This window comes from Robinsoniella sp. KNHs210 (assembly GCF_000686105.1).
Lineage (GTDB): Bacteria > Bacillota > Clostridia > Lachnospirales > Lachnospiraceae > Robinsoniella > Robinsoniella peoriensis.
In genome coordinates this window covers 3286716-3344386 of the sequence record NZ_JMLZ01000002.1, presented here as the reverse complement: position 1 = coordinate 3344386, position 57671 = coordinate 3286716, and the positions used below count along the sequence as shown (strand labels likewise).

General features: G+C 40.9%; 36 protein-coding genes, 1 tRNA gene and 2 pseudogenes (1 of these 39 only partly in view). 31 read left to right on the top strand and 8 right to left on the bottom strand.

Annotation, left to right across the window (positions count from 1 at the left end; all coding sequences use genetic code 11):
* Positions 1–23 precede the first annotated feature (23 nt).
* Positions 24–968 carry an alpha/beta fold hydrolase gene (locus tag CD03_RS0121440; protein ID WP_044289575.1) on the bottom strand — a complete coding sequence of 315 codons (945 nt, stop codon included), beginning with the start codon at positions 966–968 and terminating at the stop codon, positions 24–26.
* Between the two features lie 264 nt (positions 969–1232).
* Between CD03_RS0121440 and CD03_RS0121435 the strand changes: the two genes are divergently transcribed.
* From CD03_RS0121435 to CD03_RS0121405, 7 genes are all read left to right on the top strand, one after another.
* Positions 1233–2441, top strand: a complete 1209-nt coding sequence (locus tag CD03_RS0121435) for a hypothetical protein (RefSeq protein ID WP_027295390.1) — start codon at positions 1233–1235, stop codon at positions 2439–2441.
* 137 nt (positions 2442–2578) lie between these two features.
* Positions 2579–3352, top strand: a complete 774-nt coding sequence (locus CD03_RS0121430; protein WP_027295389.1) for a ParA family protein — start codon at positions 2579–2581, stop codon at positions 3350–3352.
* Complete coding sequence (locus CD03_RS0121425) at positions 3346–4263, top strand: ParB/RepB/Spo0J family partition protein (protein WP_027295388.1); 918 nt, start codon at positions 3346–3348, stop codon at positions 4261–4263. The genes CD03_RS0121430 and CD03_RS0121425 overlap by 7 nt, the downstream gene beginning before the upstream one ends.
* A gap of 12 nt (positions 4264–4275) precedes the next feature.
* Positions 4276–4788: a DUF4446 family protein gene (locus CD03_RS0121420; RefSeq protein WP_027295387.1), complete on the top strand. Its 513-nt coding sequence runs from the start codon at positions 4276–4278 to the stop codon at positions 4786–4788.
* 149 nt (positions 4789–4937) lie between these two features.
* Positions 4938–6215, top strand: coding sequence for a serine--tRNA ligase (serS, locus tag CD03_RS0121415; protein WP_027295386.1), 1278 nt, complete (start codon positions 4938–4940; stop codon positions 6213–6215).
* 69 nt (positions 6216–6284) lie between these two features.
* The gene (locus CD03_RS0121410; protein ID WP_027295385.1) at positions 6285–7160 is read left to right on the top strand and encodes a DUF3881 family protein; all 876 of its coding nucleotides are present in this window, start codon (positions 6285–6287) and stop codon (positions 7158–7160) included.
* A 127-nt stretch (positions 7161–7287) separates the two neighbouring features.
* A tRNA-Arg gene (locus tag CD03_RS0121405) sits at positions 7288–7359 on the top strand.
* Between the two features lie 51 nt (positions 7360–7410).
* Here the strand turns inward: CD03_RS0121405 and CD03_RS0121400 are convergent.
* Entirely contained in the window at positions 7411–7917 is a 507-nt protein-coding gene (locus tag CD03_RS0121400) for a GNAT family N-acetyltransferase (protein WP_044289574.1), read from the bottom strand.
* Between the two features lie 170 nt (positions 7918–8087).
* Here CD03_RS0121400 and CD03_RS34315 point away from each other — a divergent pair, with 170 nt between their 5' ends.
* The 3 genes from CD03_RS34315 (at position 8088) to CD03_RS0121385 (ending at position 11118) form a co-directional block, all read left to right on the top strand.
* Positions 8088–8684, top strand: a complete 597-nt coding sequence (locus CD03_RS34315; protein WP_044289573.1) for a TetR/AcrR family transcriptional regulator — start codon at positions 8088–8090, stop codon at positions 8682–8684.
* A 369-nt stretch (positions 8685–9053) separates the two neighbouring features.
* The gene (locus CD03_RS0121390; RefSeq protein WP_027295383.1) at positions 9054–9605 is read left to right on the top strand and encodes a sigma-70 family RNA polymerase sigma factor; all 552 of its coding nucleotides are present in this window, start codon (positions 9054–9056) and stop codon (positions 9603–9605) included.
* On the top strand, positions 9598–11118 hold the full coding sequence (locus CD03_RS0121385; RefSeq protein WP_027295382.1) for a DUF4179 domain-containing protein: 1521 nt from the start codon (positions 9598–9600) through the stop codon (positions 11116–11118). The genes CD03_RS0121390 and CD03_RS0121385 overlap by 8 nt, the downstream gene beginning before the upstream one ends.
* A 114-nt stretch (positions 11119–11232) precedes the next feature.
* On the opposite strand, the gene CD03_RS36330 is transcribed toward CD03_RS0121385, so the two are convergent.
* Positions 11233–12792, bottom strand: a complete 1560-nt coding sequence (locus tag CD03_RS36330; RefSeq protein WP_027295381.1) for a response regulator transcription factor — start codon at positions 12790–12792, stop codon at positions 11233–11235.
* Positions 12767–14566: a sensor histidine kinase gene (locus CD03_RS0121375; protein WP_027295380.1), complete on the bottom strand. Its 1800-nt coding sequence runs from the start codon at positions 14564–14566 to the stop codon at positions 12767–12769. Before CD03_RS0121375 ends, CD03_RS36330 begins: the two co-directional genes overlap by 26 nt.
* Before the next feature lie 303 nt (positions 14567–14869).
* Between CD03_RS0121375 and CD03_RS0121370 the strand changes: the two genes are divergently transcribed.
* The 10 genes from CD03_RS0121370 (at position 14870) to CD03_RS0121315 (ending at position 39914) form a co-directional block, all read left to right on the top strand.
* Complete coding sequence (locus tag CD03_RS0121370) at positions 14870–16255, top strand: ABC transporter substrate-binding protein (protein ID WP_027295379.1); 1386 nt, start codon at positions 14870–14872, stop codon at positions 16253–16255.
* 91 nt (positions 16256–16346) lie between these two features.
* Positions 16347–17213 (top strand): carbohydrate ABC transporter permease, encoded by an 867-nt coding sequence (locus CD03_RS0121365; protein WP_027295378.1) that lies wholly within the window; start codon positions 16347–16349, stop codon positions 17211–17213.
* Positions 17213–18049 carry a carbohydrate ABC transporter permease gene (locus CD03_RS0121360; protein WP_052377905.1) on the top strand — a complete coding sequence of 279 codons (837 nt, stop codon included), beginning with the start codon at positions 17213–17215 and terminating at the stop codon, positions 18047–18049. Before CD03_RS0121365 ends, CD03_RS0121360 begins: the two co-directional genes overlap by 1 nt.
* A 21-nt stretch (positions 18050–18070) precedes the next feature.
* Positions 18071–20872, top strand: a complete 2802-nt coding sequence (locus CD03_RS0121355; protein ID WP_027295376.1) for a glycoside hydrolase family 38 C-terminal domain-containing protein — start codon at positions 18071–18073, stop codon at positions 20870–20872.
* A 49-nt stretch (positions 20873–20921) separates the two neighbouring features.
* Positions 20922–21908: an HAD family hydrolase gene (locus CD03_RS0121350; protein WP_027295375.1), complete on the top strand. Its 987-nt coding sequence runs from the start codon at positions 20922–20924 to the stop codon at positions 21906–21908.
* A 29-nt stretch (positions 21909–21937) separates the two neighbouring features.
* A complete protein-coding gene (locus tag CD03_RS0121345) occupies positions 21938–27031 on the top strand; it encodes an OmpL47-type beta-barrel domain-containing protein (RefSeq protein WP_027295374.1) in 5094 nt (1697 codons plus the stop codon).
* 13 nt (positions 27032–27044) lie between these two features.
* A complete protein-coding gene (locus CD03_RS0121340) occupies positions 27045–27986 on the top strand; it encodes a type I phosphomannose isomerase catalytic subunit (protein WP_027295373.1) in 942 nt (313 codons plus the stop codon).
* Between the two features lie 35 nt (positions 27987–28021).
* Positions 28022–33115, top strand: coding sequence for an OmpL47-type beta-barrel domain-containing protein (locus tag CD03_RS0121335; RefSeq protein ID WP_027295372.1), 5094 nt, complete (start codon positions 28022–28024; stop codon positions 33113–33115).
* A gap of 371 nt (positions 33116–33486) precedes the next feature.
* Positions 33487–38706, top strand: a complete 5220-nt coding sequence (locus CD03_RS0121325; RefSeq protein WP_197041686.1) for an OmpL47-type beta-barrel domain-containing protein — start codon at positions 33487–33489, stop codon at positions 38704–38706.
* Positions 38707–38873: 167 nt separating this feature from the next.
* Positions 38874–39914, top strand: coding sequence for a uroporphyrinogen decarboxylase family protein (locus CD03_RS0121315; RefSeq protein WP_027295370.1), 1041 nt, complete (start codon positions 38874–38876; stop codon positions 39912–39914).
* A gap of 19 nt (positions 39915–39933) precedes the next feature.
* Here CD03_RS0121315 and CD03_RS0121310 read toward each other — a convergent pair whose 3' ends face one another.
* Both CD03_RS0121310 and CD03_RS0121305 read right to left on the bottom strand, forming a co-directional pair.
* Entirely contained in the window at positions 39934–40521 is a 588-nt protein-coding gene (locus CD03_RS0121310) for a TetR/AcrR family transcriptional regulator (protein WP_027295369.1), read from the bottom strand.
* A 38-nt stretch (positions 40522–40559) separates the two neighbouring features.
* Entirely contained in the window at positions 40560–41417 is an 858-nt protein-coding gene (locus CD03_RS0121305; protein WP_027295368.1) for a hypothetical protein, read from the bottom strand.
* Positions 41418–41758: 341 nt separating this feature from the next.
* Between CD03_RS0121305 and CD03_RS0121300 the strand changes: the two genes are divergently transcribed.
* The 3 genes from CD03_RS0121300 (at position 41759) to CD03_RS0121290 (ending at position 44935) form a co-directional block, all read left to right on the top strand.
* Positions 41759–43168 carry an ABC transporter substrate-binding protein gene (locus CD03_RS0121300; RefSeq protein WP_027295367.1) on the top strand — a complete coding sequence of 470 codons (1410 nt, stop codon included), beginning with the start codon at positions 41759–41761 and terminating at the stop codon, positions 43166–43168.
* A 61-nt stretch (positions 43169–43229) separates the two neighbouring features.
* Positions 43230–44096 carry a carbohydrate ABC transporter permease gene (locus CD03_RS0121295; protein ID WP_027295366.1) on the top strand — a complete coding sequence of 289 codons (867 nt, stop codon included), beginning with the start codon at positions 43230–43232 and terminating at the stop codon, positions 44094–44096.
* Positions 44093–44935, top strand: coding sequence for a carbohydrate ABC transporter permease (locus CD03_RS0121290; RefSeq protein WP_027295365.1), 843 nt, complete (start codon positions 44093–44095; stop codon positions 44933–44935). Before CD03_RS0121295 ends, CD03_RS0121290 begins: the two co-directional genes overlap by 4 nt.
* 58 nt (positions 44936–44993) lie before the next feature.
* Here CD03_RS0121290 and CD03_RS39590 read toward each other — a convergent pair.
* Positions 44994–45191 (bottom strand): annotated as a pseudogene (locus tag CD03_RS39590) (DUF6783 domain-containing protein).
* On the opposite strand from CD03_RS39590, the pseudogene CD03_RS39585 reads away from it, so the two are divergent.
* The 5 genes and pseudogenes from CD03_RS39585 to CD03_RS39000 form a co-directional block, all read left to right on the top strand.
* A pseudogene (locus CD03_RS39585) lies at positions 45129–45263 on the top strand (DUF6783 domain-containing protein); the annotation flags it as partial. The pseudogenes CD03_RS39590 and CD03_RS39585 overlap by 63 nt on opposite strands.
* Positions 45256–46785 (top strand): response regulator transcription factor, encoded by a 1530-nt coding sequence (locus tag CD03_RS0121285; RefSeq protein WP_027295364.1) that lies wholly within the window; start codon positions 45256–45258, stop codon positions 46783–46785. The pseudogene CD03_RS39585 and the gene CD03_RS0121285, both read left to right, overlap by 8 nt.
* Before the next feature lie 8 nt (positions 46786–46793).
* Positions 46794–48593 carry a sensor histidine kinase gene (locus tag CD03_RS0121280; RefSeq protein ID WP_027295363.1) on the top strand — a complete coding sequence of 600 codons (1800 nt, stop codon included), beginning with the start codon at positions 46794–46796 and terminating at the stop codon, positions 48591–48593.
* A gap of 14 nt (positions 48594–48607) precedes the next feature.
* Entirely contained in the window at positions 48608–51634 is a 3027-nt protein-coding gene (locus CD03_RS34305) for a glycoside hydrolase family 2 TIM barrel-domain containing protein (RefSeq protein ID WP_044289572.1), read from the top strand.
* A gap of 274 nt (positions 51635–51908) precedes the next feature.
* Entirely contained in the window at positions 51909–52040 is a 132-nt protein-coding gene (locus CD03_RS39000) for a hypothetical protein (RefSeq protein ID WP_255348107.1), read from the top strand.
* Between the two features lie 574 nt (positions 52041–52614).
* Here CD03_RS39000 and CD03_RS38995 read toward each other — a convergent pair.
* Positions 52615–52737, bottom strand: a complete 123-nt coding sequence (locus tag CD03_RS38995; protein ID WP_255348096.1) for a hypothetical protein — start codon at positions 52735–52737, stop codon at positions 52615–52617.
* 97 nt (positions 52738–52834) lie between these two features.
* On the opposite strand from CD03_RS38995, the gene CD03_RS0121260 reads away from it, so the two are divergent.
* From CD03_RS0121260 to CD03_RS36325, 3 genes are all read left to right on the top strand, one after another.
* A complete protein-coding gene (locus CD03_RS0121260) occupies positions 52835–55075 on the top strand; it encodes an ATP-binding cassette domain-containing protein (protein WP_027295362.1) in 2241 nt (746 codons plus the stop codon).
* A 171-nt stretch (positions 55076–55246) separates the two neighbouring features.
* Positions 55247–56239 (top strand): NAD-dependent epimerase/dehydratase family protein, encoded by a 993-nt coding sequence (locus tag CD03_RS0121255; RefSeq protein WP_027295361.1) that lies wholly within the window; start codon positions 55247–55249, stop codon positions 56237–56239.
* A 318-nt stretch (positions 56240–56557) separates the two neighbouring features.
* Positions 56558–57671 carry the 5' portion of a serine hydrolase gene (locus CD03_RS36325; protein WP_052377904.1) on the top strand. The gene runs 722 nt beyond the window's last position, so only the first 1114 of its 1836 coding nucleotides appear in the window; it begins with the start codon at positions 56558–56560; its stop codon lies beyond the right edge, outside the window.

Here is a 57671-nt window from a genome sequence, read left to right as displayed (position 1 = left end):
CTGAAATGATTAACTTTTATAGTTTAAAGAAAAATATTTAATTGTTCAAGGAAGGAGTCAGCAGCTTCCACTTGAGGAAGAGACTTTGTATCATTTACATACGCTGTTTCAATTGCCGGATTAATTTCTACGTAGTTATCTATAATGCCATCCATATCCTGACATTTACTGCCGGCAATGATAAAAATACTATTGTTTATTTCTTTTAGGGCATGTGCAATATTTACATTTAAATAAAGACCATTTAAGCTGGAAAGTAAATATTTTCCGCCACTGTCTTTTAAATGAGCCGCCTCATAATATACATCTATATATTTTCCTTTTAAACGGAAAGGATTATAAATATATTCTTCTGTAAAACGATATTCTAAATTTGACCTGTTAATGATCATATTATAGACAGTGGTGCCTATTATCGGCAGATCCATTAAAAATTTGGTCACTTTAGAACGTTTTCCTGGTATACTGTTTAACTTGGACAATTTTTCCGGATTAACCATAAATATTTTATTAAATAACTCGGAATCATTGTGACATGCCATAACAACAAAAGAAGAAGAAATGCCAGTAGCAGCTACATTAGTTTTTTGACCAATCACCTTTTTTACAAAATCAGTAACTAATTGAACGTACAAAAAATTCGTGTAAGTTAAGTTTGGCTTATCAGAGCGACCACATCCCAACAAGTCAATAGCATAAACAGTATGGTTCTTTGATAATTTACGAATTACTTCATTCCATTCATAAGAGGATGAATAGGGAGTAAGATCATGAATTAAAAGCAAAGGGTTTCCATGACCGGATTTGGTATAAAATACATTACCAAATCTCCACTCAAAATAGTTTCCGGTATTTGCATTTAACATATGTTTTATTACAGCGGCTGAGGCTATACATTTATTAATAATGTGCATCACAGCAATTGCAAATGTGGTGAGTAGGATCGTAGTTTTTATTTTGTGTTTCATAATGCTGTAACCCCTTTCTAAACAAAATCGTAACTTTTAAGTCACGCAAACTTTATCTATATTATAAGCTATATTGCAAAGACTTACAATTCTTTTTTTCTGGTAATGCGGTTTTAAAGTAATAAGAATTTATAAAAAAAGCAATTTAAGGGAATGTGAAAAATTGCTTTCCTAATGTCGGAATTTAGTATATGATAGTATATAGAAATAAAACAAATTATTGGATTTTATTTTAAATAGATGAAACCGTAAGAAGGAAAAATAATGATAAAGGAATACATAGAAGATAAGCTTAGAACGAATAGACTTCAATTTGAAATTTTGGATAGAGAGTATCAAACCATCCGCAAAAGTGAAGGCGAGATCAATGAACACATAAAAAGACTTCAGGAAGATGATGATATAGATTTTGTAATTTTTTCTCCAAGAAGTTTGAAATATTCCACAAAAAACAGTATAGTGGAATATGATCGGAAGTTACAGGATCTTGTACAGGAACGTGAAACAGTAAAAGGAAAAATGAATCGTCTTTTGGAACAAAGAATGGAATTGGACAAGATGTTCCAGGAAGCAGAAGAAAAGCAGTTAGAGAGCGAAATTGTTGAAGTAACTGGTCATAATCATAATATTAAAAATGATGTAAAAATAGATAATAAAGGAAAAGTAGAAGATAAAGAAAAAACAGAAAATAAAGAAAAGACAGAAAATAAAGAAGATAGAGAAACATTTGTTGAATCAGGACAGAATATTGATGAAAAGAAAATAAAAAATTGGAATGAAAATGGTACTATTAAAATAAAAACAAATGGAAATACGGGAAAATTTTTTGATGCATTGGCACACAAAAAAGGTAGTACCAGTTCTAGAGTAGTAAGAACAGGACTTAATCCTAATTTAAAAATGGATTATAATTCAGAAAGTTCCAGAGATAGAAGAGAAATTAAAAATGTATTTGATAAAAAAAGTTTGTATACTTCACTGGAAAATAAAGTTTTGGATGGAAATAGAAATTTGGATGAAAATAAGCTTATAAATAGTAATAAAAATAAGGTGGAGGAGAATACCCCTGTTCATTTTATAAATATTGTAGAAGGTAAAAGTATAGATGATGTGGAACCTGCTAATAATATAGATAGTAGAAATAGTATGAAAGAATCAAGCAATGTTATAGAAAGTGAGTCCGGCAGTCATTTTATTAATATCATGGAGGGACCGGATAAGAAAAATTCTGTTTTAGATAAGGAAGAAAATGAAGTAATAAACTTTGGGGCTGCTACTGATAGTTCACTGGAGAATAAATTTTTATGCAGCAGATCAACAGGACGAAAGACGGGTGATAAGGTAATAAGGAGTGATGATATGCAAAAGCTATTGTCTAAGATAGAATTGTGCCAGAAATTATTGCTCACAAATAAAGAGGAGTGTAATGTGGAACTTAAAAATCTGAAATATGTATTAGAAAATCTCGTATAAATTGATTTCAATGTTTCACGTGAAACATTGAAATCTTAAATTTTACATAAATGATGTTTCACGTGAAACATTTTTATAGATTATCATTTCGATAAGTGCTATAATGTAAAAGTATAAATCAAGAAAGGGATTAAATTATGGGAAGAACGATCGTAGTTGCTAATCAAAAGGGCGGCGTAGGAAAAACTACTACGGCTATTAATTTATCTGCCTCCCTGGCAGAATTAGGTCAAAAAGTTTTAATCATAGATATGGATCCTCAGGGTAATGCGACCAGTGGTATTGGAGTAGAAAAAGAGGATGCCGAAAATACAGTATATGAGTTATTATTAGGACAATGCACTATTGAAGATTGCATGATAAAAGATGTATATGAAAATCTTAGTTTGTTGCCTTCTAATATCAATTTAGCTGCTGCGGAGATCGAATTAATTGAAATTGATGAAAAAGAGTATATTTTAAAAAAGGAAGTTGCTAAAGTAAAAGATAATTTTGATTTTATTATTATTGACTGCCCTCCATCTTTAAGTATGCTTACGGTGAATTCAATGTGCGCGTCTGACACTGTTTTAGTACCAATTCAATGTGAGTATTATGCATTAGAGGGATTAACTCAATTAATGCACACCATTAATTTAGTAAGAGAAAGACTGAATCCGGAACTGGAAATGGAAGGTGTAGTATTTACAATGTATGATGCTCGTACTAATCTTTCACTACAGGTTGTTGAAAATGTTAAAAATAATTTAAATCAAACAATTTATAAGACAATTATTCCGCGTAATATTCGTCTTGCAGAAGCGCCAAGCCATGGAATGCCAATTAATATTTATGATTCCAGATCCACAGGGGCAGAGAGCTATAAATTATTGGCAGAAGAAGTGATACATAGAGGAGAAGAAGAATGGTAGTAAAAAAAACTGGTTTGGGAAAAGGACTGGATTCGTTAATACCGACACATAGCACCTCCCAAAAAACTACGGTCAAAGATGCAAAAGAAGAAAAACAACAAGTCAAGACAGTAGTTAAACAGGAAGAGATAAGAATTAAAATTACGGAGATAGAACCAAATAGAGAACAGCCTCGTAAAAAGTTTGATGAAGATGCGCTCTTAGAACTTGCTGAATCTATTAAGCAGTTTGGCGTTATACAGCCCTTAATTGTACAAAAAAAGGGAGATTATTATGAAATAATTGCAGGTGAACGCCGATGGAGAGCTGCTAAAATAGCGGGATTAAAAGAGGTTCCGGTAATAATTAAAAATTATACAAACCAGGAACGAGTAGAAATCTCGTTGATTGAAAATATTCAAAGAGAAGATTTGAATCCAATTGAAGAAGCTCATGCATATAAACGCTTATTAAATGAGTTTAATTTAAAGCAGGATGAGGTTGCAGAGCGGGTTTCCAAAAGTCGTACAGCTGTTACAAATTCAATGCGTTTACTTAAATTAGATGACAGAGTTCAGCAGATGGTAATAGATGATATGATATCGACTGGGCACGCAAGAGCCTTATTGTCAATTGAAGATAAAGAGTTACAGTATACAGTTGCAAATAGAATATTTGATGAAAAATTAAGTGTACGTGAGACTGAAAAACTCATGAAAACGATCCAGCTAGAGAAGACAGAAAAGAAAATAGATGAAAAAAATACTGTAAATAGTCTTATATATAAAGATATAGAAGAAAAAATCAAAGCTATCCTGGGTACAAAAGTAATTGTTGATCATAAATCAAATAATAAAGGTAAGATACAAATAGAATACTACTCCAATGAAGAACTTGAACGTATCGTAGAAATGTTAGAATCAATCAGATAGGGGAGCTATTAAATGGAAAGTAAAATCATCAATGCTTTAGGAATCGATCCGGGGATTATTTTAATTCTTATGATGATTATGATAATCATCCTCTTTGTGTTCCAAATAAAGAATTCATTTAAAATGGATCGTTTTATGAAAAAGTATAAAACTTTCATGAAGGGAAAAGATGGTATATCATTAGAAAAAACCATCCTTCACAATATAAATGATATTGATATGCTGATGGAGTCCAGTAAAAATCATATGGAGGAAATCAAACAGATAAAAGAAATACAAAACAGGACTTTGAATAAAACTGCAATTGTAAAATACGATGCCTTTAAAGAAGTAGGAGGTAAATTAAGTTTTGCCCTGGCTATGTTGGATAAAGAAGATAACGGACTGGTTATAAATGCAATCCATAGCAGGGAAGGATGTTATACCTATATTAAGGAAATTGTAAAGGGTGAGTCCTATATTGTACTTGGTGAAGAAGAAAAAGAAGCACTAAGACAGGCAGTAAATGCCCATACGGAAATATAAAATTGTCATCGAAAAAGCAGATATTATGTAAATAATCTGCTTTTTTTTGACCCTTTACGAATGAAGAAAAATAGGGTATTATATAAGGTAGAAATTTAATATTATAGGATTTTATAGTAAAATTAAGATAGAAGAGAGGACATTAAAACATGTTAGATATAAAATTTTTAAGAGAGAATCCGGAAGTTGTAAAACAAAATATTCGTAATAAATTTCAGGATTATAAGCTTGAAAAGGTAGATGAAGTTTTAAAGTTGGATCAGGAAAACAGAGATATCAAAAAAGAAGTAGAATCTTTAAGAGCTGAGCGTAATAAATTATCCAAACAAATCGGCGGATTAATGGCACAGGGTAAAAAAGATGAAGCAGAAGAAATTAAAAAACAGGTAGCTTCCCAGGCAGAAAGATTAAACGAGTTATCTGAAAAAGAAAGAAATGTTGAAGAAGAGCTCAAAAAAATTATGATGATAATTCCTAACATTATTGACTCATCCGTACCAATTGGTAAAGATGATAGTGAAAATGTGGAAGTACAAAAATACGGAGAACCTTTTGTACCTGAATTTGAGATTCCATATCATACAGAAATTATGGAAAAATTTGACGGCATTGATTTAGACAGTGCAAGAAAAGTAGCAGGAAACGGATTTTATTATCTGATGGGTGATATAGCAAGACTACACTCTGCTGTCATTTCTTATGCACGTGATTTTATGATCAACCGTGGATTTACTTACTGCATTCCACCGTTTATGATTCGAAGCGATGTAGTGACCGGTGTAATGAGTTTTGCAGAAATGGAAGCTATGATGTATAAAATAGAAGGTGAAGACCTCTATTTAATTGGTACAAGCGAACATTCTATGATTGGTAAGTTTATTGATACGATTATTCCCGAAGAACAGCTGCCAAAAACAATGACAAGCTATTCTCCATGTTTCCGTAAAGAAAAGGGTGCCCATGGTATTGAAGAAAGAGGTGTCTACCGTATTCATCAGTTTGAAAAACAGGAGATGATCGTGGTTTGTAAACCAGAAGACAGCGTGGTATGGTTTGAGAAGTTATGGCAGAATACAGTTGATCTGTTCCGTTCTATGGATATTCCTGTTCGTACTTTAGAATGCTGCTCCGGAGATTTGGCTGATCTGAAGGTTAAATCTATTGATGTAGAAGCCTGGTCACCAAGACAGAAAAAATATTTTGAAGTAGGAAGCTGCTCTAATTTAGGGGATGCACAGGCAAGAAGATTAAAAATACGTGTAAATGGGGAAAGTGGCAAGTACTTGGCGCATACACTAAATAATACAGTAGTAGCTCCGCCGAGAATGTTAATTGCTTTCCTGGAGAACAATTTGAATGAAGATGGAAGTATCCGTATACCGGAAGCATTACGTCCATACATGGGTGGTATGAGTGTTATTAAATAATTTATTACAAAAGAAGAATCAATTAGAAGAGCATGATCACAAAATATTGATTGTAAGGAGGTGAATGTAGTGCACAGTTATTTAAGGGCAATCGGTTTTAGCAACCTGGAGAAGAGAAAAGAAGTGGATCAGATCGTAAAAGACATCTGTGAAAATAGTGACAAAAAGCAAGTAGTGGAAGAAGATGAAGGTGCATTTATTGAGATGTCAAAAGATTTTGGCCAGGATATAGGCATTACAGTTTGCGGGGAATTGGATGAACAGGGGTTCCATCAGGAATATTATTTTCCTTATTTTAAAGGGACGGGAATTACCAGTGATGAAGATCTGGTAATTGAAAAGCATGTAGGAAAAGAATCCTATGCAGGTGTATGTGAAGATGTAAGAGTCGGAGTATCTTTGATTTTTTATCTCCAGAATGCAGCAGATTATAAAATGCAGGCAAATTTAAATAAATTAAGCGGCCAGAATATAAGTACTACATTTTCAGGATTATCCACTAAGGGTAAGATCTTACTTCCGATTCAGAAAAGTGAACAGCAGATTGATACAGATAAAGAGGCTACCAAAAATCGAAATCATTTGATTGCCGCTGCAAGAAATGGTGATGAAGATGCAATTGAAAGTCTGACCTTGGAAGACATTGATACTTATACCATGATATCCAGACGTATTATGCAGGAAGATGTATTTACGATTGTCGATACGTTCTTTATGCCTTATGGTATGGAATGTGATCAGTATCATATTATGGGAGAGATTAAGTCTTGTAATAAGGTGAAAAATACGTTAAGTCAGGAAGAAATTTATCAGATGAAAATATTATGTAATGAAATGGTATTTGATATTTGCATAAATGAAAAAGATTTAATGGGTGTTCCGGAAGAGGGCAGAAGATTTAAAGGTGTGATCTGGCTGCAGGGATGTTTGAATTTTCCAGAATAAAATTTGTATTCAACATGAACAGCTATTGTGCAGTTTCTGCCAATAGCTGTTTTTTTAAGTAAATATTGAAATTGACTTGACTTTTTAGGTTAAAAAGTGTAATATTTATAAAGTAACTTTTATCCTTGTCCCCTTAGTAAAATGGATATTACGAATCCCTCCTAAGGATTAAGTGCAGGTTCGATTCCTGCAGGGGACGGTTAAGTAAAAGTTAAAACAGAGATTCCTATATAACAGGAATCTCTGTTTTTTAGTTACATTTTTCCAATACTATTAGTTCTTTGATATAATAATTTTTTTCTGAATCAAAGATATAACCATTTGCCAGTAATGCCTTGTTAGAAGGTATATTTTCTATATCTGGCTGAACAATAATTTTCTCTGCAATTTGTTCTGCTTTTACTTTTTGGGTTAGAAGGCGGATAATTTCTTTACCATACCCCTTTCTTAAGTAGTTTTCATTTCCGATCAGATAGTCAATACTAAAAGTATGATTAGGCTTTGAAACAGAGTACCAATCTTCTATTTCATCGTTGATTCCATCATAGCAATCATAATACTGGCAGAAACCAATTGGTATATCATTACTCATAACAATAAAATGATGGATCCAGGAATGGGTGTCTGCCCGGTGATGTACTTCCATAAGCCAGTCTTCAGGGTCAAGATACCATTTTTTTATATATTCCTTGTTTAACCATATTTCAAATAATAATAGGTCTTCATCAGTAAAAGGTCTTAAATATATTTTATTCATATGTTAATTTCCTTTCTGTACAACAAAAATATGAATAAATATTCTTGTTTTTATAATTTTAGCATTACTAGTCACAAGTTGTCAATAGAAAACAAAAATAATTATTCTTATTTATATTGAAAATTAATGAGGTATGTATTATACTGCATATTGAAAGAGAGATGATAAGAATGCCACAGATACGAAAACCTACACAGAAACGATCTATCGAAAAACAGAATAAAATAATCCATGCTGGTTTTGAGCTGTTTTGCGAAAAAGGATATTATGAAACAAATACCAATGAAATATGTAAGAGGGCAGGTGTTTCTACCGGGGCTCTTTATAGTTACTTTCCGGACAAAAAAGCAATTTTTATTTCTGCATTTCAAAAGTTTTTTGAAGAACAGATTGACCCCTTACTTTTTTCCTTATCTGAAGGTGATGAACCATTTACGGTAGATGAATTTATTGAAAAAACCATTTGTGTGTTTACTAGTATTTATGCAAATTCTGCCAGGGGTATTGCTGAATTAAGTAATATGATGAATAAAGACGAAGAGATCTTCCAAACGTTTTGTGGTTTGGAAGAAAAATTAATGAATGTGTTTATTGATACGCTTGTTCAAAATAATATCAATGCTTCTTTAGAAAAGCTCTATCTGATTTATGCCATGATAGATGCAATTGCTCAGGAAAACAATATTAATGCCCACAGTGAGATGGATAGCAATAAACTTTTACAGGCAGGGATTAACGCAATAAAGGGTTTGCTGGAGATCGTATGATAACTGTATATATCTTGGAAGCTTCGCCAGTTGTTACCGGAGTATGAGGCAGATAATAAGATTTGACGTATGAGACAGATTTGATACCGGGGTTGAATAACCGGCAGGCTTATGTGCCTGTATGACTGAACTTAAGGGGTGATCCAAGAATGGATTATCCCTTTTTTATTTTTGTCTGTGACTTTTATTTAGTATTTTATTTAAAAAGATAAAAAGCGCAACCTTTTTCCTATATAAAGCATCTAATCAATGTGCACAAAATTAATTAGAAAAGTAATACAGCAATAAGCAGCCATAGATAAATACAATAACAGGTTTGTTACGTTATGTTGTTATTAAGATGGGCGAAGCGAAAGGAATGATATAAAAATGGAGAACATACAGGGAGAAGATCTGATGCTTGCCCGAAAGGCAAAAAAAGGCGATGTACAAGCTTATGGAGACTTAATTAAATTTCATAAAGAATATCTTTACCGAACTGCATTTTCCTATGTGAAAAATCAGGATTTGGCACTGGATGTTCTTCAGGATACTACCGTTCAGGGATTGCTGGCTATTCATAATCTGAGAGAACCTCAGTATTTTAAAACCTGGATAACCAGAATACTATATAACTGTGCTATGCAAATGTATCGTAAGTCATCCAAAGTAATTCCTTATGCCCAGGATGATATCCCGCAAGATACGGTAAAGCAGATGGACAGCGGTATTTCCCAGGAAGAAAAAATGGATCTCCACAATGCGGTAAGACAGCTGGATGAGCCATACCGGACGCTGATTGTACTGAAGTATTTTGAAGGGCTGACCATATCTGAAATATCTAAAATGTCTTCAAAGCCTGAGGGGACTATTAAATCAGACCTGTCAAAGGCAAAAAAGAAACTGCGCATGATTTTGAAAGAGGGGTATATTTATGCTTAATAAAAATGAGTTTGATCAAATTCCGATACCGGAGAATATTGATGATGTTATTGATAAAGGAGTTACAAGGGCTGTTAAAATAAAAAAAAGACAGCGGAGGAAGAAATTTATAACAACGACGACAGGCATTGCTGCCGCTGTAGCCGTCTTTTCTTTGTTCTGCGTATCTAATCCTGCCCTGGCAGCTAAAATACCTTTAATCGGGCATATATTTGAGCGGGTGGAGTCTACGGTGAGCTATAAGGGAGATTTCAGTTCTACGGCACAGGTTTTGGTGACGGAAGGAGCGGAAGATACCGGGGCTGTTACAGAGATTGGTGAAACAACAAAAGGGGCTGAAACAGAAGGGATTGAAAAAAAGGGGATTAAAAAAGAGGAGAATGAAAAAGAGGGGATTGTAACAAAAGGGATTAAAAAAGAGGAGAATGAAAAACAGGAGAATGATAAACAGGGAAATGATAAACAGGGAAATGAAAAACAGGAACAGGTACAAGAAAAGGCTGCCAGGGAAAGTAAATATATCAAAACTTCTAATGGCTTAACAGTTACGGTTTCTGAAGTATATTATAGTACAAAAGCTTTATATCTGGCAATGAGTATTAAAAATGAAGAAGAGTTCCCGGCAGATTTTATAAGAACAAAAAATATGGAGGACTATATTTTAGATTATGATACACTGAAACTGGATGGAACAGCAAGTTTTAGTTTTTCTGATATGGATATCGGACCGGAACTGTATATAGAAGGTCAGTTTATTGACAATCATACATTTGCAGGAATCTACCGTGTATCACTTGATCAGTTTTCCTATTATCCTACGGATGAGGAAATTGCAGCAAAAGGACTGGACATTAATGATTACGTAAAAGATGATATGAGTACTGATGAAGCTGCGTTAAAGGTGGATGAATATAACTTGAAATTAAAGGAGCAGTTTCCGGAGATTGGCAAACCTCTTCCGGTTCCTGATAACTTTACTTATAGTTTAAATCTGACTGATATTTCCGGAGAATTGTTTGAGACAGAAGCAAGAACCGTAACCTTCCCGGAAGGTGATACCGGGGTAATATATGATAATCTTGTGAAGCGGTATGAGGGCGAATGGAATTTTGAATTTGATGTGTCTCTGGACACCTCAAGGACTCAGACTGTGGAACTAAACGATACCAATGCAGATGGACTGGGGATTTCCAAAGTTGAAAAAACACCTTATGAAATTACTGCACAGATGATCATCCCCTCAGATAAGCTGAATTACGATTATTTTCTGGTTATTTTAGACAAAGATGGAGAACTGCTGGATTATCAGGGCAGTTACGCAGATACCTACCAGCTCTATGGAAGGGACACCGGCACTGTGTACATTTATATTTGTGACTATATCCAATACATGGATGAAATTAAGGGGTATTACTGGTCCCCTGATTATGAAGAAAAGAAAAAAACAAAGACATACAAACAATACCTGGATGAGAAGTCACTGTACCATACAGAAGTTACTTTTCAGGAATAACCATATACTGCTTTAATATTGGAGGCGTATTTTTGTAATAAACGGCTCTCTGTCCAACAGACGGAGGGCCGTTTATTATGAAAGTATGCTTTTATGTCTTACAGGTATGGCTGATCAGTTTTTCCGGAAGTCTCCAGGTCTCTTTCCCGTGGTTTTTTTAAAGATGGTAAAGAAGTAAGTGATGTTAGCAAAGCCTACGGCTTCTGCAATTGCTGAGGTCTTCCAGGAGGTACTTTTCAGCAAGTGGATTGCTTTGGAGATACGGATTCGGTTTAAATAGTCAGAAAAGTATTCATTGGTGTCTATTGCAAACTGGCGGCCAAGGTAGGCAGCATTTACATTCAGCTGTGAGGCCAGGGTTTTCAGAGATAGATTAATATCCTGGTAGTTGCTGCATACATAGCTGAGCGCATTTTGAATCAGGTACGAATAGGTGGGATTTGTATTTTCATCCAGCTGGTCCATCAAAGTTGTAAATAGTTGATACAGCTTTTCTTCCAGTTCGGTAAGTGAAAGTGCCGATCCGATAATACGAAAGGCTTCTTTTTTTTGAACATCAATGTCTGCGCTGGAAAAAAGTGATGACTTTAATTCCTGCATGGCGCAGATGATAAACTCAATCAGTTGATATTTAATATTTTCCAGATTGTTGTTGTTGTCCTGGCGGAGCATTTCGGCAAAGTATTGACGAAGCAGTTCCAGAAGGGCTTTGCTGTCACGTGCTTCAATAATATTTGCAAGGCTGGAATAATCAAAAATATAGGGGGTATCTTTTTCAAGCTGTACAATGGTATCTTTCTGAAACAGGTTCTGCATGATTTCTTTGCGTTCTGCAGACTGGAGGCAGTATATGTAGGAGGCAGAAAGGTCATGCACTGTTGAGGCATTTTCACTTAGAGAGGTAATGACAGGAAAGGAAATGCGTTCTTTTAACTGTCTGATGCAGGACTCCAGCAGGCGTTCGTAATCAGCATTTGTTAAGGAATATGCATAATCCTTGAAAATAAGAATGATGTTATCAGATGTGTCGAGTGCAGCGTAGCAGTCACAGGTATCTTTACAAATCTTTTCACACAATCTGGCTGTGGAAAAATCTGCCCATTTCATGGAACGTTCCCCGCTGTGAAACAAGGGCTTTAGAAGTCCCACACGCATTTTACTACAGCGAAAGGTAAGATTTACAAAGCGGCATTTCTCACGTAATTCCCGGGTGTCGATACGGTTGGTCAGGACCCTTACCAGAATGTCATTGCGAAGAGCCATAAGACTTTCCTGAAACTGCTGTTTTTGTGTTTGGGTATCATCCAGCATGTGCACTGTAGATATAATTGTATTTGTCAGTTCTTCCTGATTTACAGGTTTAAGCAGATAATTGACTGCACCATGCTGCATAGCGGTGCGAACGTATTCAAAATCGTTGTAGCCGCTCAGTATGATAAATTTGGGGCAATGTGGCAGATGGGAACAAAGCTCAATAAGTTCCAGCCCATTCATGTTGGGCATATTGATATCAATAAGAGCAATGTCAATAATCTGGTCTTTGATGTTCAGATAGGCTTTCATGCCATCCTCCGATTCAGATACAATTTCAATTCCGTAAACTTCCCATTCGATCAGATTCCGAAGACCGGAACGGATCAGGGGTTCATCATCCACAATAATCATTTTGTACATATTTCTCCATCTCCTTTTTCTCTAAGGCAGGAAGCGTAACTACCACCGCAGTGCCTCTGTATAATTTACTGTTAATACTGAGTCCATATTGCTTTCCGAACAAAAGCTGGATTCTGGTATGAACATTCCTTAGTGCCAGACCATAGGAAGAGTGTGTCTGGATACCGGCGATATGGTCTTGGAGGTCAGCAAGGGTTTCTTCACGCATTCCGGTGCCGTTATCGGTAATAGTGAGCGTGATTATGTTGTCGCAGACCTGGAAATTTATACTGATTTCAAGTGGCTGGCTATTTTGAGGAAAGCCGTGGGTTAGGTTGTTTTCTACAATGGGCTGGAGGGTGAACTTAGGGATACCCAGATAAAGAATGTCAGGAGGCACATTCATCAGGACACTGAGCTTATCTCCAAAGCGGAATTTCTGCAATTCCAGGTATGATTCTATGTAATCTATTTCGTCCTCCAGATATACTATATCATGGTTAAAATCTTTCATCCAATGAAAAAGGTTACCCAGGTTGGCAAGCATCTCAGCTACCTCATAGTTATCGTCTTCAAGTGCCCTCATGCGAATGCTTTCCAGGGTATTTGCCAGAAAATGCGGGTTGATCTGCGCCTGGAGGGCATAAAGTTCTGCAGTCCTGCGCTGTGTCTCAGCCAGATAGGTCTTTTTGATATAGATATCTAAAGTTTCACACATGGTATTAAAGGTCTGGCTTAAATAGCCGATTTCGTCATCGGAGTTAACCGGCAGCCTGGTGTCAAAATCCCCTTGGCTGATCAGGGATATAGCGGAAGCCAGATCATGAAAACGTCTTTTGTAATACTTGTGAAGTACAGTAACAATGGTGACCAGGCACAGAATACTGAGGCCGGTAACCAGAATGATTTTCTGGATAATACCCCAGATGTTTTTCATTAGTTTTTCATCAGAGACAGCGCTGATGATTTTCAGACCGGACAGGCTGACTGATTTGTTAGACAGGATATCTTCCTCCGGCAAAAATCCTTTCTTGTAATTAAGGTTAATGTAAGAAGGATTATTCGAATAAATTATTTTGGAAGATCCGTTCACCACAATATATTCCCCGTCCGCAGCGTTGTCAATTTCATTGTATGTGGCACTGATTTCCCGGGGAGAAAAGTTCATCATCAGGTATCCGGTAACGATTTTTTTCGTTGGATAATTCATGTCATACAGCTTGCCTATAAATGTCACTACTTCAGAATTTTCTTTGGATGACTGGGGGATATAAGGAGGAGCTGCATCATAAATAGTGGTAAGTGTTTCCGAAGTATTTTTAAAATCTTTTATGTAAGGCAGTTTATTATAATCATAGCTGATAGAAATCTTACGACTGCTGACATTGGAATAGGAAAAGGCATTTTTTCCGTCGGACGTAAAGAGGATGGTGTCCTGAATCATGTGATCCGAGTAGCACAGGGCAGTCAGGTAATCTGTTATTTTATTCAGATTATTCGATTGATAAATATCAGACGAATTGGATCTGGTGGATGAAATAATATTTGCAATATGGTCTGTGGAGTGCATTAAGATTCGCTGGTTGTACATCATATTATATTTGTCCAGCATAAATTGTTCAATTCTTTCGGCTGCTTCGCTGACCAGAAGCTGATCCTTGCCCTTGATGTTAATCGTAAAATTAATTAGCTGAAATGAGCTGGTAGCCAAAGAACACAGGATAATGAGTAAAATTGTTGCAAAGGAGATTTTGCTAAAAATACTGGTATTTTCTATCCGTTTTTTTATTTTCATGACACACTCACTTTCTGTCTCTTTGTATAATATTTGAATCAATACTATATTAAATATATAGAAATTGCAATATGACCTGCAATTTTCGAAAGAGTTCTATAATTTGTGAAATTGTAACCCTCTGATTTATGAAATATAATGTAGTCATCAAAGCAAACCGGTGAGTTACGATCAAGTCGAAGACCCCGCGCAGAGAGCTGAGGGGGCTTTGACCCTCGCGGCAGCAGTCATGTGGACAGGCAGTCATACCTACTTGGCTCGTTGCCCGCGGGAATAAAAAAGAGATAAAAGGAGGATACAGTTTTGAAAAGAAGAAGAAAAATAATAGCAATTTTACTGACCGCATGTATGTCAGCAACATTTATTGCAGGATGCGGTGGCGGCAAAACCCAGACGAATGCAACTACAGGAGAAACAAAAGAAGCAGCAACAGCAGGGGAGACAAAAGAGACGTCTGCGGCAGCTGATGAAACAAAAGCAGCGGATACTGCAGCGGCAGATGATACCGGAAGTGAAGGACAGACTACGATCACCTTTGGTGTTTTTGAGACAGATAATATCACGGCAGAGATCTGGCAGGGAATGATTGATTCATTTGAAGCAGCCAATCCGGAAATTAACGTAGAGAAGGTTCTGGCAACCGGTGATGACCGTGCTTCCTTCTGGAAAACCATGTTAAGCAGCGGTAATTTCCCGGATGTTGTAATTGAGGCAGAACAGCTGGCAACAATGGAAGGTATTTTTACTGAGGTACCCCAGGATGTTCTGGATCTCTTTGAGGAATCTGCACTGTGTACCTATAATGGAAAGAGCATAACCGTACCAAGTTTTAAACAGTATAAAATGCAGTGTTATTATAACAAAGCAGTATTCAATGAACTGAAGCTGGAAGAGCCTAAAACCTGGGATGAATTTATGAATGTGTGTCAGACCATTAAAGATGCAGGCAAAGTACCGTTAATGTGCGGCGGAACCGGGGATATCTGGGCAACGGGAGAACCATTCTGGATTGCAGAAGGGGATACGGCTTTATTGTCTAAATACCCGAATTTTAACCAGGAATTAAAAGAAGGTAAAAATACATGGAATAATGAGACAACGGTTGACGTTCTGACGAAGTGGCAGGACATGGTTAATAAAGGATATTACTATGAAGGTGCTATGTCATTAAGTTACAGCCAGGCTTCCGAAGAGTTTAAGAAGGGAACAGCAGCTATGATGGTTGACGGTTCCTGGCAGGCAGCAGGCCTGGACGGAGAAAAGAATGAAGACTTTGGCGTATTTTCAGTTCCAACTATGGATGGAAGCGAAATCTGCGTTGCAGACTGTTCCTACTGGGGCGTTTCTGAGACATGTGAGAATAAGGATGCTGCTTTCCAGTTCATCAAATATGTGTTTGATGAAAATCAGGAAGTATATAAGACATACCTGCAGTCAGACGGCTTATATTCTACTACAAAAAAAGCAGTATCTTACGAACAGGGACCGGTTACTACAAAGTTCTTAGACAATACTTCCGGATGGAACACCGTTCAGGAAATTATAAAACTTCCGGGCGAATTTGCAGTTCCAAGTGGAATGCAGTCTTATATGGATAAATCATTCCAGAATATTTTTAACGGAGCAGATGTAAAAGCGGAAGTGGAAAACTGGGATGTTGAATATCAAAGATTACTGGATGCGCAATAAAACGAAATTTGAATAGAACAGGGCTGTTGTAGATTCAAACAGAAAAGATGGATTTGCAGCAGCTTTTCTTAAATAATATGAGGTGTTTAAAATGAAAAAAAGTAAAATGTCCCTTGGCTTTGCCGCACCGGCATTTATAATCTATACTGTTTTACTTGTAATTCCTATTTTTATGGCTTTTTATTTCAGTTTGAATAAGTGGAACGGTTTCAATGCAATGGAATTTCTGGGACTTGAGAATTATCTGAATGTATTCCGGGATGCCAGATTGGGAAATGCAGTAAAGAATACTGCTGTTATTTCCGTTGTAGTAGTCGTTCTTGTAAATATACTTGGTTTATTTTTAGCAATGCTGGTAAATACAGCTTCTGCAAAGAGTAACGTTTTTAGAATTATCTTTTTTGTTCCGTTTGTATTAAGTACCGTGGCAATCTCCTTTGTTTGGAAGAGTATTCTTTCCTATAATGGTGTACTAAATGGTATTCTCAGTGCCCTGGGATTGTCGGATCTTGTTGGTAACTGGCTTGGAAGTCAGGGGTCGGCAATTGTATGTATTATCATTGTAGAAATCTGGCGCACACTTGGCTATCATATGATGCTGTATCTTGCAGCGCTTCAGACAGTGCCTCATGAATTATACGAAGCATGTACCGTAGATGGCGGGAACCGTTGGAAAAAATTCCGCAACGTAACCCTTCCGCTTATTATACCGGGCATGTCGGTGAGCTTTCTGATGAGTATTATCAATGAACTTCGTATGTACGACGTCGTGAAGATTATGACAGACGGTGGTCCCGGTTACGATACGGAAACGGTAGTATATAATATTGTTTCCCAGGGCTTTTCCAATAATATGGTAGGTTACTCTTCTGCAATATCAGTTGTATTATTCCTGGCAATCGGAGCAATCTCAATCTTCATTGTCAGTGCCATGAATAAAAAGGAGGTGGAAATGTAATGCATTCTATGAAAGCGAAAACCAGGGCGGTAAATATTTTCCAGACCGCTTTTCTGTTTATTCTGGCAATCATAGTGATTCTGCCTATTTACATAGCTATCGCCAATACCTTTAAAGACTCCGGCATCATTCTGGATCAGCCGCTGACCCTTCCGATTCCACCTACGATGGAAAATATTATCAGTGTATTACAAAGCCCGAATACCAATTTAGTGGAGATGTATACCAATTCCATTATCCTAATGGTGGCTGGAACGGTAATAACGGTAATCGTGTCTTCCCTGGCGGCTTATTATCTGGCAAGGGTGAAGTCCAGGCTCTCCGGTATGCTCCGGGTGTATTTCCTGATTGGAATCATGGTTCCTTATGTTATCGTTTATCTGCCTTTGTGTATTTTACTGCGGAATATGGGTATCCCGTTTGGAGTACCTATTCTGATTCTGGTATTTGTATCCGGTAATATTTCCTTTGCTTCTTTTATGTATACCAATTATGTGCATTCACTGCCTATAGAGTTGGAAGAAGCGGCATCGATTGACGGAGCGACCAGGTTCCGTATATTCTGGTCCATTTTGTTTCCACTGCTTCGGCCCTGTACGGCAACTATTGCAATCTTCGTAGGTCTTGGAATCTGGAATGACTTTCAGACACCGCTGCTGCTGGGACAGGTTAGGACGATTACCGTAGGTATTTATACTGCTATTGGCCCCCATTCTGCAAACTGGGGAATTGTATTCGCCTATGTATTTTTTGCGGCAATGCCCGTTATTATTGCATATCTTTGTGCACAGAAGAATTTTGTCAGCGGTCTGACTATGGGAGCGTTGAAAGGTTAAATAAGAGAAGGAGTTTTGTATATGGATAAAAAAGGTTATGTAATTACACATACGCACTGGGATAGGGAATGGAGGTATCCAATCTGGGAAAGCAGAATTTATCTGGCGGAAATGCTGGATGAGTTGCTGGATGTGCTGGATACCCGATCGGATTATGTAAGTTTTCTCTTTGACGGACAGAGCGTATTCTTAGAAGATTACCTAATGATTCGTCCGGAGAATAAAGAGCGGTTAGAAAAGCATATTCGGGACAGACGGCTTTTGATCGGACCATGGTATACCCTTCCGGATCTGTATCCGGTCAGCGGAGAAAGCCTGGTAAGAAATCTTCTAAAAGGAGATCAGGTCTGCGCCCGGTACGGACATAAATTAAATGTGGGCTATGAATCTTTTGGATGGGGACAGCCCAGTCAGTTTCCTCAGATATACAAAGGCTTTGGCATTGATTTAGTCATTGTGGCAAAAAGAGTAAATGAGAGAAAAGCACCGGAGAGCGAGTTTATCTGGGAAGGTAAAGACGGTACTCAGGTACTTGCCAGCAGGCTTGGAGAGGATGCCCGTGCCAATTTCTATATGAATACCTATATGGAAGCCATGAGCGGAAGGGCATACAAGTCAGATGAGTTCCGCTACGACTATGGGAATACAAGACTTTATCACAGAGCAGATAAAACCGGAAGTGAACAGGATTTCTTTATGCTCAGCCACAGGGAAGAGGTTCATGAAGAAAAACTGAAAGAGCTTGCCCTTTATTCCTGGAATGCCATGAATGCCAGCAGGTTAAAAAATGACCGGGTTTTAATGGATGGATCGGATTCCACCTGTGCACAGACCAGGTTACCGAAATTAATTGATAAAATAAATGAAGTTCTAAAAGAAGAGGGTATCACCCTATCCCATACAAATATGGAAGATTATGCGGCAATTTTAAAGGAAAAGCTGGCAGGGGAAGACCTAAGAGTCATTAAAGGGGAACTGAGAGATGGTCCGGCACCTTCCGTGTCAGCCAATGCACTGATGACCCGCTACCCTGTGAAAAAGAAAAATAAATCGGCAGAAAGCATCCTGATGGATATGGCAGAACCGCTTTCAGTAGCCGGGGTATTGATGGGAATGAATTATGACAGGAATTACCTGAACAGAGCCAGAGACTATCTGTTGGGTTCCCAGTCCCATGACAGCATTAACGGCGTTGTACAGGAGAAAACGGTCAGAGATGTTATGTACCGTCTGGATCAGTGTACAGAATTATCCGAATGTGTAAATGATCAGGTCATCCGCTATATTGCTTCCAATATATCCGGAGCAGATTTTCAAAAAGAAGATATCCTGGTTCTCCTTGTTAATCCTCTTCCTGCAAAAAGAAATGAAGTGGTGGAACTGGTAATTGATACACCGGAAGAACAGAATATCTGGGATTTTGATGTGTACAGTATGGATGGGAAGAAATTAGAAATTGCCCATATTTCCAGAAAAGAAACAGTAACACCTGCAGTCAGCCGCCATACCAGGCCGGAACCTTTCTATGCGGACCGCCATGAACTTATCCTGGAGACAGGTGAAATACCTGCAGGAGGATATAAAACAGTGAAACTGGTACCCAGGCAGAAATTTGCCAGAAAGCAGAAATTCTGGCCGGCAACCCGCATGAGCGATGGCAGGGAGCTTGGAATAGGTGCCTGTGTCATGGAAAATAAATATCTGAGGGCCAGCGTCCAGCCAAACGGTACAGTGAAATTGCTGGACAAGGAAACGGGATTTGAAACAGGTGAGCTCAATTACCTGGAAAGCGGCGGCGATATCGGTGATTACTGGATTCATTATCCGCCTTATCATGATCAGATATTCTCAAGCCGTGGAACCTCTGCAGATATCTGGATGGAAGAAAACACACCCCTTCAGACCAGCATCTGTGTTTCATATAAGTTCCGCGTCCCGGCATTTAGCCTGCGCCCCGAAGCAGGAATCCAGGGAGAAAGCAAGAGAAGCAGTGAAATGACAGACCTTTTGGTTGCTATCCGTTACATATTGAAGAAAGATGCAAAAAAGCTGGATGTAATTCTGAAGGTAAGAAATACTGCAAAGGATCACCGGCTGTCGGTAAACTTTAATGCAGATGTCTTGGCTGAAGGTGCATCTGCCGGAGGACATTTCTGTGTGGACTATAGAAATGCAGCTGCAGACAAGGAAGAAAACGGACTCCGTTGTACAGAGATGGATAAACTGCCGATGCAGGGATTTGTGGATATCAGTGATGGGAACAAGGGATTTGGAGTAGTCTCACAGGAATTTATAGAATACGATGCTTCCCGTAAGGGAATTTTATCCTGTACATTATTCCGGGCGGTAAGAAATATGATCTGTACCGAGTTCCGCAGTGGATCTTCTTATCCGTCGCAGGAGGGCGGACAGCTCCAGGAAGAAATGGAATACCGCTATGGATTAACGGTTCACAGAGGCAGTTGGGAAGACGCCGGATTGCAGGAAGAGAGCAGGCGCCAGAGAATTCCTGTTCTGCCGGTGCAGTTCAGTACGGATTATGAAAATACAGGATATTTACCGAATGAAAAGAGCTTTTTTGAGGTCAAAGGAGCACAGGCATCCTGTATCAAGATGGGGGAAGACAGGGACGTCATCATTCTTCGTATCTACAATCCATGTACAGAAACAAAAGAGGCAGCGCTGATATTTGACCGTCCTGTAAAAGAAGCATATCTGGTTAATATGAAGGAAGAAAGAATTACGGACCTTACTTATGAGGGAACCGCTTTGAACCTGGAACTGGGACCGGATAAAATTATGACAGTTGAAGTAAAACTTTAAAGTAAAGTTGTTGAGAAAAAATATAAGAAACAGAAAGGGTGCCATATAAATGGAAAAATGGATTCCGGGAATAGGAACGTTAAAAAATGCTGGTGATTTTATACCGCTGGAAGTAAGCGATGGAGGACCCTTTAAAGTTGGGGAAGACGGTGTAAAGGAGATTCTGCGTACAAAAGACGGCAAGACAGAATTTGCCGTGTATCAGGATAAGACCTTATGCTATGTGAAGTCTCTAATGGGTTATCCGGCAATTTATCCCATGATGGAACCGGTATTTGAAGGTCCGGCAGAAGCACTGTTGATGGATTTGGATGGAACCAGTGTCCGGAGCGAGCAGTTCTGGATGTGGATTATTGAGAAGACTATGCAGAGGCTGATGGGAAATGCAAGTTTTGGTTTATCGGATGAGGATGAGCCCTTTGTATCAGGACATTCAGTATCGGAACATTTACAGTATTGTATTACAAAGTATTATCCAAACCAGAAGGTAGAAGAAGCAAGAACTTTTTATTATGAAATCGTCGAAGATGAAATGCAGAAGATTATGAAAGGCCAGGGGAAAAAGGGAGCGTTTGTTCCGTCTCCCGGTCTGAAGGACTTTCTTATGGAACTGAAGGCTGAACACATTAAGATCGGGCTGGTAACTTCCGGCCTTTACAATAAGGCGATACCGGAAATTGTATCTGCGTTTGATGTAATGGGGATGGGAGATCCATTTCAATTCTATGATACCATTATCACTGCAGGAACGGCTTTCCGGCAGGGACAGGCAGGAACGCTCAGTGAGCTTGCCATGAAGCCGCATCCCTGGCTGTACGCTGAGACTGCCAGAGTAGGACTTGGAATTATGCCAAAGGAAAGAAACAGGGTTATAGGAATGGAGGATTCTTCCGCCGGGGTACTTTCCCTGCGCCTGGCAGGATTTTCAGTTATAGGAATTGGAGGTGGAAATATAGAAAAAGCAGGAGTCAGCGGGTTGTGTCTGAAAGAGTATGATCATCTGTGCGATGCACTGCCTCTTATTACAGGAAAATAATCAAAGTTATGAAAAAGGAGAAAAAGCTTATGAGGAAAAAGTTAGTAGCAGGTTTGTTATCTGCAGCAATGTTAGTAAGTTCTGTTTCGGGAGTTGCAATGGCAGAGCAGGCAGAAGTAAGCAGCAGCCAGGTAATGGCTGAGATCTATGTCTCGGCCCGAACAGAGCCTGGAACAGGGGACGGGTCAGAACAGAATCCTTTTGCCAGTATGGAAGAAGCAAGACTGGCGGTGCAGGGATTAAATGATCATATGACCGGAGATATCGTTGTTTATTTTGATGATGGGGAATATCTTCTGGATAGTACGGTTGCATTTAACCAGGAGGATTCTGCAAGTAATGGACACAAAATAATTTACAAAGCAAAAGAACCCGGGAAAGCAGTACTCACCTCCGGACTGGAGGTTACCGGGTGGGAAGATGCAAATGATGAAAAACGTCCGGGGCTTCTGGCAGCGGATGCGGACATTGATAATACCAGACAATTTTATGTGGATGGAGAAATGGCAGTCCGTGCAAAAGGAAAAATAAAAGGTGAAATGGTCCGTAGCGGAGAGAAAACCACGTATACTACATACAATGGAAACCATGATGCTTATACGGGCTTTCGCTGTGCAAATACGGATATTCTAAACTGGAGAAATCCCGACAATATTGAATTTATCTGGGATATCAGCTGGGCACACCGGATTTCACCTGTAACATCAATTACAAAACTGGATGAAAACAACAGTTTTATTGAAATGGAGTGGGATTCCTTTAAAACCGGGCAGATTGCAGGTGGAGTCCAGATTAACAGAGGACCTGATTATGTGGAAAATGCCTATGAACTGTTGGATGAACCGGGGGAATGGTACTTTGACAGCCAGGAAAAGAAGATCTACTATATGCCAAAAGCAGGACAGGAAATGAGCCAGACACAGGCCATTATTCCAAGTGTGGAAAATTTAATTACACTGGAGGGAACCCTGGATGAAAGCGTGTCAGATATCAGCTTTGAAGGCTTTGGATTTTCCTATAATACCTGGCTCTATCCCAGTGCAAAGGGGTGGCCGGAGCAGCAGGCTAACTTTGCCCATGATCCCAAAGAAGATTTCAACATGCATGCATATTCTCTGGCACCGGGAGCGGCAATTGTTACTAAGATGGCAAAAGGAATTACCTTTGACCGCTGTACATTCCAGAACCTGGGTTCAGCCGGAATCAATATGCTGGATGGCTCTGTAGGCAACACAGTAAAAAATAGTGTATTTAAAGATATATCGGCAGGCGGAATACTTGTGGGAGGGGTAAGTATTACCGAAGCACATCCTTTGATGCCCGGAGATACTGTTGAGAACCATATTAAAAATAAAACACCCCATGATGAGCGTATAATAGTAAAAGACAATACGATTACAAATAATTACTTTAACGGAATCGGTACGGAATATAAGGGAAGCATTGCCGTTGTGGCAGGCTATACGGATGGAACCGTTATTAGGAATAATACAATTCGTGACGTGGCTTATTCCGGTATTTCCGTAGGCTGGGGCTGGGGATACTGGGAGCAGGGCGGACGTTATAAACCGGACGGCATGCCCGATGATGAGACCCCTGCGGAATATCCCGTATTTCCTCTTGGAGATGCAGCAGTATCACGTAATAATATTATTGAAAATAATGATGTTTCCATGTGTATGATGAAACTACACGACGGGGCAGGCGTTTATACACTTGGTGACATGCCGGGCACCAGCATTAAAGGCAATATAATCCATGATAATGTAGGCTGGCCGGGCGGTATTTACCTGGATCAGGGCAGCGGCGGAATGACTGTGGATCAGAATATTACATACAATGTTCAGGTAGATATGAATCATAATGTCCGGGAGTATACTTATGGATACAAGGCAGATCATTATGTAGACGGAGGCAATAATTATTATGGAGTAGCTCCGGACGACGACCGTTATCCAGTGGAACTGGCAGCAAATGCCGGAGTACAGGAAGCTGGCGGAGAAATCATCATTCCGATTGAGTTGAATAAATTAACAGCGCCGGAATTTATTTCATCCGGGGATAAAGTGATGCTGGAAGGAAACTTTGGCAAAGAAACAGGAAGAGTGGTACTTAGCGGGGCACAAGGTCCGGTTTATGTGGATGCACAGTCCGGAAATATCATCAGCTGGACAGCTAAAAAAATACTTTTGCGTATGCCGGGCGGTGTTGTAAGCGGTTCTGTATTTATTGAAAGTGCAGATGGAATCCAGAGTAATGCAAAGAAAATTAATGTAGGTAATTTTACAGAAGAATTATTTAAAGATGACTTTGAAGATTATGCAGCAGGAAAATTAGTGGATCAGGAATCTGCTGTAAACCGCTATACAGCCATTGTGAATAGTGCTTATGTAGAGAAAAATGAGGACGGAACACAGTTTCTGCGCATCAATAAGCCTGCTGACGGCGTCGATGCCCGTCTGGAAAAAGAAGCGGACTGGCAGGATGTTATGCTATCCATGGATTTAAGATATGACGTAAACCCACAGAGTTACGGAGGATTATTCCTTTCACCGAGATTCATGGACCACGGCAATAAATATCTCGTACTGCTTACTCCGAATTACACCAATGGTCTGGGTTACCAGCAGTATGTAGACGGCAGCTTAAACGGCCCTGGAGGCGGCGGAAATTACAGCTATAAGGTGGGGACCTGGTACAGCACGAAAATTGCTATTGTTGGACATGAGATGAAAGTAAAGATATGGGAAAAAGGAAAGCCGGAACCATCCATATGGACTTCTGCGACTACTTTCTCGGGTGTGGATAAAGGCGGACTTCTGGTGCAGATGACTAGTTTCATAGATGGGGAAAAAGCAAGTATTGATAACTTGTGTGTACTCGGATATCAGCCAGGAATAACAGAAGATATGTCAGCTGACCGCACGGCACCGGTAACAACCGCTATCCTTTCTGGAAATCAGAATGCAGAAGACAAAGGAATTTATAACAGTCAGGTTCAGGTATCGTTATTTGCAGAAGACCTCGATTCTGGCGTGGCGGATATTGAGTATCAGCTGGGTGACAGTGAATTTACTGCTTATACAGAACCTCTAATATTTGGAACAAACGGTGACTACGTCATTTCGTACCTCTCGGTAGACAGAGCCGGAAACACAGAAAAAACCAGAACAATCCGGTTTACGGTGGATTTACAGCCGGGTGAGCTTGTTTTTGAAGACAATTTTGATGTGTATGATGCCGGTACATTCACAGACCTGGATACAAAAGGATATACAGCCATTAATGGAGAATCTATTGAGATTGAAGAACAGGAATCAGGGAAACTGCTGAAATTAAACGGTATTGGTCAGGATGTGAGACTAATGCACAAGGCCGATTGGCCAAGTACGGTGATGACCTTTGATTATAAGTTTCAGAATCCGTTGGGCGGCCTGGAAGGTCTTTATCCAAGCAACTATTTTCAAAATCTGAGTCCGGACAGTATGTATGCATATCCAATGCTGCCAGGCTGGGGCGGTATTCTCCTGCAGCAGAATGTAAACGGTAATGCAAACAATATTACGGGAATCAGTAATGATGTTTATCCGTTACAGGCAGATACATGGTACAAGGTAAAAATGCAGACATCCGATGATCATATGGCAATTAAAGTCTGGACCAGGGATGCCGAAGAGCCGGAAAACTGGATGGCAGAACGTGACGTTAGCGGATTGAGCGGCGGCGGCGGTCTCTACTTCTCCTTCTCAGGCAAAGCAGGTGAAAATGCTGCATACATAGATAATGTTGAAGTCAGAGGATTTGAGACAAGTTCAGAAGTAACCAGAGTCATTTTTGAAGCAGATCCACAGGATGCAACAGTTTCCATAACAGATAACCAACCGGAAGCGGATGGAAGTTATTTATTGCAGAGAGGTTCTTACACTTACACTGTTTCTGCAGAGGGATACATGGATTTGACAGGTACACTGGAAGTAAACGGTGAAATCACAAAGAGCATCTACACGGCGCTGCAGAGAAAACCGGTTTCCAGGGAACAGTTGGATCAGCTGATTGAACAGGCATGTGCAATTACAGATGCCGAACTGAAGAAATATACGGATGATAGTGCAAAGGCATTTAAAAATGCCCTGGAAGCAGCAGTAAGACTTTCAGAAGATGCATTCCAGCCGGAAGTAGATGCAGCGGCAGAAGCACTGGATGCAGCAATCAAAGGACTTACTGCAAAGCCACCGGTCTACAGAGACCAGTTGAATGTGTTGATTCAGAATGCCCGTGCAGTTACAGCAGCGCAATTGCTTCTGCATACAGATGAAAGTGTAAGAGTATTTAAAAATGCATTGGAAGCAGCAGTAAGACTTTCTGAAAATGCATCCCAGGCGGAAGTAGATGCAGCAGCAAGAGCACTGGATGCGGCAATCAAAGGTCTTACCAAAAAACCGGAGACTAATGTTCAGCAGCCAATTGATGTATCAAAACTGTCTATAGGCAGCATAGCTCGCCAGACCCATACCGGCAGATCCATAAAACCATCGGTAACAGTAAGATATGGAAGTAAGGTATTAAGGGCAGGTACAGATTATACCCTTACCTATAAGAATAATGTAAATCCCGGCAAAGCACAGCTTATACTCACTGGAAAGGGCGGCTATAAAGGCAGCATTACAAAGACATTCGTAATCGCAGCAAAAAAAGGAAAGATCTATACAGTGGGAGATTACCAGTACAGAGTCTTAAATTCATCTGTAAAATCGGGAACAGTAAGATTCTTAAAGCCGGTGAAGAAAAGCTTAAAAAAAGCCAGGGTTCTGTCTACAGTTAAGATTGGAAATTACAGTTATAAAGTAACGGAGATTGGAAAAGAAGCATTTAAGAATAATAAGAAGTTAACTTCCGTGATAATTGACAAGAATGTAAAAGTAATCCATAGTTATGCTTTTTCAGGCGCCAAGCAACTGAAAAGCATTACTGTAAAATCCAAAGTATTGAATAAGGTATATAAAAATACATTTAAGAACATTCATAAAAGAGCGGTTATCCGGGTGCCATCTTCTAAACTGAGAGCATACAAGAAACTGATGGCAAATAAAGGACAGAGCAAAACCGTTGTAATAAGAAAGTAAGGAAAATATCAATATGTCAATATTAAAATTAGAACCGGCATTTAAGGAATACATCTGGGGCGGAGATAAGCTGATTAAAGATTTTCACAAGCATTACAGCGGAAAGACTCTTGCTGAGTCCTGGGAACTGTCCTGCCATGCAGACGGCAGTTCCCGGATTGCCGGGGGTGCATTCAGGGGAAAAACCCTGAGTGAATATATAGAATGGGAGGGTAAAAAAGTTCTGGGGAACCGTTGTGCAGCATTTGACGGATTCCCAGTACTGATTAAGTTCATTGATGCAAGAGAGAATCTGTCCATACAGGTTCACCCGGACGATGAATATGCCCTGAATAAAGAAGGACAGTATGGAAAGACGGAGATGTGGTACGTAGCTGACTGCACAGAAGATGCTTATCTGTATTACGGGTTTTCCAGGGAAATCTCAAAAGAAGAGTTTCGGCAGCGGATTGAGGAGGAAACTATATTAGATGTCCTGAATAAAATTCCTGTTGAAAAAGGTGATGTATTTTTTATTGAAGCCGGTACGCTTCACGCAATTGGTGAGGGTATTGTAATTGCAGAAATACAGCAGAATTCAAATGTTACTTACCGTGTATATGACTATGGCAGAAAGGATGCGGAAGGTAAAAAAAGAGATCTGCATATTGAGAAGGCTCTGGCTGTGACAAACCGCAGTCCAAAAGTGCGTTCCGATAATTTCGAACCTCATCTTGGCAGCTGTAAATATTTTATGGTAGACAAGCTCACTCTGGATGGGAAGGTAATGAAAGAGATGAGTGGAGAAACAGATGGAAGTACATTTGTACATATTTTAGTTATTGAGGGAAACGGCGTTATTAAGAATGGAGAAGAAATTTCATTTTTAAAGGGTGACAGCCTGTTTATTACAGCATCTTCAGGGCGATTTGAAATCAAAGGAAACTGCCAGGTGCTGATTACGACTATTCCATGAAAATAATCAAAGTTATGAAAAAGGAGAAAAAGCTTATGAGGAAAAAGTTAGTAGCAAGTTTGTTATCTGCAGCAATGTTAGTAAGTTCTGTTCCGGGAGTTGCAATGGCAGAGCAGGCAGATGTAAACAGCAGCAGCCAGGTAATGGCTGAGATCTATGTATCAGCGGGTACAGAGCCTGGAACAGGAAACGGGTCGGAGGAAAAGCCCTTTGCAAGTATGGAAGAGGCAAAACAGGCGGTACAGGGATTAAATGACAATATGACCGGAGATATCGTTGTTTATTTTGATGACGGGGAATATCTTCTGGACAGTACGGTTGCTTTTAATCAGGAAGATTCTGGGAGCAACGGACACAAAATAATTTACAAAGCAAAAGATGCCGGGAAAGCAGTACTCACCTCAGGACTTCAGGTTACCGGGTGGGAAGATGCAAATGATGAAAACCGTCCCGGGCTTCTGGCAGCGGATGCGGACATTGATAATACCAGACAGTTTTATGTGGATGGAGAAATGGCAGTCCGTGCAAAAGGAAAAATAAAAGGTGAAATGGTCCGTAGCGGAGAGAAAACCACGTATACTACATACAATGGAAACCATGATGCTTATACGGGCTTTCGCTGTGCCAATACAGATATTCTAAACTGGAGAAATCCCGACAATATTGAATTTATCTGGGATATCAGCTGGGCACACCGGATTTCACCTGTTAAATCAATTACAAAACTGGATGACAGCAACAGCTTTATTGAAATGGAGTGGGATTCCTTTAAAACCGGGCAGATTGCAGGGGGAGTCCAGATTAACAGAGGACCTGATTATGTGGAAAATGCCTATGAACTGTTGGATGAACCGGGGGAATGGTACTTTGACGGCCAGGAAAAGAAGATCTACTATATGCCAAAAGCAGGACAGGATATGAGCCAGACACAGGCCATTATTCCAAGTGTGGAAAATTTAATTACTCTGGAGGGAAGTCTGGATGACAGTGTATCCGATATCAGTTTTGAAGGCTTTGGATTTTCCTACAACACCTGGCTCTATCCCAGTGCAAAGGGATGGCCGGAGCAGCAGGCTAACTTTGCCCATGACCCAAGAGAAGATTTCAATATGCATGCATATTCTCTGGCACCGGGAGCGGCAATTGTTACTAAGATGGCAAAGGGAATTACTTTTGACCGCTGTACGTTTCAGAATCTGGGATCAGCCGGAATCAATATGCTGGATGGTTCTGTAGGCAATACAGTTAAAAATAGTGTATTTAAAGATATATCGGCAGGTGGGGTACTCGTAGGAGGTGTCAGTATTACTGAAGCACATCCTTTGATGCCGGGGGATACCATTGAAAATCATATTAAAAACAAAACACCTCATGATGAACGTTTGATTGTAAAAGACAATACTATCTCGAATAATTACTTTAACGGAATAGGTACAGAATATAAGGGAAGCATTGCAGTTGTGGCAGGCTATACGGATGGAACCGTTATTAGGAATAATACAATTCGTGACGTGGCTTATTCCGGTATTTCCGTAGGCTGGGGCTGGGGGTTCTGGGATCAGGGCGGACGTTATAAACCGGACGGCACGCCGGATAATGAAACTCCTGCGGCATATCCGGTATTTCCACTTGGAGATGCAGCGGTTTCCCAGAATAATGTAATTGATAATAATGATATCTCCCAGTGTATGATGAAGCTTCATGACGGAGCCGGTATTTACACGCTTGGGGATATGCCGGGCAGCAGCATTAAAGGCAATTTGATCCACGATAATGTAGGCTGGCCGGGAGGTATTTACCTGGATGAGGGCAGCGGCGGAATGACCGTAGATCAGAATATTACATATAATGTACAGGTAGATCTGAATCATAATGTGCGTGAGCATACCTATGGATACAAGGCTGATCATTATGTAGATGGCGGCAATAATTATTATGGAGTATCACCGGACAACGACCGTTATCCCGTGGAGATTGCAGCAAATGCCGGAGTACAGGAAGATGGCGGAGAAATCATTATTCCAATTGAGTTAAATAAACTTACAGCACCGGAATTTATTTCATCCGGGGATAAAGTGATGCTGGAGGGAAACTTTGGTAAAGAAACCGGAAAAGTGGTACTGAATGGAGCCGATGGTCCGGTATACCTGGATGCCCAGTCCGGTAATATCATCAGCTGGACAGCTAAAAAAATTCTTTTGCGTATGCCGGGAGGTGTTGTAAGCGGTAACGTTTATATTGAAAGTGCCGAGGGAATCCAGAGTAATGCAAAGAAAATTAATGTAGGTAATTTTTCAGAAGAACTGTTTAAAGATGACTTTGAAAATTATGATACAGGTAAATTAGCGGATCAGGAATCTGCTGTAAACCGCTATACAGCCATTATGGACAGCGCTTATGTAGAGGAAAATGAGGACGGAACGCAGTTTCTACGTATTAATAAGTCAGGCGGCTCCGATGCCCGACTTGAAAAAGAAGCGGACTGGCAGGATGTTATGCTATCCATGGACTTGAGATATGATGTGAATCCACAGGATTTTGGAGGATTCTTCCTTTCTCCCAGATTCAAAGATCACGGCAACAAATATCTGGTTCTGCTAACACCTAATTACAGTAATGGTCTGGGTTACCAGCAATATGTAGATGGCAATCTGAACGGACCTGGCGGCGGTGGAAAATACAGCTATCATGTTGGTACCTGGTACAGTACCAAAATTGCCATTGTTGGACAGGAAATGAAAGTAAAAGTATGGGAAAAAGGAAAGCCGGAACCCTCATTATGGAATTCTACCACAACATTCTCCGGTGTGGATAAAGGCGGACTTCTGGTACAGCTGACCAGTTTAAGAGACGGGGAGAAGGCAAGCATTGATAACCTCAGTGTGAATGGATATCAGGCCGGCGTAACAGAAGATGTGTCAGCTGACCGAACATCACCTGTAACAACCGTTTCCCTTTCCGGAAACCGGAATATGGAGGGTAAAGGAACTTATAACAGTCAGGTTCAGGCAGTTCTGTTTGCAGAGGATAGCGATTCAGGCGTAGCTGATATAGAGTACCGGCTGGATGACGGTGAATATACTTCTTATACAGAACCACTTTTATTTGGAACAAACGGTGACTATGTATTGTCTTACCGCGCAGTAGACAGAGCAGGAAATATAGAAAAAACCAGAACAATCCGTTTTACGGTGGATTTACAGCCAGGTGAGATCATTTTTGAAGACAATTTTGAGGCGTATGATGCCGGTACACTTACCGATCTGAATACAAAAGAATATACCACTATTAATGGGGATGCAATTGAAATTGAAGAACAGGAATCAGGAAAGCTTTTAAAATTAAACGGAATTGGCCAGGATGTGAGACTAATGCACAAGGCGAATTGGGCAAGTACGGTGATGACCTTTGATTATAAGTTTCAGAATCCGTTGGGCGGCCTGGAAGGTCTTTATCCAAGCAACTACTTCCAAAATCTGAGTCCGGACAGCATGTACGCATATCCAATGCTGCCAGGCTGGGGAGGTATTCTCCTGCAGCAGAATGTAAATGGAAATGCAAACAATATAACTGGAATCAGTAATGATGTTTACCCGTTACAGGCAGATACATGGTACAAGGTAAAAATGCAGACATCCGATGATCATATGGCAATTAAAATCTGGACCAGGGATGCCGAAGAGCCGGAAAACTGGATGGCAGAACGTGACGTTAGCGGATTGAGCGGCGGCGGGGGCCTCTACTTCTCCTTCTCAGGCAAAGCAGGTGAAAATGCTGCATACATAGATAATGTTGAAGTCAGAGGATTTGAGACAAGTTCAGAAGTAACCAGAGTCATTTTTGAAGCAGAGCCACAGAATGCAACAGTTTCCATAACAGATAACCAACCGGAAGCGGATGGAAGTTATTTATTGCCCGGAGGTTTTTACACTTATACCGTTTCTGCAGAGGGATACATGGATTTGACAGGTACACTGGAAATAAACGGTGAAATCACAAAGAGCATCTATGCATCGCTTCAGAGAGAACCGGTATCCAGGGATCAGTTGGACCAGCTGATCGAACAGGCATGTGCAATTACAGATGACGAACTGAAGAAATATACGGATGATAGTGTAAAGGCATTTAAAAATGCCCTGGATGCAGCAGTAAGACTCTCAGAAGATGCGTTCCAGCCGGAAGTAGATGCAGCAGCACAAGCACTGGATGCAGCAATAAAAGGGCTTACGGAAAAGCCACCGGTTGTGAGAGATCAGCTGAACACATTGATTCAAAGGGCAAGGGCGTTTACAGATGCTGAATTACAAAAGTATACAGATGACAGTGTAAGAGTATTTAAAAATGCTTTGCAGTCTGCCATCGGGCTTGCCGCAGATGCATCACAGGAGGAAGTTGACCGGGCAGCAAGAGTGCTGGATACTGCTATAAAAGGGCTTGTTAAGAAACCGGATGTGACAGTTCCCCAGCCGATTGATGTGTCAAAACTGGCAGTCAGCAGCATTTCACGTCAGACACATACTGGAAAAGCATTGAAACCGTCAGTAACAGTTAAATATGGAAGCAAAGTGTTAAAAGAAGGAACCGATTATACCATTTCCTATAAAAACAATGTAAACCCAGGAAATGCCCAGCTCATTCTCACTGGAAAAGGCGGCTATAAAGGCAGCATTACAAAGACATTCGTAATCGCAGCAAAAAAAGGAAAGATCTATACAGTGGGAGATTACCAGTACAGAGTCTTAAATTCATCTGTAAAATCGGGAACGGTAAGATTCTTAAAGCCGGTGAAGAGAACCTTAAAAAAAGCCAGAATTCTGTCTTCAGTTAAGATTGGAAATTACAGTTATAAAGTAACGGAGATTGGAAAAGAAGCATTTAAGAATAATAAGAAATTAACTTCCGTGATAATTGACAAGAATGTAAAAGTAATCCATAGTTATGCTTTTTCAGGCGCCAAGCAACTGAAAAGCATTACTGTGAAATCCAAAGTATTGAATAAGGTATATAAAAATACATTTAAGAACATTCATAAAAGAGCGGTTATCCGGGTGCCTTCTTCTAAACTAAGAGCATACAAGAAACTGATGGCAAATAAAGGACAGAGTAAAACCGTTGTAATAAGAAAGTAAGAAAAGTATCAAATTCTGCAATGCAGACGGCAGTTCCGGGATTACCGGTACTGATTAAATTCATCGATTCAAGGGAGAACCTGTCCATACAGGTTCTCCCGGACGATGAGAGGCCAGAAATTAGACAGCCTGTTTATTACAGCATCTGCAGTGTGATTTAAAATCAGAGGAAACTGCCAGGTGCTGATTACGACTATTCCATAAAGCTGTTTTGTAAACAATTTACGAAGCTTCATCAGAGTGTGTCTAAAAAATGAAGGCAGCAATTTGCAGCAAATGTCTGCAGACGTGTTTCGTTATTTTAGATATGTTCCTGGAGCATAAGAAGGGGTATGGGAAAAGATATGGGAAAAGGTATGAGGAGTAGAGCAATGGCTGCAGTGCTTGCAGCATCATTAATAGTAAGTGCTTTGTCAGTGTATGATGTAGGATATGCCAAAGAAGAGAGTATGAATGATCCGGTTATGGCTGAGATTTATGTATCTCCATCAGGCAGTGCACAGGGAAGCGGTGAGAGAGATGACCCGCTTGGATCTATGGATCAGGCAAGAGAAAAAGTAAGATTAATGAATCAGGATATGACCGGTGATATACTGGTGTATTTTGATGAAGGCGATTACTTTATGGATCGTGAGGTGCCGTTTCAATATGAAGATTCCGGCACCAATGGGTATCAGGTAATTTATAAAGCTATGGAAGGAAGCAAACCGGTATTTACCTCGGGCAAAGAAGTAACCGGATGGACGGATGCACAGGATCCCAAGCGTCCGGGCCTGATGAAGGCGCAGGCTTCGGGAGTGGAAAATACCAGGGAGCTTTACGTGAACGGAGAAATGGCGGTCAAGGCCAAAGGTCAGGTTCCCGGAAGTATAGAAAGAGCCGGAGAATACGAAAATTATACCACGTATAGCGGAACCCACAAGGCGTACCGTGGATATAAGAGCAATGCCACTGATATGATAAACTGGAAAAACATACAGGACATTGAATTTGTATACGACATTCTCTGGGTACACCGGATCTCACCAATTGAGTCTATTAAGGCGATGGGGGATAATGAAATCTACATTGAAATGGACTGGAATTCCTTTCGTCTAAACCAGATCGCAGGCGGAAACCAGGTTCATGCTGATGTTCCAAGCTACATTGAGAATGCTTATGAACTACTGGACGAGCCGGGAGAGTGGTACTTTGATAAAACAGATAAGACCATTTACTATATGCCAAAAGAAGGGCAGAATATGGATCTTGCAGAGGTAATAGTTCCAAGTACCGAGCAGTTTATCACCGTGCAGGGAGATCCAGACCGTAAAGTAAAAGACATCACCTTTGACGGTCTTTCTTTTGAATATAATACCTGGCTGTATCCAAGTCTGTATGGATGGCCGGACCAGCAGGCAAATTTTGCCCACAATCCGGAAGAGACAGAAAATATGCATGGTTATTCCCTGACACCTCAGGCAGCGATAGAGACGAGAATGAGTAAGAATATTACATTTTCCGGCTGTCATTTTCAAAATATTGGTTCCGGGGCAATCAGTCTGTTAAAAGGATCTGAAAATAATGTGGTTGAAAAGTGTGTATTCCAGGATATATCCGGGGGCGGAGTGCTGATTGGCGGGGTGAACATCAACGATGCACATCCTGTTGAACTTGATGATAATGCCACCTTGGATGAGATCAAAGAGGCAATGCAGAAGCACGCCGATAATCCAGAGCAGTCGCCTCATGATGAGAGGAGTATTGTAAAAGACAACGTGGTTACCAACTGTTACTTTAATCGAATCGGAACAGAATACAAAGGCAGCATAGCGGTATTGGCAGGCTATACAGATGGAACCGTGATTACACATAACACCATTAAAAATGTGGCATACTCAGGAATTTCCGTAGGCTGGGGCTGGGGCTTCTGGGATCAGACAGGCAGGACGGAATCTACGGAAGCAGGTGAGATTACGCCGGATTATTACCCTGTATTTCCACTGGGTGATGCGGCTGTGTCCAGAAATAATATTATTGAGTACAACGACGTGGGATATTGTATGACGAAGATGCATGACGGAGGAGGTATTTATACCCTGGGAGACATGCCGGGCAGCAGTATTTCTTACAACAGCATCCATAACATGTCCAGCTGGCCGGGAGGCTTATATCTGGATGAGGGAAGCGGCGGCATGAAGGTTGAGGGAAACATCAGTTATGATACACCATATACCTGCTTTTATAATATAAGAGAATTCACCTGGGGACACCGGATGGATCAGCCGGATTTCAAAGAAAATTATTGGAATACCGCACCGGAAAGTGATGCTTATCCCCACAAACTTGCTGAACAGATCGGTATCGAGAAAACATATGAAAATATACGTCCAAAGGAACTGGACACAGTAACTGCACCGGACTATATAAAGGCCGGGGACCGGGTTATCCTGCAAGGCTATTTTGGGGATGAAACGGGTAAAGTTATGATGACAGGACCGGATGGAGAAATATCTGTGACAGGAGATTCGCCTTATCTGGTCAGCTGGGAAAAAAATAAAATAGTATTCCTGGTTCCCGGCGGTGTTTCAAGCGGGAGCATTTATGTGGAAGCAGCGGATAAAACCCAAACCAATAAGGATAAAAAACTTACCGTATTTGGTGGGGAAAAGGAACTGTTTGGAGATGACTTCGAAGAGTATACCAGCGGAAAGTTAAATAACCAGCAGAATGCCGTAGAAAAATATTCTTATCTGCATGACCGTATTAGTGTTGCAGAGGAGGATGGAAACAAGATTCTCAAAATGAATTCAGATGGTACTGATACTTATCTTACAAAAGACGCAGACTGGGAAAACGTAAAGATTTCTTTTGATTACCGGTTTGATTCGGATACAAAAGATTATGGAGGTATCTATATTTCACCACGGTATCAGAATAAGGAAAACAGGTATCTGGCAAATCTGCTTCCTCATTTCCGAAATGGTATTTTCTATCAACGCTATTTGAACAATGGATATTCCGAACATGGTGATACAAACTTCAGTTATGAGGTGGGGATCTGGTATTCCATAAAAATGGAAATGACAGGGGATAACCTGCTGGTCAAAATGTGGAAGCGGGGAGAAAAGGAACCTACTGAGTGGACAGGAAGTGCAAACTTTGGAGGGTTGAAAAAAGGCGGAATCTTTTTACAGTATTCCGATTCATCCGGTGAAAATACAGCGTTTTCCAGTTTTGACAATCTTCTGGTTACCACGGCTGAGGAAGGCGTAACAGAAGATCTTGGACAGGATCTGGAAGCTCCTGTAACGAAAGCGGAAGTAACCGGTGAAAAGACAGAGTCAGGCGAATATATTAATCAGGCAAGAATTGAATTAAAGTCTGAGGACAGCTCTTCGGGAGTTGCGGGAATCCGCTGCCAGATAGATGGAGGAGAGTTACAGGATTATACAAAGCCTGTTGAGATTTCCAAAGAAGGCGCATTTACGCTTACGTTTTATGCATTCGACCGTGCGGGCAATAAAGAAGAGCCAAAGGAAGTAACCGGAAATGTAGTTCAGGGAGAGGTTATCTTTGAAGAGAATTTTGACAAATACGGTGAAGGAATGTTTACCGATCCGGATGAAATAGGATATCAGCTGACAAACCCGGAACAATTCCTGATTGTAACCGATCAGTCACAAAGTGGAAATGCCCTGAAAATACAGGGAAAGAAGAATACGGCAGTTCGTATGACAAAGCAGGACAGCTGGGATGGTACCGTGATGACGTTGGATTTCAAATACCAGGAAGAACTGGGTGGAATTGAAGGTCTTTATGTAAGTAACTATTACCAGTCCTTCAACCCGGACAATATGCATGTATACCCAGTCATTCCGGGATACGGGGGAATCCTCCTTCAGCAGAATGTAAATGGTAATGCAAAGGAAGCGGCAAGGCTGGAAAACAAAAAGATCAGCCTAAGACCCGGAAGCTGGTACCATATGAAGGCATATACCTCAGGAAGTGAGATGGCAGTGAAAGTCTGGAAGGACGGAAGCCAGGAACCTGCGGGCTGGATGGCAAAAGGAGCAGTAAGCGGATTGCAGGGAGGGGGCGGACTCCACCTGGGATTTTCCACAGGCAGCAAAGAAAATAATTATGCACTGTTTGACAACATCAGAATCATTGGTTTCGCAGAGCAGGAGCCGGAGAAACCAGTGGACTTAACAAAGCTGCAGGGCGTATACGACGAAGGAAGAGAAAAAGAACAAGATACCGATTATACAGAAGAATCGCTAAAGAGCCTGAAAGATGTTCTGGATGAGGCGGAGATTCTGCTGGGCAGGGAAGACTTAACAGAAAAGGACCAGACTTTGGTGGATGCTATGCAAAAGCAGCTGGAAGAAGCCATAAAAAATCTGGTACTAAGACCGGCAGATAAGACCGCTCTGGAGCAGAAAGTACAGGAAGTGCTGCACATTGATTTTGAACTCTACAACAAAGAGTCAGCAAAGAGGCTTAAAAATGCACTTGCAGAAGCGCAGAAGCTTTTAGAGAATAAAACACTTACGGTTAAGGATCAGATACTGCTCCAGGAAGCAGTAGACGAGCTGGATGCAGGTATTGGAGAACTGGAAGAAATCAGTGAACCGGGAACGGAAACGGAGCCGGGAACAGAGACGGAGCCAGGAACGGAAACAGAGCCGGGGACGGAAACAGAACCGGGGACCGAGACAGAACCGGGGACGGAAACAGAGCCGGGAACGGAAACAGAGCCAGGGACAGAAACAGAGCCGGGAACGGAAACAGAGCCGGGGACGGAAACAGAGCCGGGAACAGAGACAGAACCAGGAACGGAAACAGAGCCGGGAACGGAGACAGAACCGGCAACCAAAGCGGTATACCAGGTAGTTTTCCAAAGCTATGACGGAAAAGTACTAAGCCGCCAGGCGGTATCAAATCATGGCGCAGCAAAGGCTCCAAATGCACCGTCCAGAGGGGGGTATACCTTCAACGGATGGAGTAGTTCCTACGGAAATGTAACACAAAATCTGGTCATAACAGCACGGTATAAAGCAAATACCTACCTAATTTCCTTTCAGAAAAACGGAGGAAAGGGAAGAATGGGAAGACAGACGGTTACCTATGACAAGAGCACAAAGTTAAAGGCAAACCGTTTTAAGAAGTCCGGCTATGTATTAAAAGGGTGGAATACAAAGAAAAATGGTAAAGGAAAGTCATACGCAAACCAAAAGACGGTCAAGAACCTGACAAGTATAAACGGGAAAACCATAAACCTGTATGCACAGTGGAAAAAGGTATCAAAGCCGGATATCGTGAAAAAAGTATCTGCCGCCAGCAAAAAGGCAAAGACTTGTACACTTACCATAACAAACGTAAAGAAAGCAGACGGATACCAGATACGTTATGCATCCGACAAGGCATTTAAAAAGACTAAAACGGTTTATGTGTCTGAAGGAAAAGGAAAGAAAACATCAACAGTAATAAAAGGGCTGAAACGCAAAAAGACTTATTATGTAAAAGTTAGGGCTTATATAAAAGACTCAGCGGGTAAACGCTATTATTCCAAGAATTACAGCAGTGTTAAAAGCGTAAAGATCCGATAAGAGAATAGAAACAGCTATTATTATGTGGATGCAGTGCAATATCTGCATCCGCTTTTCAAAAGCATATTTCAAAAATTGATTCCCACAAAGTCTGACGCATGGCTGGCAAAAAACAACAGGATGTCTATCGAACTGCAAGGCGGAGGAACAGAAAAGGAGATTATACAATGACAAAAAAAGAACGGGTATGGGCGGCAATCCGCCATATGGAAAGTGACAGAGTGCCAAAAGGGGAATTATATATTCAGCCTCAGATAGCAAACAAGCTACTGGGAAAGGATTATCCCACGGATTATCAGCATTTTGAAAGAGATTGTAAAGTACGGGAGTTATTGCACATGGATATTATAAATGTAGGAGACTGGCCGGAATGGGAGATTGGAAAAGCTGCAGATGGAAAGAAAATCATACAGAGTGTGTATGGACAGACCTTCTTAGAGGGAGAGGAAAGCAAACGTCTTCTGGATCCGCCTGTGGATATCGAAGATGTCTGGGATTATCAGGAGCCGGATATTACAAAGGTAACGGGAGCTCTGCTGGAAAGATACGTAAATGAAACAGATTTCTTCGTTTTTGCCCAGATTGGCGGACCAATCTCCATGCTGAATGAAATGTATCCTATGGAGGATTATATGGTCAACTGTATTACTTATCCGGATGAAACTCATTTGTTAACGGAAAGGGTAATCGCATTTGAGATTAAAAAGGCAAAGTTATTTCTGGACAAAGGAGCAGATGCTATATTGATCGCAGATGATATGGCATTTAATACCGGAGTTTTTCTGCCGCCTTACGTTATGGAAGAAAATGTATATCCATTCTATAAACAGATGATACGGGAAATCAAAGAATATAAAGATACACCGGTTTTTCTTCACAGCGATGGTAACCTGAACAGTGTAATGGATAAACTGGTGGAATGTGGATTCGACGGTATTCAGTCCCTTCAGCCATCAGCCGGAATGGATATTGGTGAAATTAAGAAAAAATACGGGGACCGTCTTTGTCTGTGGGGGAATATTGACCTGGATTATATCATGTGCTTTGGCACCGTGGAGGAAGTCCGGGCGGAAGTTCGAAAGACCATTGAGATTGCAAGTCCCGGAGGAGGATTCATTCTCTCCACCTGCAATACAATGGTAGATATTATTCCGCCGGAAAATATTCTGGCAATGATCAAAGAAGCCGATATCACGGATAAGCAGTAGATCGTTAGATATTGCACCATTAAAGCGGATTTTCCAGAAATCCGATTCCGCTCATAATCATATTTTCAGTCATTCTGGCAATTTCTTCTGTAGGAAGGATCATACCTTCCTCTATCCATTTTCGAATCAGACCGATACAGCCTGTACTGACAAAGGAATAAAAGTACTCAATCTGCTTAATTGTTGCTTTTGGAAACAGGCTGTGGTAGGTATTGATACAAAATTCCTTTCCGGTATTTAACAGTTTTGACATCAGCTCTTTATCGTTATAATCCCCCACCATAAATGTACACATATCGGAGTTTTTCTTGAGACAGTAAAAGATTCCATTACAAATATCAGCAAGATTCCCTTTTTTGGTGCTGTCGTTAAGCAGCGGTTCCAGTGCCTGTGAAAATTCAATCAGCATTTCATTTTCAATTTCTTCCAATAGAGCATAAATATCCTGGTAATGAGTATAAAAAGTTCCGCGGTTAATGCCGGCACGGTCGCTGAGTTCTTTTACGGAAATACTCTGTATCGGTTTTGTTTTCAGCAGATCCGTAAAAGATCTTCGGATTAAAAGCTTTGTAATCCTTACACGGTGGTCGTTGGATTCTTTTTTCATAGTATTCCTCCTCCATATTAAAAAAAACTCTTAGCGGTTTAATTCAAATCCAGTAAAAGAAATTCTGAATCACCAAATTCGCATAAATAACTGCCGCCTTTTGCATCCGTAAATAAAATAGCCTGGTCACTGCGCTTATTTGCCTCGTCAAACCAGGATAAGCGGGCGGCTTCAGCAGTGGATAAATCCAGGTCAGTCTCTTTCAGGCTCCTCAGGATCGCAGCAGCATTTGCTTTTAAATCATACAGATACGGTGAGGTTTCGGTTACACCATAATTTTGAATACTGGGACCCTTTTCATCATAGGAAAATACAACATAACCACTTTGGTCAGCCCCGTTTGAAAAAGTACAGCAGTATAATTGCTGATCCGGCCGGATTGGTTCCATTTCATAATTTAGTACTGTGTATTCGGTAAAGTTATCGAATTTCCATTCCATGTCATCCATATTTCCTGTTTGAGCATCTACCCACATAGCAAGAAATTTTTGGATTTTTCTATGCTGAAAGTATTCAAATACCGGGGTGCTTTGCGCTGAATAATAAGAGTCCAGAATATTAGAAGGCATGGAATGAATGGTTTCGGATTCTTTGTCATTGTCTTCACTGCTCTCGCGATTCCCGTCAGATTTTATATTTTCATTATTTGTATTTACCTGAGCTTCTTTAATTTCAAAAATCTCTGAAGCTTCCGAGGACTCGGCATCTTTCGAGGACTCGGCATCTTCCGAGAACTCGGCATCTTTCAAAGACTCGGCATCACCCGTAGACGACAGCACATCTTTCGCAGACTCCACGGATGCTGTCTCCAATGCCTCGCTGGAAAAAGTGCTGCAGCCGTTCACAGCGGTCATACAGAGGCACAGCGTCAGTAAAACAGCATAATTTTTTTTCATTTGACAATCCCCTTTCATCTCATCACATACATTTATATACGATTCTGTTTCGATCCAATATATATAATTCTGATTTCTCTAATATGCATACAGGTAAGGCCATTTATTTCCTATTATACACCTCGGTGGTGGTATCGTCTATGTAAGTGAGGTACGGTTTAGAAAATCTTTAGATAGTCCAAAAAAGTCCAGATATCACAAAAAAGTGCAAGAATATATGATATTAACTTAAAAATTTGAAAATTCATATAAAGTTAATACTATGGCTTCTCAAATTTCCTATGCTAAAATACTAACATAAACAAAGACAAACAAACCAAATTAAATCAGGAGGATATGAAATGAAGAAGAAAGTTTTAGCAGCATTATTAGCAGGAACGATGGTAATCAGTCTGGCTGCATGCTCAGGAAGCGGATCAGAAACAAAGAGCACGGATGCAGGTACATCTGCACCGGAGGAAACAACAGCACAGACAGCAGCAGCTACAACAGAAGCAGCAAATGATACGGAGACTGCAGGTGAGACGGCTGGCGATACCCAGGCTGCATCAGGAGAAGAAAGTAAAATTACAATATGGGCATGGGACGAGTCATTTAACATTGTGGCTGCAAACCAGGCAAAGGAAATTTATCAGAAAAGCCATCCGAATGCAGAGGTTGAAGTTGTAACCATGGCGCAGGATGACATTGTAGCACAGCTTAACACCAGCCTTTCAGCAGGAACTTACGACGGACTTCCTGATATCGTGCTGATTGAGGATTACAAGATTCAGGGTTATCTGACATCCTATCCGGATGAATTTGCAGACCTGACAGATGTTGCAAGTCCTGAAGACTTTGCTGCATATAAAACAGGCGTAAACCAGATGGATGGTAAAATGCTTGGTATTCCATTTGATTCCGGTGTCGCAGCTACTTTCTACCGCACAGATCTCATCGAACAGGCAGGCTATACTAAAGATGACATGCAGAATCTTACCTGGGATAAATATATTGAAATCGGTAAAGCAGTAAAAGAAAAATGCGGTGTTGATATGTGTACCATCGATCCAAGTGATATTGGACAGATCCGTATGATGATGCAGAGCGCAGGCACCTGGTATACAGATGCTGACGGCAAAGTGGATTTTAAGGATAACAAAGGTTTAAAGGATGCAATTGGAGTATATAAGAAACTGGTTGAAGCAGGTATCACAAAACAGACAGCAGATTGGGATCAGTTCGTAGGATCTTTCAATAACGGAGAAGTTGCTTCTGTAGTAACCGGATGCTGGATTGCTCCTTCCATACAAAAGGGAGAAGATCAGAGCGGTAAATGGGCAGTTGCACCATTCCCGAAAATGGATGCAAATTCGGATTCTGTTAATGCTTCTTCTATCGGCGGCGCAGGCTGGTATGTACTGAAAAATGTAGGAAATGAGCAGGCAGCAAAAGATTTCCTGAAAGAAACATTTGCATCAAATGTAGATTTAATGAATCAGCTGGCTACCGATATTACCCTGGTTAGTACTTTAAATGCTGCAGAGTCAGCAGAGAATTACTCAAAGGGAAGTGATTTCTTCGGCGGACAGGAAATCTTCAAAGATTTCTCCAAATGGACACAGGAAGTTCCATCTGTTAATTACGGACTGCATACATATGCGCTGGAAGACATTATGACAGAAGCACTTCAGGCTATTGTATCAGGAGCTGATATAGATTCCACATTGTCTGATTACCAGACTCAGGCAGAAGCAGCAGTAGCACAATAATAAAGAAGGTAAATGGGGTGCTGCATTGTTCAGCACCCCATTTTCAGGAAGGTAGAAGGTCATGAAGAAAAAAATTGACAGAAGATCCTGGGCATTTATTATTCCCAGCGTAATTCTAATAGTGGCATTTGTTTTCTATCCAATGGTGCAGGCATTTATTACTTCGATGCAGACTGGAATGGGAAATAATTTAAGATTTGCAGGGGCGGCGAATTATAAACGGCTTCTGACAGACTCTACATTTGTAAAAGCACTGTGTAATACAGTGATGTATCTGGTCATTCAAGTGCCGGTTATGATTATTCTGGCTCTGGTGATTTCGTCAATGTTAAATGATAAAAAATTAAAAGGAAGAGGCTTTTTCAGAACCGCAATTTTCCTTCCCTGTGTTACTTCCCTGGTAGCATATTCCATAATATTTAAAAGTTTGTTTGCAACAGACGGATTTGTCAATATTATGCTGATGAATCTGAACTTTATATCAGAGCCCATATCATGGATTACGCATCCGGTATTTGCAAAGGTACTGATTATCATTGCCATCACCTGGAGATGGACCGGTTATAATATGGTATTCTATCTGTCGGGCCTTCAGGGGATAGACGATTCCATTTATGAAGCAGCATCAATTGATGGTGCAGGCGGTTTTCAGAAATTTAAATCCATAACGCTGCCGATGCTCAAACCAATTATTTTGTTTACAACCATTAACTCTACAATTGGTACGCTGCAGCTCTTTGATGAAACGGTAAATATTACAAACGGCGGTCCGGCAAATGCCACGATTACCATTTCACAGTACATCTATAATCTGTTGTTTAAGTATCAGCCTAATTTTGGTTATGCTGCGGCTGTATCTTATGTAATTGTATTATTAATTGTAATCTTATCCATTATTCAGATGAAAGTAGGTGACGATAAAGAATGAGTACAAGATCAAAGGTAATAAGAGGTTTGGAATATGTAATTCTCAGTATTTTGTCTGTAGTATCCATTTTTCCATTCTTTTGGATGATTATAGCAGCAACAAATAAATCTGTGGATGTTACAAAAGGAACATTGCTTCCGGGATCTTATTTTTTCGAGAATTTAAAATCGGTACTTCAATCGGATTTAAATTATTTGACATCTTTTAAAAATTCCCTCATAATTGCAGTATTAACAACTGCTATTGCAATGGTAGTATCGTCTGCGGCGGGATATGCTTTTGAGATATACAGAACAAAAGGAAGAGACAGAATCTTTAACTTTATCCTTTTATCCATGATGGTTCCTTTTGCAGCACTTATGGTTCCGTTATTCCGTTTATTTTCAAACTTTAAGAATATTCCCATATTGAAATTCCTGGCACTTAATACATCGGGTTCGGTTATAGTAATTGCAGTGGCTACGGCTTTCCTGATTTTCTTTTTCCGCCAGAATACCAAGACATTTCCAAAAGAACTTGTGGAAGCAGCCAGAATTGATGGTTTAGGTGAAATGGGAATCTTTACAAAAATTTATATGCCAACCATGAAATCTACTTATGCAGCTGCAGTAGTAGTAACCTTTATGTCCAGCTGGAATAACTATCTGTGGCCATTGATTGCGTTAAAAGGCGAGAACAGAACTCTGCCGCTGATCATTTCTGCAATGGGGTCTTCTTATACACCTGATTACGGAATGATAATGACTGCAGTTGTTATTGCAACGATACCTGCCGCGTTGATCTTCTTCCTGATGCAGAAACAGTTTGTTGCAGGAATGCAGGGTTCGGTAAAAGGATGATCAGGTAATTTCTAATTCTCCTTCAGATTATATCAAATGATAAATATATATTCATTTTTCAGGTTAAATATATTATACTAAAACTAAATAGTTTGTTTTTAATAAATATGATAGCGCCCTCCCTAGAGCGTGTTTGAAAATTCATTCCCGCCAGCTGCACGCCCCACTTTGCGGCATATTTGCCCCGGGTTCAGGTTACGTAGCCCGCTACGTGCCCTTCATCCGGTACAAATCTCCCACAAACTGTGACGCACAGCTGTCAGAAAGGAATATTAAAACACACTTTAGAGAGGGAGCTATCATTTACAGGGGGAAAGAGTGTGAATGATTATTGCAAAATCTTAATTATAGACGATGAATATATTATGCGTCAGGGTATTAAGCATATGCTGGATTGGGAAAGGCAGGGCTTTCAGATTGTGGGGGAAGCTGCAAATGGCAAAGAGGGACTGGAACTGCTGGCAAGTCTTCATCCACATATTGTATTATGTGATATTGTAATGCCGCAAATGGATGGGGTTGATTTTTCCAAGGTAGTACAAAAAATTTATCCTGAAATACAGATTATTATTTTAAGCAGCTATGATAACTTTAATTATGTAAAAGGAGCTCTGCAAAACGGGGCTGTGGATTATGTCCTGAAACCGACACTGAACCCACAGGAGTTGCTGGGGATTTTAAAGACAACCGCATTGCGGATCCCGGGTATGGTTCTTATGAAAGAAGATGGAATTAGTCTTGAGAAAAGCCTGGAAGGTTATCTTATGGGAAGGTCGAAGGAATTTGCCGGCCCGGAGATTGTAGAGCGTTTTCCTTATACCTTTTACCGGGTTTTTGGAATGTGTATCCGTAAGCGTAATATGAAAGAACAGGACATCTCTTCTATATTATACGAAAAAATAATGGATTACATGAAGGACTGCAAATGTGCTTATATTGCGGTGCTGCTTCGTGAGGAAATTCTCTGTGTGATACTTAATTTCAGGGCAGGGGACCGGGATGAGGTAGTAGAATTTATGGATAAGATGACCAGACAGATGATGGTTTTCCAAAGCCGGATCTATGGGGTTTTAAGCCAGGAATTTTCCACCCGTTCCATGATTAAGGAAGTCTATGAGGGGGTTATATTGCCGGAAATAGATAAAGCTTTCTATTATCAGGGTAAGAGTTTACGTATTATAGAAGAAAAAAAGGTGACAGGCCAGCAGCCTAAGTTTGACTTTAACTGGTTTTCTAAATATCTGGATGAAAAAAGATACCGGGAAGCCCTGGATCTACTGTATGTCTATGCGGGCGAAGGCATGAAGGCCTGTATGGAGGAATTCCGGTTTAAGAATCAGATTAAAAATATGATTTTCAGCCTGATTGATGCAATGGATATGAGCCGAAACAGAAAAGAAGAGCTGCGTTACCGTTATTTCAAACAGATAGACAATACGGTATATGTGGAGGAGTTTAGCAGTGCTTTAGAGGAGATCCGGCAGGAATTGGATCGGGAACTGGAAGAAGGAACCCAGGAAGACGATTACCGCATCCGGCAGATTCTGCAATATATAGCCCAGAACTATACTCAGGATCTGGACCTGGCGGAAATTGCAAAGGTATTTAATTTTAATTATTATTACCTGTCAGCTTATTTCAACCAGCATATGGAAGCGGGGTTCAGTGAATATGTCAACAGTATCCGGATCAAACAGTCATGCAGGCTTCTGCGGGAAAAAGACCTGAGTATATCCCAGGTAAGCAATGAAGTGGGGTATTCAGATCCAAGTTACTTCTGCAGGGTCTTTAAAAAAGTTACGGGTGATACACCGTCCACATGGCGGCGGAGCCACAGACAGGAGAGGTGAGATTCATAATGAAGAAACTGCATCTGAATAGTACGGTGGTTAAAATATTATGTACGGTGATTCTTGGCATTATTTTTGTTTCGTTTGCTGTATCGGCATTTGTCATTCATCTGTCTGAAAATATATTTATTGATACATATGGGAAGTCCCAGGAAAGAGTGTTCCAGCAGGTAGAAAAGGAGTTTAATGACTGCCATGAGACATTAATGAAGGTGGCATCCTCCATTGATTCCAGCTGGGCGTTCCGCCTGTATTTTGACGATAAGCAGATGGATAAAAAAACCGAGTTTCAAACGGTGTATCAGATGCAGAGAGACTTGAAACAGGCACTTAGTTCTGATTTATCTGATGTAAGCGTTATGGTTATCGGAATAACCGGGAAAAGTTATATCAACCAGCAGGAAAACATTACCACACCGGTTAATGAGATACTGGAAAATAATCTGTCAAAACGGTCGCTGGATAATCCCAAGACCATACAGTATCAGTATTTTGATGAAGGGCTTACATCTACCTCAAAGGACGGACAGGCGTTGATTGGGGCAAAGGCCCTTACATATCTGGAGAGCAGCAGACCCTATGCAATTGTTTATTTCACCATGAGGGAGCGGGATGTGAAGGACTATTACGATTACTTTACCGGTGATACCACGGACTTCTATTTGGTAGATGACAAACACAGAGTAGTTTCTTCCAACAGAAATGAATCTATAGGCAGTGTCCTGGATAAGGAATGGGTCACAGATCAGGATGAGCAATATCTGCGCCGCAATTTTAAGGAAAATAATAAAGTATATACCATATTAAAGACGCGTATGCCTTATTTTGGCTTTTCTATATACGGAATAATTGATAATGCGAAAGCGCTTGATAACCAGTATAATATTCCCCAGATGGCGCTGATCTGCCTTGGCATTGCATGTGTTGTGCTTATATTTATCACCATTATCACCAGACAGATCACCCGTCCCTTATCCATTATGGCAGGAAAAATGTCTGAGATAAGAAAAGGTGATTTTGGGCAGTATATGGAAATAAAGGGAACAGAAGAGATTAGGGAGCTGGCGACCACATACAATTTTATGCTGGACGATCTGAAACGGTATATTGATGAATTAATGCGGACCCAGGAAGAAAAGCGGCGTTCAGAGATAAAGGCATTGCAGATGCAGATTAATCCCCATTATATTTATAACACCCTTGCAAGTATAAAATGGCTGATCTGGCAGGGAGATGCAGGGAAATCTTCCCAGACCATTGATGCATTTATTAAACTTCTCAGAAATACAATCAGCGATACCAGTGAATGTATAACCATCGAACAGGAGATTGAAAATCTGAAAAACTATGTACTGATTAACCAGACCCGGTATGGGGAACAGGTTCAGGTAGATTATGATGTCTCGGACGAATGCATGAATTGCATGATTCCCAAAATGTTATTGCAGCCATTCATTGAAAATGCATTTTTCCATGCATTTCCATCAGGAAGAAAGGGCAATATAAAGGTCTGCATCCGGAAAATGGAAAGGGATATGAATATTGAAATTGTGGATGATGGGATCGGTATGAAAAAAAGCCGGGTCCTGAGTCTTTCCAGCGGACATGACAAATCCGAGCATTTTTCCGGCATAGGAATTAATAATGTAGATGACCGTTTAAAACTTCTATATGGTGCAGATTACGGTTTAAATATTCTCAGTGAGGAAAAAGAAGGAACCACTGTGATTATCAGACTGCCGATACAAAATGATGAAATAAATGATCAGACACACTCTAATACAAAAAGAAAATTATTTATAGAATAGAGGAGGATATGGCAATGAAAGCAGAATTAGCATGGTTGGGTGACCCGGAGGTGTTTCAGGTTAACCGTCAGCCGGCGCACTCAGATCATATATTTAAAGTAAAAGGAGAAAGTACGCGTATTTCTCTGAATGGAACCTGGAAATTTTGTTATGCTGAAAATCCATCCGGGCGTCCCGTTGAGTTTTATCAGATGGATTATGACTGTTCCGGTTTTGATGATATTCAGGTACCGGGTCATATACAGCTTCAGGGTTACGACCGCTGCCAGTATATTAACACCATGTATCCCTGGGATGGACAGGAGTTCTTACGCCCGCCTCACATTTCCCAGAGTTATAACCCAACCGGTTCTTATGTAAAAGAGTTTCATGTAGATGAAATGCCGGAGGGCCGCATGTATCTGTCCTTCCAGGGAGTTGAGACGGCTTTTTATCTCTGGGTTAATGGTGAATTTATCGGATATAGCGAAGATACGTTTACACCATCCGAATTTGACATAACGGATGTGGTTTCTGCCGGAGTAAATAAACTTGCAGTCGAGGTCTATAAACGCAGCAGTGCCAGCTGGATAGAAGATCAGGATTTCTGGAGATTTTCCGGGATTTTCCGGGATGTATATCTCTATACCACGCCGAAGCTTCATGTAAGGGATATGTTTGCAAACGGCGAGTTAATAAATGGGTATCAGGATGGAAAACTGAATATCCGCCTGGCGGTGCAGGGGGATGAAACGGGCTATATAAGAGCATTCCTGAAGAAAACAGATGACGTGGTGTGGTATGAGGAAATCAGTAAAGAAGCCCAGATACTGGAAATAGAAGCTGAAATCCCTTCCGTACAGCCATGGAGTGCAGAAATTCCAAACCTCTATACCCTCTATCTGGAAGTTTACGACCAAAAGGATCATCTGATTGAGTCCCTGACGCAAAATGTTGGATTCCGTAATTTTGAGATGATCGATGGAATCATGTGCATTAATGGAAAAAGAATTATTTTCAAGGGAATAAACAGGCATGAATTTAATCCCAGACGGGGAAGAAGTATCACTGAGGAGGATATGCTCTGGGATATCCGGTTTATGAAGCAGCATAATATAAATGCAGTGCGTACCTGCCACTATCCGGAGCAGAGCAGGTGGTACGAGCTGTGTGACGAATACGGCATTTATTTAATTGACGAAATGAACCTTGAGAGTCATGGTTCCTGGCAGAAGATGGGAGCCTGTGAACCGTCCTGGAATGTTCCTGCATCCCGCCCTGAATGGATGGGCTGCGTTATGGACCGGGCAATATCTATGCTGGAAAGAGATAAAAATCATCCATCAGTTGTAATCTGGTCCTGTGGAAATGAATCTTATGCAGGAGACGTCCTGGCATCTGTCAGTGAATATTTTCATAAGGCAGATCCATCCAGACTGGTACATTATGAAGGCGTCTTCTGGAACCGGGAATACGATTATATCAGCGACATGGAAAGCCGCATGTATGCCAAACCGGCAGAAATTGAAGTATATCTTAAGTCCAATCCTTCCAAGCCCTATATCAGCTGTGAATATATGCACGCTATGGGCAATTCTCTGGGCGGCATGGAGTTGTATACGGAGCTGGAAGAAAAATATCCCGGTTATCAGGGTGGGTTTATATGGGATTACATGGATCAGGCAATATATCAGACACTGGATAACGGGAAGGAAGTTCTGGCATATGGAGGGGATTTTGATGAAAGAGCTACCGATTACTGCTTCTGTACCAATGGCATTGTTTTTGCGGACCGCGTTCCATCACCTAAGGCCCAGGAAGTAAAATTCCTGTATTCGGATGTAAAAATTCATGTTTGTAATGGAGTGGTAACGATTGACAACCAGTGCCTGTTTCAGAATACTGCCCCCTACAGATTCTGCTTTACGCTGGAAAAAGAAGGGGAGTGTATTGCAAGATCAGAACATCTGATTAATGTAGAACCGGGGCAAAAGACAAGCCTTCCTTTTGGACATGAGGTTTTAAAACAGCCAGGGGAATACTGCTGTACGGTTTCTATGGTACTGGGACAGGATACGCTCTGGGAAAGCGCCGGATATGAAGTGGCCTTTGGACAGGAAATTATTAAAGTGCAAAGCCATGGAGCTAAACAGCACCCTGGGAAAATATTTGAGGTGATTCATGGAGATGTAAATATAGGAGTCCGCACAGAACACTGTTTTGCCATGTTCTCAAAACAGGAGGGCGGAATTATTTCCCTGGTATATGGCGAGAAGGAATATATTACCCGAGTGCCGAAACTATCTTACTGGAGGGCGACTACAGATAATGACCGGGGAATGAAGACAGAGGCGCTATTAAGCCAGTGGCAGGCTGCAAGTCTGGGGCAGAGATATTTAAGTGATAAGTTTGAAATGGAAGAAAGTGAAGACAAGGTAACTTTTACATTTCTTTATGAAGCCGGAAGTATACCGAAATTTACATCCAGTGTAATATATACCATGTATGCAGACGGGACACTTGAGGTTGCGGTATCTTATCCCGGCGCAGAACAAATGCCATATATTCCGCTATTTGGAATGGACTTTAAGTTAAAAAGCAGGCTAAACCAGGTTACGTATTACGGTAAGGGTCCAATGGAAAATTATTGGGATCGAAAGGCAGGAGCAAAAAAGGGTGTCTACAAAACGACGCCTGAACAGAATCTGACTCCGTATCTGATCCCTCAGGAGTGCGGGAACCGTACCGAAGTGGGATGGATAAAAGTAACAGATGCCCAGAATGAAGGCATTGAATTCGCAGCGTTGGAAGGTGACTTTGAGTGCAGTGTTCTGCCATACAGTGCATATGAACTGGAGAATGCCATGCATTTATACGAACTTCCTGCCGTAAATTATACGTGGGTGAGAATGATAGCAAAACAGATGGGAGTAGGCGGAGATGACAGCTGGGGGGCGCCGATTCATGATGAATATCTGATTGATGCAAAAGAGCCGCTTACTTTAAGGTTTGCTGTTAGAGGAGTTTCTAATGACTGTGGTTTGGGGAAAAGGGATGAATGATTTTAAAAACTGAAAACTGATAATAAAAAGGCTGATATTCTGAGAGTTAATGGATTATCAGTCTTTTTTGTATGGATCAATGCCCGGATATACAGTTGAAAGTGAAATATTTCAGGAAGCCTTTAATATTAGCATTTTCATTCATAAAATTTAGCAAAAACCATCATGAATGTCTGGACGGATTTGTTACCATAAGTTAGTACCACGATAACTAGTACTGTAGTGAACAATTTCAGGTTGAATTTGGGTTTTGCTGAGTAATGACGCTTTGTAGATGTGGGAGTGTACGGAAAGAGAAGGGGACGGACCAGGACATTGGTTTGGAAGGCTTACCGCAGAACTGGCATTTTCTAACCTTCCCGAAGCACTTTTTGGCGGCACGCGGGCATTCGCTCCGAAATCCTGATGCATTTCGCAGCTCACTGCCCGCTTAGTATCCGATGGGAGCCAATCGAATACTATCCGCCAAAAAGCACTCCGGGAAGGTAAGTAAATGCTCAGCTCTGCTATACGCCTTCCAAACCAATGTCCTGGTCCGCCCCCTTCTCTTTCCGAGATAGCATTCGTTGATACAAAGCTGGTTTTCTCAGCGTGGTGGGACCCTGGGGTTGTGGCATGCCGGACGCGATTGGTGTAAGCTATGATGTCAAGCAACTGATCTTGAGAACGGGATTTGTTTTTCTTTCTGTGATCAGAAAAAGAAGTAGACTTTCATCTTCTTTTACGCATAAACAGCCGAAACATACTGCGCTACATACAATAAAGAACAGCCAGCCACCCCCCAGGGTTCCAACCTGCTGAGAAAACCAGCTTTGTATCAACAAATGCTATCTCGGAAAGATGGGTGTGGGAAACTGGCATGGGCGGAGGAAGCGTAGAGCAGAGCTGAGTATTTACTTACCTATCCGGAGTGTTTTTTGGCGGATAGTATTCGACTGGCTCCCATCGGATACTAAGCGGGCAGTGAGCTGCGAAATGCATCAGGATTTCGGAGCGAATGCCCGCGTGCCGCCAAAAAGCGCTTCGGAAAGGTTAGAAAATACCAGTTCTGCGGCCAGCTGACGGAGCCCATGCCAGTTTCCCACACCCATCTTTCCGTACACTACCTATCATCTACAAAGCGTCCTTAATCAGCTAAACCCCAAGAAAATAAACCTGCAGGGATTACCCAATACTGTACTAACATAAAGGAGTAAATATATGAATGATATTGTAATTCGGGGTCTTTCAGAAAATAATTTAAAGCATGTTTCACTTAAGATTCCAAAAGAGAAAATTGTAGTGTTTACCGGTGTTTCCGGTTCCGGTAAATCCAGCATTGTGTTTGATACAATCGCCGCAGAGTCCAGCCGGCAGATGAATGCCACCTATCCATCCTTTGTGCGTTCCAGACTTCCGAAGTATAAGAAACCATATGTAGAAATCATTGATAATTTAACCCCGTCTGTGGTGGTAGATCAATCTCCGTTGGGAGGAAATGCCAGGTCAACGGTGGGCACTATCAGTGATCTCTACTCCGGTCTGCGGCTGCTGTTTTCCAGAATCGGCAGTCCTTATGTGGGGACGGCTTCCTATTTTTCATTTAACGACCCAAACGGGATGTGTAAAACCTGTTCCGGTCTTGGAAAAGTTACAACTATAGACATGGAAGCAATTATAGATAAAGAAAAATCCTGGAAGGAAGGGTGCGTAAAGGACTCTGCTTATAAGCCCGGTTCCTGGTATTGGAAGCAATATGCAGAATCAGGGCTGTTTGACCTGGAGAAGCCAGTGAAGGACTATTCTGCAGGGGAATACAATCTGCTTCTATACGGTTCCCGAGATGGTAAAGGCAAACTGGAAAATTCCAAAGTAACAGGTTTGTTCCGGAAATATACCAGTACTCTTTTAAATCGTGACATCAGTGATAAGAGCAAGCATACACGGGATAAATCAAAGCATCTGATTACAGAAATGGAATGCAGCGACTGTCATGGAAAACGGCTGAATCAGGGGGCGCTGAATTGTAAGATTAACGGATATTCTATTGCAGATATGTCTGATATGGAGCTTACCCAGCTGCGGGAGGTACTTGCTAAGATAAACGATAAGAATGTGGATATGCTGGTGCAGACACTGATTAAGGGGCTGGACAGAATGATTGATATTGGTCTGCCTTACCTGCATCTCAACCGTGAATCACCAACCTTGTCCGGAGGTGAGGCCCAGAGGCTGAAATTAGTCCGATATATGGGCAGCAGTTTGACAGGAATGACTTATATTTTTGATGAACCCAGCACCGGTATGCATCCAAGGGACGTCTACAGAATGAACAGTCTGCTCAGACAACTTCGTGATAAGGGAAATACAGTGCTTGTGGTAGAACATGATAAGGATGTAATTTCCATAGCAGATTATGTGATCGATGTGGGGCCGCGGGCGGGGCAAAACGGTGGAGAAATAGTCTTTATGGGCACCTATCCGGAACTGCTTCAGGCGGATACGTTAACGGGTAAGGCAATGCTGGCAGCCCTCCCAGTGAAAGAGCATTCACGGCATCAGTCTGGCAGTCTGCCTGTACGAAATGCAAATCTGCATAATCTTAAAAATGTAAATGTGGATATTCCTCTGGGTATTATGACCGTTGTTACCGGCGTTGCGGGTTCAGGAAAAAGCACTCTCATCTCCAAGGTATTTGCCAAACAGTATGAAAATGACATCGTTATGATCGATCAGGGGCCAATTACTGCCACCAACCGGTCCATGCCTGCAACTTACCTTGGTTTTTTTGATGAGATACGAAAACTACTGGCAAGGGAGAACAGCAAAGAAGAGGGACTGTTTAGTTTTAACTCATTGGGAGCCTGCCCGGTATGTTCCGGAAAAGGAGTAGTGGTAACGGAACTTGCTTTTATGGACCCCATCGTCACGGAATGCGAAGCATGTTCGGGAACACGGTACAATGCAGAAGCGGCCGGATGCTTATACAAAGGAAAAAATATTGTTGAACTTCTGGCTCTGACTGCTTCTGCGGCATTGGAAGTGTTTGAAGATACCAGGATTGTACGGTGCTTAAAGGTCATGCAGCAGGTAGGGTTTTCCTACCTTACTTTGGGGCAGCCGCTCAGTACCTTGTCCGGCGGGGAGCGCCAGAGAATCAAGCTGGCAAAGAATCTTGGAAAAAAGGGCAGTATCATTGTAATGGATGAGCCGACTACCGGGTTACATTCCTCAGATGTTGAAAGTCTGATGAAATTGTTTGATACGATCGTATCCAGGGGAAATACACTGATTGTTATTGAGCATAATTTAGATGTTGTCAAACAGGCGGACTGGGTTATAGACATCGGTCCGGACGGCGGAAAAAACGGCGGTGAGGTAGTATTCCAGGGAACGCCCCTGGAAATGGTTCAGCGCGGAAAAACACTTACGGCAGATAGTCTGCGCGGATCTTGTTCCTAATAAAAGCAGCTGCATAAAAATATATCCGGCTTTTTGAACAGATTGCATCAAATCTGTTCAAAAAGAAGCCACTCCACATAAATCTGCATATTGTTTTACCCAACCTAATTTCATATAATACAGTTAAGAAAGTAAATCAACAGTGTGTTCAATAATCGGAAGGTGATCAATATGAAGAAAATATATATCGTAACAGGGGCAAACGGACATCTGGGAAGTACGATTATGAGATTCTTAAAGCGGCGCAACGAAGAGGCAAGAGGGCTTATTCTGCCTTGTGAGTCTGGAACGGACAGTTCAAAAATCCACTTTATCAAGGGCGACGTGCGGGACAGAGAGAGTCTGGAGCAGTTATTCGCCGGAATTAAAAACAGAGAAATTGTAGTGATCCATACTGCCGGAATTATAGATATATCAGAGAAAGTATCGGAACGGATGTATGATGTTAATGTAAACGGAACGAAGAATATCATTGAACTTTGTAAGGAATTTTCAGTAAAACGTCTGGTATATGTCAGCAGCGTACATGCCATACCGGAAAAGAAATCAAGGGTTTTAAAAGAGGTATCCCAATTCTCTGCTGAATTGGTGGAGGGCGGCTATGCCAAAACAAAAGCAGAGGCGACCCGGGCGGTGCTGGAGGCAGCTAAGGAAGGACTGGATGCAGTTGTCGTACACCCTTCCGGAATTCTGGGACCCTACGATGTGTCCGGAAACCACCTGGTTCAGCTGGTAACGGATTATATTCACGGCAAACTACCCGCATGTGTCCGGGGAGGCTATGATTTCGTGGATGTCCGTGATGTGGCAAAGGGATGCCTGATGGCAGCAGAAAAAGGAAAAAAGGGTGAGTGCTATATTTTATCCAACCGCCATTATGAGGTCAGTGATGTACTAAAAATGGTGAAAGAAGTGAAAGGCGGCAGGAATCTTCCGGAATTACCCATGTGGGTCGCAAAAGCTGCAGCCCCGGTGCTGGGGCTTTATGCAAAATGCAGGAAAGAAAGACCGCTTTATACGAAATATTCCCTTTATACCCTAAACAGCAATGATAAATTCTCTCATGACAAAGCAACCAGAGAACTAAACTACCACCCACGTGATCTGTATGTTACAATAAAGGATACGATCCGGTGGGTATGCAGTAAAAAGAAGAACGCATAATGCTATCCGGTTAAGGGAAGAACAGGCGCTGACCCTGGAAGAGGAGCAGCTGAAATCGAATGCACCGCTGAACTATAAAACAATACATACAATTATAAATAAGTGACTATTGAAGGTCGGTTGTAGGCAAAAAATTCTTAAGAAATTAATATTTTCTTGATGTTAAGATTGCCATAATACAGCCGACCTTGTATAATATTATTGGATAGAAATATCCACGATACATCTTGCCTTTACAGGACAAATCGTTTATAATATGTGATATATAACCACAAAAAGATAGCAGCATGTGAAACTGAAACATGGGAGAGTACATAGATGAAGAAGGGGATTCGTTATTTAACGATAGTGTTGCTTGTATCTTTGCTGGCCAGCGGTATACCTATTCATCTGGTATCCGCCACTGAAATAGACAATTCTGGGGAGAATGGAAATTCAGCAGGTGATACAGGGAGCAATAAAAATACAGAAGATTATAATGATGGGAACGGCTCAGAATCGTCAGAGGATACAACGGAAACGATTCCGAAGTCGTACTATTTACCTATAGAATCAAATAATGTAGAGGGATGGCCAAAGGGCGATGCCATTGAAGCAGATGCAGCTGTTGTCATGGACGCTTCTACGGGAACATTTCTCTACAGTAAGAATATGACTGCCAAAGAATATCCCGCCAGTATTACAAAAATTATGACCACATTACTGGCATTGGAACATGGCAATCTGGATGACGTGATAACATTTTCCGAAAATGCAGTCTACAGCATCGAACCGGGAAGTACCCACCTTGGGATCAAAGCGGGAGAACAATTGACACTGCGTCAGGCGCTCTATGGAATTATGCTGGCATCGGCAAATGAGATATCCAATGGAGTGGCAGAGCATATTGCAGGATCTGTTGAGAACTTCGCTCAGATGATGAATGATAAGGCGGCTGAGCTGGGATGTGTAAACACACACTTTGTAAATCCACATGGTCTGCATGACGAGAACCATTATACCTGTGCAAGGGATATGGCGCTGATTATGCAGGCGGCACTTAAGAACAAAATGTTCTGCAAGATCATTGATACCGTTGAGTATTCTTATCCCAAAACAAATATAACGGATGAAGAACGTTACTTCATGAACCATCATAAAATGCTGTATGAGGACGGTTACTGTTATACAGGCTGTCTGGGCGGAAAGACAGGTTTTACGGATGATGCACTGAATACCCTTGTTACTTACGTAAAGCGGGGGAAGGATAAGCTGATCAGTGTTATACTGAGGACGAATGGGGCTGAAAAAGCGTATCAGGAATCAAAGCAGATACTGGATTATGCATTTAACAATTTCACCAAAGAAAAATTTGATTTAAGCCGTGAAAGAGAAAGTGCGGCACAGCTTTTGGGAATCAATTACGTGGGAAAAGCCATTATCAACGAGGATC

Coding starts and splice junctions, on each gene's coding strand:
- CD03_RS0121310 (WP_027295369.1), bottom strand. CDS start 40,521: ATGAAAAAAGAATCCAACGACCACCGTGTAAGGATTACAAAGCTTTTA.
- CD03_RS0121340 (WP_027295373.1), top strand. CDS start 27,045: ATGTCAATATTAAAATTAGAACCGGCATTTAAGGAATACATCTGGGGC.
- CD03_RS0121385 (WP_027295382.1), top strand. CDS start 9,598: ATGCTTAATAAAAATGAGTTTGATCAAATTCCGATACCGGAGAATATT.
- CD03_RS0121390 (WP_027295383.1), top strand. CDS start 9,054: ATGGAGAACATACAGGGAGAAGATCTGATGCTTGCCCGAAAGGCAAAA.
- CD03_RS0121425 (WP_027295388.1), top strand. CDS start 3,346: ATGGTAGTAAAAAAAACTGGTTTGGGAAAAGGACTGGATTCGTTAATA.
- CD03_RS0121300 (WP_027295367.1), top strand. CDS start 41,759: ATGAAGAAGAAAGTTTTAGCAGCATTATTAGCAGGAACGATGGTAATC.
- CD03_RS0121355 (WP_027295376.1), top strand. CDS start 18,071: ATGGATAAAAAAGGTTATGTAATTACACATACGCACTGGGATAGGGAA.
- CD03_RS0121440 (WP_044289575.1), bottom strand. CDS start 968: ATGAAACACAAAATAAAAACTACGATCCTACTCACCACATTTGCAATT.
- CD03_RS0121400 (WP_044289574.1), bottom strand. CDS start 7,917: ATGAATAAAATATATTTAAGACCTTTTACTGATGAAGACCTATTATTA.
- CD03_RS0121315 (WP_027295370.1), top strand. CDS start 38,874: ATGACAAAAAAAGAACGGGTATGGGCGGCAATCCGCCATATGGAAAGT.
- CD03_RS0121255 (WP_027295361.1), top strand. CDS start 55,247: ATGAAGAAAATATATATCGTAACAGGGGCAAACGGACATCTGGGAAGT.
- CD03_RS0121325 (WP_197041686.1), top strand. CDS start 33,487: ATGGCTGCAGTGCTTGCAGCATCATTAATAGTAAGTGCTTTGTCAGTG.
- CD03_RS0121365 (WP_027295378.1), top strand. CDS start 16,347: ATGAAAAAAAGTAAAATGTCCCTTGGCTTTGCCGCACCGGCATTTATA.
- CD03_RS0121280 (WP_027295363.1), top strand. CDS start 46,794: ATGAAGAAACTGCATCTGAATAGTACGGTGGTTAAAATATTATGTACG.
- CD03_RS0121435 (WP_027295390.1), top strand. CDS start 1,233: ATGATAAAGGAATACATAGAAGATAAGCTTAGAACGAATAGACTTCAA.
- CD03_RS0121260 (WP_027295362.1), top strand. CDS start 52,835: ATGAATGATATTGTAATTCGGGGTCTTTCAGAAAATAATTTAAAGCAT.
- CD03_RS0121345 (WP_027295374.1), top strand. CDS start 21,938: ATGAGGAAAAAGTTAGTAGCAGGTTTGTTATCTGCAGCAATGTTAGTA.
- CD03_RS34305 (WP_044289572.1), top strand. CDS start 48,608: ATGAAAGCAGAATTAGCATGGTTGGGTGACCCGGAGGTGTTTCAGGTT.
- CD03_RS0121350 (WP_027295375.1), top strand. CDS start 20,922: ATGGAAAAATGGATTCCGGGAATAGGAACGTTAAAAAATGCTGGTGAT.
- CD03_RS0121360 (WP_052377905.1), top strand. CDS start 17,213: ATGCATTCTATGAAAGCGAAAACCAGGGCGGTAAATATTTTCCAGACC.
- CD03_RS0121420 (WP_027295387.1), top strand. CDS start 4,276: ATGGAAAGTAAAATCATCAATGCTTTAGGAATCGATCCGGGGATTATT.
- CD03_RS0121290 (WP_027295365.1), top strand. CDS start 44,093: ATGAGTACAAGATCAAAGGTAATAAGAGGTTTGGAATATGTAATTCTC.
- CD03_RS0121335 (WP_027295372.1), top strand. CDS start 28,022: ATGAGGAAAAAGTTAGTAGCAAGTTTGTTATCTGCAGCAATGTTAGTA.
- serS (WP_027295386.1), top strand. CDS start 4,938: ATGTTAGATATAAAATTTTTAAGAGAGAATCCGGAAGTTGTAAAACAA.
- CD03_RS0121430 (WP_027295389.1), top strand. CDS start 2,579: ATGGGAAGAACGATCGTAGTTGCTAATCAAAAGGGCGGCGTAGGAAAA.
- CD03_RS34315 (WP_044289573.1), top strand. CDS start 8,088: ATGCCACAGATACGAAAACCTACACAGAAACGATCTATCGAAAAACAG.
- CD03_RS0121295 (WP_027295366.1), top strand. CDS start 43,230: ATGAAGAAAAAAATTGACAGAAGATCCTGGGCATTTATTATTCCCAGC.
- CD03_RS0121375 (WP_027295380.1), bottom strand. CDS start 14,566: ATGAAAATAAAAAAACGGATAGAAAATACCAGTATTTTTAGCAAAATC.
- CD03_RS0121305 (WP_027295368.1), bottom strand. CDS start 41,417: ATGAAAAAAAATTATGCTGTTTTACTGACGCTGTGCCTCTGTATGACC.
- CD03_RS39000 (WP_255348107.1), top strand. CDS start 51,909: ATGTGGGAGTGTACGGAAAGAGAAGGGGACGGACCAGGACATTGGTTT.
- CD03_RS36330 (WP_027295381.1), bottom strand. CDS start 12,792: ATGTACAAAATGATTATTGTGGATGATGAACCCCTGATCCGTTCCGGT.